Genomic DNA, 57,059 nt, shown 5'->3' with positions numbered 1-57,059 from the left:
TTGTGCAGCCGACCCCTTCGGCCCTGCCAGAACTCCACCTCGTCGGGACGCAGCAGATAGCCGCCCCAGTGTGGAGGCACCGGGATCTCGTCGACGTCGGCGAAGCGCGCGGTGGTCTCGGCCAGCGCGCGGTCCAGCTCGGCACGCGAGCCGATCGGGCGGGACTGCTGCGAGGCCCAGGCGCCTAGCTGGGAATCGCGCGGACGGGAGCGCCAGTACAGCTCGGTCTGCTCGACGGAGGACTTCTCGACCGGTCCGCGCACGTGCACCTGCCTGCCGAGCGCGGGCCACAGGAAGGTCGCCGCGGCGAACGGGACCGCGGCGAGTTGCGCGCCCTTGGCGGAGTCGTAATTCGTGTAAAAAGTCACACCCTCCGGTGAGAGTCCTTTACACAGCACCGTTCTGGCGACCGGCCGCGGCGTGCCGTCGACCAGCGACACCGTGGCGAGGACCATCGCGTTGGGTTCGGCGATGCCGACCGCGGTGGCCTGCTCGATCCAGTGCCGCAGCAGCGGCTCCCAGCCCCCGGCCAGCCAGTTCTCGTCCAGGTCGACGTCCTCGCCGGAGCCGAACGGCGCGCCGCCGTACTCCACCCGCATCGCGGACAGGTCGGTGTTCACCGGGAGCTCGATCGCGTCGCCGCCCACCTCCGGCGGGAACAGGGCTGGATTCGACGCTGAATTGTCCAGGTCACGCATGGGCCAGACGTTACTCCGCGGTAGCAGGGAGCTAAGGTTTTGGTGATCGGCATGTGCTCGGCGGAGCTGTACCCCTCGGCAGTGTTGTCTCGAGCGACCTGCGAGCAGTCGCTAGCGACGAGAACTCATGCGACCCGAAGTGCAAGGAGAGTCACAACATGACTACCAGCCCCGCTGTTCCCGGTGGCCAGGCCACCGTACCGAGCGATTTCGTCAGCGGCCTCGAGGGCGTGGTGGCCTTCACCACCGATATCGCCGAACCGGACAAGGACGGCGGCGCGCTGCGCTACCGCGGCGTCGACATCGAGGACCTGGTCGCCGGCCGGGTGACCTTCGGTGACGTGTGGGCGCTGCTGGTCGACGGTGAGTTCGGCCGCGGTCTGCCGCCCGCCGAGCCGTTCCCGCTGCCGGTGCACACCGGCGACGTGCGCGTCGACGTGCAGGCCGGCCTTGCCATGCTCGCGCCGATCTGGGGCTACCAGCCGCTGCTCGACATCGACGACGAGGAAGCCCGCGAGAATCTGGCCCGCGCCTCGGTGATGGCGCTGTCCTACGTCGCGCAGTCGGCGCGCGGCATCTACCAGCCCGCGGTGCCGCAGAAGAAGATCGACGAGTGCACCACGGTCACCGAGCGCTTCATGACCCGCTGGAAGGGTGACCCGGACCCGCGGCACACCGAGGCCATCGACGCCTACTGGGTCTCCGCCGCCGAGCACGGCATGAACGCCTCCACCTTCACCGCCCGCGTCATCGCGTCCACCGGCGCCGACGTGGCGGCCTCGCTGTCCGGCGCGATCGGCGCGATGTCCGGCCCGCTGCACGGCGGCGCACCGGCCCGCGTGCTGCCGATGATCGAAGAGGTCGAGAAGACGGGCGACGCCCGCGCGCTGGTCAAGGGCATCCTGGACCGCAAGGAGAAGCTGATGGGCTTCGGCCACCGGGTGTACCGGGCCGAGGACCCGCGCGCCCGCGTGCTGCGCGCCACCGCCAAGCGCCTCGGCGCGCCGCGCTACGAGGTGGCGGCCGCGCTGGAGCAGGCCGCGCTCGCCGAGCTGCGTGAGCGTCGCCCCGACCGCGCCATCGAGACCAACGTGGAGTTCTGGGCCGCGGTGATCCTCGACTTCGCCGAGGTCCCCGCGCACATGATGCCCGCCATGTTCACCTGCGGCCGGACCGCCGGTTGGTGTGCGCACATCCTGGAGCAGAAGCAGCTCGGCAAGCTGGTGCGCCCGGCCGCCATCTACACCGGCCCCGCCGCGCGCAAGCCGGAAGAGGTCGCGGGCTGGTCGGCCATCGCCCACCTCTGAGTCGGTAACCGCACACGAGCCGGACGCCCGGCGGGTTCCTTTGCCCGTCAACGCTTCCGGCTCGTGTCGTATCCGGCCGTCGTCGGTGCGGGTTTCATCCACCGGATGAGCCGCTCGAGCGCCGGTCTACTCCTCGCCGAGCGAGGCGGCCCAGTCCACCGCCACCGACTCGCCGTGATCGACGGTGAAGAACGCCACCTCGAGATGCTGACCGAGATCGACGAGGCCGATCGCGGCCAACGGCACCGGCTGGACCAGGCGGACCCGCCACGGCTTCGTTTCGTCCCATGCGCGCAGCTCGAGATCGAGGCGAAGCACCGGATCGTCGTGTCCCGCGTAGTCGGCCGCCACCGGAGCCGCGGCGAGCACGGTGGCGTCGGCCCTGCGGCCGTCGGCGAGGATCTTGGCGATGCTCACCCGCGTCGCCTCGTCCGGGTCGGGAATGTAGAGCACCAGCCGGTCGCGGTCCCCCGGATCGACACGACAGGCGACGACGTCGCCGGGCTGCATCCACTCCAGGTCTTCCTCGCGCGTCCGCTGCCGAACCCGGGTCTCGTACGGGATCGCACCGTCGATCTGCACCCGGACCCAGAAGACGTGACCGGGCTCGCGCCGCGGCTGTGGTCCCGGGCCGCCGAACGGCCGGGCGAACGACGGCGACGAGATCTTGCGCCCGAGGATGGTCGCCGACCCCGCCGTGCCGTGGATCAGCAATTCGCGCCGCGCCGCGCCCGACAGCGCGCCCGCCCGCAGGCCGAAATTCCGTGATCGCCGTGCCCGTAACCGCCACCCCGAGTTAGCCGACGCCATGCCCATGGCGGGAAAGGGTAGCCGCACTGTGTCGTACGCCACAGCAATACGCCGTCACTATGAGTAATTGATCACACCTCGACCCATTTCCCGGACGTGACGGCCATCGGGCACCCACCCGCACGAACCGAGCAGGTCGGACACGCTTTACCCTATTGGCCATGACCACTGCGTTCCCGACCATTCCCGACGACCTCAAGCCCGCCGACGGACGGTTCGGCTGCGGCCCCTCCAAGGTGCGCCCGGAGCAGCTCGAGTCCCTGGTAAAGGTGGGGGCCTCGGTGTTCGGAACCTCGCACCGGCAGAAGCCGGTGAAGGACGTGGTCGCGCGCGTGCGCAACGGCCTGCGCGAGCTCTTCGGCCTGCCCGACGGCTACGAGGTCGTCCTCGGCAACGGCGGCACCACCGCGTTCTGGGACGCCGCCGCGTTCGGCCTGATCCGCGAGCGCTCGCTGCACCTGACCAACGGCGAGTTCTCCAGCAAGTTCGCCGCTGTCGCCAAGGGCAACCCGTTCATCGGCGACCCGATCGTCGTCTCGTCCGAGCCGGGCAGCGCGCCCGAGCCGGTGGCCGACCCGTCGGCCGACCTGATCGGCTGGGCGCACAACGAAACCTCCACGGGTGTGGCCATTCCGGTGCAGCGTCCGGCCGGTTCGGAGCACGCGCTGATCGCGATCGACGCCACCTCCGGCGCGGGCGGCCTCCCGGTGAACATCACCGACGCCGACGTCTACTACTTCGCTCCGCAGAAGTGCTTCGCCGCCGACGGCGGCCTGTGGGTCGCGCTGATGAGCCCCGCTGCGCTGGAGCGGGTCGAGGAGATCAAGGGCAGCGGCCGCTGGACCCCCGAGTTCCTCTCGCTGCCGGTCGCCATCGACAACAGCACCAAGGACCAGACCTACAACACCCCGGCGCTCGGCACCCTCCTGCTGTTCGCCAACCAGATCGAGTGGCTGAACGGCAACGGCGGCCTGGACTGGGCGGTCAAGCGGACGCTGGATTCCTCCTCGCGGCTGTACTCGTGGGCCGAGTCGAGCGAATACGCCACCCCGTACGTCACCGACCCGGCGCACCGCTCGCAGGTCGTCGGCACCATCGACTTCGCCGACTCGGTGGACGCCGCGCAGGTCGCGAAGGTCCTGCGGGCCAACGGAATCGTCGACACCGAGCCCTACCGCAAGCTGGGCCGTAACCAGCTGCGCGTCGGCATGTTCCCGGCGATCGATCCGGACGACGTGAGTCAGCTCACCCGAAGCATCGACTGGGTCGTCGAAAAGCTGTCCTGAGCGAATTCCGCGATGCCCGTGGTCTGTTCGAGACCACGGGCATCGTGCTCGAAACGCACAGATTAGCCTTTATCGTGTGGGGGCGGCAGATTTTCGTGCCGCGTGTCTTGCCTCGAGATCATCGAATGTGCACTACTGTTTCGGAAAGTGGGCGGTGTCGCGAGCCGACGCGATAAGGAGGTAACGGTGCGTGAACTTCGAGTGATCGGGGTGACGCCCGACTCCACGCACATCGTGTGCATCGACACCGAGTCCGGCCAGAAGTTCCGGCTGCCCGCAGACGACAAGCTACGAGCCGCCGCGCGCGGAGACCTTGCCCGATTCGGCCAGATCGAGATCGAAATGGAAGCGTCTATGCGTCCCCGCGATATCCAGGCCCGTATCCGTGCCGGAGCCTCCGTCGAACAGGTCACCGAAGAATCCGGCATGCCAGCGAGCCGGGTCGAGCGTTTCGCGTATCCCGTGCTGCTGGAACGCGCCCGCGCCGCCGAGCTCGCCCAGAAGGCGCACCCGGTGCGCCCCGACGGCCCCGCCGTGGAAACCCTGATCGATATCGTCACCGCCGCGTTCACCGAGCGCGGGCACACGCTCGAGAACGCCGAGTGGGATGCGTGGAAAGACGAGAAGGGCTTCTGGGTCGCCCAGTTGCAGTGGCAGAACGGCCGTTCCGAGATCGCCGCGCACTGGCGCTACCAGCCCGACGCGCACGGCGGTTCGGTCTCCCCGCTCGACGATCCCGCCGCGGATCTGATCGACCCCGATTTCGGCCGCGCGCTGCGCGGACTGGCGACCGTCTTGCCGCCGCAGCCCGAGCTGGAGGCGCCCGCGCCTGCCGAGCCGGTGGCCGAGCCGCGCAAGGAAACTCCCGCCGCTTCCACCGCGCGCCCCGCGACGGCCCGGCAGCCGCAGCCGACGCTGGACGAGTACTTCGAGCAGAAGGCCGTGGCCGCGGGCGGTAGCGCGGCGGCGATTCCGGCCGCGAGCACCACCGCCGCGACACCGGCGGCGAGCACGAACACCGCACCCGCGGCGAGCGCCAAGACCGCTCCCGCGGCGAGCACGAACGCCACCCCGGCGGCGAGCGCTCCCACCACCGGCGCGCCGGCCGCCGCCGCGAACACCTCGGCCCCCGCCGCGAACACCGCGCCCGCCGAGGAGAACACCAAGCCCGGCAGCGGCAAGTCCGCGCCCGCCAAGCCGAACCGCACCAAGCGCGGTAAGGCGCCCATGCCGTCCTGGGAGGACGTGCTGCTCGGCGTGCGCAGCTCGGGTCACTGACCAGAAGCGCCGCGTTTTCGGCGCACTCGGAAGTTTGCTGGACCGCCAGTCCAAGTTGCTGGATCGTAGTTTCCACCCCGAAATCTCGAGTGCGCCCCGAAATTCTCTTCGCGCTGGCGTGTTCCGTTGCCGAAGGTGCGTCGCGGGTCGTCCGAGGCGAGTAGATTTTCTCGGTGTGTCGAAGCCGACGTGCGCCGTCGTTCGACACGGACGGTAGCTGGAAGTTCGCGGAGTAATTTCGTGCGACCATCGGGAGGTGCCGGAAATGCTGTCCAAAGCCTCGTCTCTCTGGTATGTCGACGCCCCCGACCCGTTGGCGGTTCTGCGCGCCGACCACGACCCGGAGCCCGAGGCCGCGCTGGCGCTCGCCAAACAGCTCTACGGCGACCACGACGTGGTACCGAAGATGGTCGGCACGCTCGGCGGCTGCGCGGGCCCGGACACCGACGAGGTGTACATCGGCTGCTATCCCGGTGTCACAGTGCTGTGTTCGGCACAGGCCGCGCTCCCAAGGCCGACGCGATTGCCGGAGCTGCTTGTGCGCCCGCTCGCCTCCGACCACACCTATCTGATCTCCTTCGACACTGTCATCGGCTGGGGCGCGTTCGCGCACTGGGAGCGCGGGGAATTCCGCCGCGCGTTCAGTTCGACAAGGGTGAACATCCTGGAGGACGAGGGACTTCCGCTGGTCTGGGAGCGGCCGTACTGGGCGGGCGAGCATCCCGTTCGCTGGCATGCCGGGGAATTGCCGGACCCGCAGACACTGCCCTTCGACCCGCCCGATTTCGCCGACGCCGCCAACAACGAATGGCTGGGCTTCCACTACCGTGCTCCCTCGCCGCAGGGCGCGCTGGCACCCGGTGATGTCGCGGTGTGCGGATTCACGCTGTACCCGAAAGGCCAGGCGCCGAGTCATTCGACGTTGGTAGGTCCGGAAGTCATCGAGCCGACGATCAAGCCGAGGCGTGGTCTGCTCGGTTGGCTGCGCGGTGGAGACCGCGTCGGCTGAGGCGGCTCGGTTCGGCACCCCCGCCGGACTTCCCAGCGCTGAGTTTCACAGCGCCGACAAGCCCTCGACGATCGACGCCAACCACCCGAGCACCACGCCGATACCGCAGCCGAGCAGCACCCATCTGGTCACCGGCGTGAACCGCGCGCGCCACGCGGTCGGCGCCGCACCACCGGCGGCGACCAGGTTCACCGCGACGGCGAGCAGCGGATGCACCTCGGCGAGCGCGATCCCGAACGCGTAGACGGCCACCGCCGCCAGCGCCGCCACCATCACCACCACGGTGATACCCGCCGCCCACGGCGTCGGATCCTGCGCGGGCGGATAGCCGCGGTACGCGCCGTTCGTCGGGTGATCCACCATGTCCTCGCCCCTCACGACGTTCTCACTCGTTCATAGAACGCCATGGCCGCGGCCGTGGCCACATTCAGCGAATCGGTGCCAGGCGACATCGGAATGCGCGCGCGGACGTCGGTCGCCCGCATCGCCTCCTCCGTGAGGCCGGGCCCCTCCGCGCCGAGCAGCAGGGCGACCCGCTTGCCCGTCATCGCCGCGGCCAGATTCGGCGCCGCGGGGTTCGGTGTCAGCGCGATGATCTGAAAGCCTTTGCGCCGCAGAAGTTCCAGGCCGTTCGGCCAGTCCGGCACCGATGCGAACGGCACCCGGAGGACATGCCCCATCGACACCCGGACCGCGCGCCGGTACAGCGGATCGGCGCACCGATCCCCGAACAGGATCGCCTCGGCCCCCAGCCCCGCCGCGTTGCGGAACATCGATCCCAGATTCTCGTGGTCGTTGACGCCCTCCAGCACGGCGACGGTTCGCGCGCCCTCGGTCACCTCGTCCAGCGTCAGCTCGGCGGGCCGCCGCGCCACGGCGAGCACCCCGCGATTGAGATGGAACCCGACGACCTCCGCCATCACCTCGGCGGTAGCACGGTAGAACGGCACGTCGACCTCGGCCAGATCCTCGGCCAACTGCTCGTAGCGGCGGGCGACCCCCATCAGCGCGCTCGGCCGAAAACGCGAATCCAGCATCCGCTGAACGACCACCACGCCCTCGGCGATCACCAGCCCCTTGCGTCCCGGCAGGTCGGGCCGCCGATCCGCCGACGCCAGGTCGCGAAAATCGTCGACCCGGGAATCGCTGGGATCATCGATATCGATCACTTCGGCCACCGCCATATCCTGCCCGCCCGCGCACGCCGATCAGAAACCGCCACCTGCGAACGTTCGCGGTTACAGCGCCGCCGAGGTGGAGGTGATCATGGCTCGCGTACCCGGGTCGCGGACCGGCGTAGTGGCGCAGAAAATTCCGATGCGCGGTGTTGTTCATTCATGGGATGATCTGCCCATGACGCTCGTATCCGGCATCACCATTCGATCGGCGACCGAGGCGGATGCCGCGGGGATTCGATTGCTCGTCGAGACCTCGTTCGGGACTCGGTCGGACGAAGCGTGGCTGGAGCGGGCGGCCCAGTTGTTCGCGCCGTTGGACTCGATCGTGGCGGTGGACGGTGATCGCGTCGTCGGGCATGTGCGGTCGCGGGGAGATGATCCTGACGGTGCCGGGCGAGCGGACGGTGCAGGCCCGCGGTATCGCGGGGGTCGGGGTGGCGCCGACGCACCGCAGGCGTGGGATTCTGCGCGCGATGTACATCGAACAGCACCGGCGCACCGAGGCGCAGGGTCTGCCGCTGACCATCTTCACGGCCAGCGAGGGCGGCATCTACGGTCGGTTCGGCTACGGCCCCGCGGTGCGGCAGAACGCGGTCACCATCGACCGTAGGTTCGCCGAGTTCCTGCCCACCACACCGAATCCCGGCGGCGTCGAACTCGTCATGCTGGCGGATGTCACCGATCGGGTCCGCGAGATCTACGACCGCTGGCGCAGGCTGACGCCCGGCGCGCAGGTGCGACCGGACGCGTCGTGGGGCAACTTGTTCGCCGATCCGGAACGGTTCCGCCGCGGCGGCTCCGACCTGTTCACGCTGCTGCACCCCGACGGCTACGCGCTGTACCGCTACCACTACGAAGCAAGGGAGATGACCGTCGAGATCGTCGAGATGCGGTCGGTCACCGCCGACGCGCACGCCGCGCTGTGGCGCGCGCTGTTCGGTCTGGACCTGGTCACCCGGATCACGGCGGAGCTCAGCGACAACGACCCGCTCCCCTACCTGCTGACCGACCCGCGACTGGTCCGCACCACCGCCCGCTACGACGGTCTCTGGCTGCGGCTCATGGACGTGCCCGCCGCCCTCATGGCACGCGACTATCGGACCGATCTCGACGTCGTCCTGGCCGTCGCCGATCCGTTCCGCGGGGCGGGCGGAACTTTCGCGCTCACCGTGCGGGACGGCCGCGCCGAGTGTGCGCCCACCGAACGCGCCGCCGACATCGAACTGGGCATCGACGTGCTCGGCAGCATGTACCTCGGCGCGTACCCGGCGCGCGCGTTCGCCGCGGCGAACCGGCTGCAGGCCAAGGATTCCGGCAAGCTGCGCGCGCTGGAGGACGCGTTCGGCGCCGATCGGGACGCGGTGCTGGGCTGGTTCTTCTGATCCGAGGAGGGTTCTTTCGGCGAAGGGGCGGTTCCGCCGATCGACGCGGGCCGGTTCCGCCGATCGACGCGCCCGGCGGCGAACTTCCCCGCGGCCGGGCGCGGGCTGGCATCCTGGAGATATGAAGCCGCTTCAGCTGATCCTCAACATCATCTGGCTCATCTTCGCCGGGTTCTGGATGGCGCTCGGCTACATCCTGGCCGGGATCATCTGCTGCATCCTGATCATCACGATCCCGTTCGGCATCGCCTCGTTCCGCATCGCGGCCTACGTGCTGTGGCCGTTCGGCCGCACGACGGTGGAGAAGGCAAGCGCGGGCGCTGGGTCGCTGATCGGCAACATCATCTGGTTCATCGTGGCGGGCTGGTGGCTGGCTCTCGGCCACCTGCTGACCAGCATCCCGCTGTTCCTTTCGATCATCGGCATCCCCTTCGGCTGGGCGAACCTGAAGTTCATCCCGCTCTCGCTGTTCCCCCTCGGGCGCGAGATCGTCGACAGCGACCAGCCGTTCGCCGCCAGGTAGGAACGCACTTTCCGCTCGCGGAAAGCCGTGCGCCGGGGTCTACTCCGATTCGGAGACGATCTGCTTCATGATGGCGACGGCTCGGTTGAGGATCTCGAGCTGGTCGTCGGTGAGGGTGGCGAGCTGTTCGGTCATCCAGGCTTCACGGGCGCTGGCCTCGTCGGCGATCAGCGCCCGGCCGGATTCCGAGAGGGAGACGATGATTTGGCGGCCGTCGGTGGGGTGCGGCTTGCGCTCCACCAGCTTCAGATCGGTCAGCGACGCGATCACCCTGGTCATCGACGGCGGCTGCACCCGCTCCTTGGCGGCAAGCGCACCGGGCGTCATCGCGCCCTCGCGCGCCAAGGTGGCGAGGGCGGAGAGCTGGGTCAGCGAGATCTGTGAGTCGGTGCGGCGCCCACGCAGATGTCGCGTCAGCCGAACCACCGCCAGCGAGAGTTCACCGGCGAGGGCTCGCACATCCGATGACGTTGTCACAGTGGCAAACGATACGGGACCCGCTGGGTGCGGCATGCCGGTTCCCGCCGCTACGCTGAGCCCGTGACCCAGAAAGTGCCGGAGATCCCGCCGCGGCTGACCGATCCGCGGCCGGTGCTCGCCGTCGGCAGCGCGCTGTGGGTGATCGCCACCCTCGTCGTGTTGGCCGGACCCGAGAGCTGGGAGTCGGCGCTTCCCGTCTGTCTGATGGGCCTGGTGGTCGGCCTGATCGGCTCGACCATCTTCCTGATCCAGCGCCGCGGCGCCCGGCGCGGCGACAAGGGCGCGCAGACCGGTCTGCGGTGATCAGCTCACCTGGAATTCCGCGCTCACCCCGGTGAAGGGGCGCAGCGCGCCGTCGGTGCCGAGACTGTCGGCGAAGTGCACGAACCGGTACTGCCCAGGCTCCGCGTCGGCGGGGACGTCCCAGGTGAACCGGGCCACCGATTCGGCGGAACCGCGCTTGCTCCAGTGATACCGCACCGCCCACTCTCCCTCGTTGGCGACGCGCACCCAGCCGGTGCCGGTGCTGCGCTGCACTTCCAAGAAGGTGCCGTTGCGGCGCGGGTTGTGCTTCGGATGGGCCGAAACGAACTCGGCCACAACGCGTTCGCCGCGGGAGCAGGAGGCGGGCTGGGTCAGCACATCGCCGAAGCCACGGCCCGGCGGAGTGGCGTCCGGACCCGGGGCCGGCACGAAGTTCGGCTGGAGGTTCGACACGTCACGGGGCGCTGGGCCGCGCGCGACGGTCGCTCCGGTCGCCAAAGCCGTTGCCAGACGGTGGAATTCCTGCTGGTATGCGGGCAACGTGTAGCGGCCGTAGAGCGTCGAGGCGCCCTCGTACTGTTGGGCGTCGTATTCCTCCGGGGTGGTGACGTATTCGTGGTAGGAGTTGGCGTACCCCTGGAGGAGCACCTGTTCCACGTCGACGCCGAGCGCCTCCGCAACGGTCCTGCGCACCCGAAGCCCGGACACGATGGTGAATTCGCCACCGGCGGCGGCCAAGTACAGCTCGCCGATGCGCATCAGCTGGATCGGCACCACGCTCGGCACCCACGGCACCGGCGGAAGCAGACCAAGCGGCACGGCAATCGCCTTGGGCGCCTGGGCATCCGCGAGCCAGGCCGGCGCGGGCTGGCTCGGATCGCCGAGCGCGCCGAGGAACGGGTTGCGTACGCCTTCCGGAATCGGGCCGCCTGGCAGACCGGGACCGTCCTCGACGCTGCCCGCGATCAGCGAGACGCCCGCGGCGGCCGGCGCGGTGTGCCGCGGCTGACCGTCCGGGGTGAATCGCCCATCGACCGCGATGTTCGCCAAGTCGATGTAGCAGAGCAGGGAGTCGACGGGTCCGCTCATCGAGCGCGCCGCGTTCAGAGCGTTCTCGGCGGCGCCGTATTGGCGTTCACCGATGATCCGGGTGTTCTCGAACTCGTCTTCGGTCGGCCCTGATCCGGGGCGCAGATTCAGGTTCGGCGACATGTCGCCCGCGTTGGTCTGGGCGAAGGCGGACACGAAATCCGGTGCGCCGTCGAGGTATCGGACGCCGTGGTCGGTGTGTTCGTGGGCGAAGGAGGCGTAACCCTTGTTGTCGCCGCTGATCAACCGGTTCTTGTTGGTCATCGACGTGTTGTGCGTCGCGAACCAGGTGATCGCGCCGATCCGCTTGCCGCCCTTGGTAATCGAGAGCGCGGTCACCGAAGGGTCGATGGCGTCGGGGAAGTGGGCGCGGTCGGCGGCCGGGTTGCGATCGAACGCGACGCGCGAGCGGTTGACGCTGGCGTCGTGCAGTTCCGCGCGGCCGAGCGCGAGCGACGCGGGCCCGAGATCGGCGTGCGCGGCCTCGATGGCCTCCACGATCCCGTTCACCTCGGCGTCGTACACCTGCTGCTGAAAACCGAGGATGGACAGGTTGTAGGCGTAGTCGTGACTCGAGCCGCCGCAGGTCGCGTGCGAGTGGGTGGAGGTGAGCAGCACGTTCTGCTCGGTGTAGAGATCGCCGAACCGGCGGGCCAGCTCGAGCAGCACGCCGCGGTGCACCGACTGGAAGATCATGCCGTTCTCGGCGACGACGAAGACGACCCGCCGCCCGCCCGCGGCGATCACGTAGGCGCGCGCCCTCGGGCGCAGGTGGATGCCCGCGGTGGTCTGCTCCAGCTGGGAGTAGCCCATCATCCCGCACTCGGCGGCGGGGCCGGTGATGTCGGAGATGCCGACGCCCACCTGATAGCCCGAGTCCGGGGCGGCGACGGCGCGGGCGCCGAGACCCGTCGGTCCCGATCCGACGGTCGTGGCAGCGGCGAGCGCGGCCGAACCCACCGCGGTTCGAGCGAGAACCGTCCTGCGTGACACCGGCATCGGAGCCTCCCTTCTTCCGTTTGGCAGCGAACCACACAACTGGACGCACGTCCAGTCCAAATTTTTCGGCGGCGCGAATTGACTGCACGCGCCGCGAGCGCTTAACTCGCTGGAGTGTCCTCCCGATTGAGCGTCGAAGAACGACGGGCCCACCTTATCGAGGCCGCTATCGGCCTTGCCGAAAAAAAGGGCGTGGCCGGTGTGACCACGCGCGATGTGGCTCAAGCAGCCGGTGTCTCGCTCGGTGTGGTGCATTACTGTTTCGAAAATAAGGACGCGCTGATGACCGAGCTGGTCAAGGCGTTGTCGATGGAATTACGCGATTCCGTCGACGCCAATGAAACAGTTTGGCAAGACGTCGAAAGTGGAAAAGAAGCGCTTCAAAAATTGGTGCGCGCGGGACTCGAACTGATGTGGCTGAACATCGAAGCCACACCGGAACGACAACTGCTCACCTACGAAACAACCACTTATGCGTTGCGCGAAGGCGAACAGACCCCGAAGAAACTCGCGATCGCGCGCGAACAGTACGCCTTCAACGACTCCACGGTCGCCGACATTCTCGATCACGCCCGCGACGCCACGGCCACCGAGTGGTCGGTGCCGGTGCAGACGCTGAGCCGGTTCACCCTCAATGTGATCGACGGCGTCGTGCTGCGCTGGCTGGTCGACAACGACAGCGAGGCGGTGCGGGCGCAGCTCGATCTGCTGAGCGAGATGCTCGCGGGGTACGCGACCTAATCGCTCGCGTCGACGACGCTCGGGACGCGGATGTGCGTCTCGGTCCCCACTCGCCACCAGGGCACCGACACGATGCCCGTCACCGCGCCCGAGAGCCGCACACGCAGGTCCTCGTGCAGCACCAGTTCGCCATGCTGCGGCGCGAGCGAGAACAGTTGGCGCAGGACGACTCCCAGCGGCTCGGCGGACCAGGACGTGCGGTGGCCGGTACCCAGCACCTCGGCGGTCACCGATTCCGAGACCAAGGGGAGGTCGAGCAGGGTCGCGAGGCTCGGTGCGGTCTCTTCGTCGCCGAGCACTAGGCGCTCCGGCGGCATGGCGAGACCGAACCAGGGCAGGTCGAGCACCATCGCGTCGGCGGCGGGCACCACATCGCCGGACAGTGCGCGCACCCGTTCCGGCAGCTCCAGCTCGGTGAGGTCCAGGCGGGACGCCGCTGCGGCCAGGTGGCGGTGCGTGCGCGAAACGATCTGCAGCTCAGGGTTGTTCGCGGGGTCGGCCAATGCGGAGAGCAGCGCCTCGGCGAGGTCCGGTGTGATTCGGTCCGGATCCGCCAGGACGGAACGCAGCACGTCCAGGTCGGCGTGGCTCAGGCCGGGAACCGCGAATTGTGGGAGCAGCCCGGCGAATTCGGTGTCGCCGGGAGGGAGATGGTGGCCGAGCGGGATTCCGTCGAGGCGGGCGTGCCTGCGCAGCCACCACGCGGTGTAGCCGTCCGGGTCGGCGAGCAGGCGTCTGGTCTTGGGTTCGGCGAGCAGCTGGTGCAGTGCGTCCGGCCAGGCGATGTCGTCGATCAGGTCCAGGTCGCGAACGGCCGCGAACTCGGCGGGCTCCTCGGGCAGGCTCGCCCACCAGGACTCTTCGTCGTCCAGATGATGATCGGGGCCGGTCGGGTCGGACTCTGAGACGACGCCGAAATCCCAGCCGACGCCAACGGCACGCAGCGCCTGCGCGCCGTACTCGTCCACGATCTCCTTGGCGACGGTGCCGAGCGGCGCGTCCTCGACGAGCAGCGCGTACAGCGGCGCCTCGGGCAGCAGCAGTTCGTCGGCGGGCAGCAATTCGCCCGTGGTGTCCGGCAATTCGATCGAGCCCAGCCAGGGCGGCAGCGCGTCCGGATCGGCGTACGCGGCCAAACGGAGCACCGCGTCGACCAAGTCGGGATCGTCGGGGTGGTCTTCCAGATCCGCTTGCAGCGCAGGATCGGCGAGCAGGTCGGCCGCGGTGGCCGCGCGGGCGCCGAGCCTGGACAGCAGCGGGTGCGCGGCCTCCGGATGCACCAGGCGCGCCCAGTGCAGCGGGATGGCGACTTCGAGCATGTCGTCGAGCACGACCGTGCGCGGACCGGTCACCAAGCGGCCGTCGGCCAGCGGAACAGCCAGGGCGCCGAGCTCTTCGGCCGACAGCGGGTCGACGACGAACGGCTCCAACGCCGCGTACCAATCCCGCCACCAAGCGGGCGGGCGCTCCACACCACCGGAGAGTTCGGCGAGCCGCGCGAGGCCGAGGCGGTGCACGTCGAGGACCGCGAGGGCCTCGGTGTGGGCGCGGGTCGAGAGTTCGGGGATGACCAAGGGGCCGACGATGTCGTCGAGGAGGTCGGCCAATTCCGTTGTGAGATCGGGGAAGACGCTCGCGCGAGTGGGGACCGCGGTGGGCGGCGCGCTTGGGCGAGGAGTGCCGTGGACCGGCTCGGTCCCGAGCCCGGCCTCGGACCTCGACCCGCCCACGGAACTGGCCTCGGCGCCGGGGGCGGCCATGGGGCTCGGTACAGCGGTGGGATGGAGGGCGAATTCGGCATCGGGGCCGAACTCGGCGACGACGCCGGGGGCGGCGTCCAGTCGCGGCTCGGCACCAAAGCCGGAATCGACGCCGACGCCGGGAGCCGCGTCCAGTCGCGGCTCGGCGGCGGGGCTGGATTCAGCGGCCGAGCCGGGTGCATCGAGGACGTCAGCGGCGTCGAATCGCGGCTTGGCAAAGGGGCTGGGCTCAGCGACGAGGCTGGGCTCGGCGGCCGGGCTGGGGGCCGAGGGTGTGCCGACAACCGGAAGCCAAGAGTGGGTTTGCAATTCGCGGATCAGTGCCTCGCGGAGCAGGCCGTCGACCTCGCTGCGGGCGAAACCCGGTGTCGGGACCAGGACGAGGCGATCGGTCGGGGGCAGGGCTCGTGCGAAATCGGCATAACCGGAGGCCAGTTCGGCGACGCGGGCGCCGGGTAGCAGGCGGCGCCGGTCCGGTTGCATCGAAATGTCGGCGATCAGCAGGGCCGGGAGGGACAGTTCCTCGTCGGAGCGCGTCGGTGCGCGAAGGACGTCGTGCGGTGCGGCGTGGGGCTTGCCGTCGCGCAGTGGGAGCAGCCATCTCGCGCGGGCGGTGCGGAACTGCCACCACGTCCGGCGGCGATCATCCGGACCTGTCACCTGTAGTTCCTGGAGGCCATCGCCGAGTTCGCGCACGGCGGAGGCGAACTCGGCGTCGCCGATCCGAATGGATTGCAGGGCGGGCAGTTCCAGGAGCAGATCCGCGGCCTCTCCCCGCATGGTGGCGAGCAATGCGTCGGCGTCGATGTCGTCGCGCAGGCGCAACACGACTTCGGTGTCGAAGTCCGGTGCGGGACGGGCATCTAGCGGCCAGGTCAACCGGAGGACCGGAGGCTGGAAGGTAAGCGCGGCGTCGTTCGGAACCGCGTTGCCCGGCGCGTCGGCCGAATAGTTGTACGGCGCATTGGCCGAATGGTCGATCGGCCCAGCAGCCGGAGGGTTGTGCGGCGAATCGGCCGGAAGGTTGTGCGGTACATCAGCCGGACGATGGTGATCCGCGACGTGCTCGCGCAGCGCCTCGCGTGTCCTGGCGCGGGAGAAGCGCAGCGACCCGGTGGTGGAACGGAATTCGATGTCGTCGCTCACGGCGAGCACGGCGGTGAAGCCGACGCCGAACCGGCCGACGGAGGTCGGCTCGGCCTTCCCGGAAGCGCGCAGCGCGGTGAGCGCGTGGACGCCGGAAAGGTCCAGGGGCGCACCGGTGTTCGCGATGTACAGCGTGCGACCGTCCAGCCGGACGGAGATCCGCCCTGCGACACCCGCTTTGGCCGCCGCATCGGCGGCGTTCTGCGCCAACTCGGTCAGCAGGCGATCGCGATAACCGGCCCGGACCAGATCCGCCTCGGTAGCGGCATCCTCCCGCAGCCGGGTCGGCGAATCACGCCAGGAAGCGAGGACGGCGGCACGCAGCCCCTCGGTGCCGAACGGGTCGGCGGCCGAGCCCGTCAGTTCCGCGGCGATGACCCGGACTCCGGTCCCTCGTCGGTCGCCGAACCCGGCTCGGCGGCAATATCGCTCGCAGCCGCCTCGGTCTCGCCCTCGGCCACAGCATCGTCCACGCCGACGAGATCGCCCGACGTCGATGGCTCCGCAGCACCGGTCGCCGAGGCCCGCTCAGGCGCAACATCGCTCGCAGCGGCTTCGGTCTCGCCCTCCGCCGCGTCGGTGACCGACTCGGCGGCGCTCGGCGTCAAAGCTTCCAGTGCGTCGGACGCAGGCGCGGAGGCTACCGAAGCGGCATCGGCGGACTCCGTGCCCGCGCTGTCGCGGACGCCAGAACCGCCCAGCTCCGAACCCTTTTCGGCATCGACCGCATCGGCGACGGCTGCCTCGACCGCCGTCGAGTCGGCAATCGCCTCCGGCTGTGCCTCGGCCGCGGCAGCTTCGGCGACTTCGTCCGTCTCCGCCTGCTCGATACCGGCAGCGCCGCTCACGGCCTCGCCTTCGACATCCGCCTGCTCGCCACCGCTGACCGCGGCATCGGCGCTCACGGCGGCATCGGCGGTGCTCAACTCGGTTGCGGTCGAAGCCGTTTCGGTCGGCGCGGCCTCGGTACCGGTCGCTTCCACCTGTACAGCGTCCGCGGTATCGACTCCCGGCTCGCCGGCATCGGCCGACGGGGCCACCTCGCCAGCGCCCGCCTCAGCGGCGACGGCCTCCGGTTCCGACGGGGCGATCTCAGCACGCACATCGGCGGCGCCATTCTCCTGCGCGGCGGCAGTCTCCGGCACCGACGGGGCGATAGCAGCGCCCGCGCCGCCCTCCTCGGCGACAACGGCTTCCGGCACCGATTGGACGACTTCATCGCTCACGTCGGCAGTGGCCGCCTCGGCCGCATCCGGCGCCGACGGAGCGAGGTCAGCGAGCACCGCGCTGTCCTCGGTCACGGCGACCGTCTCCACCGCCGACGCGGCGCCATCTGCGCTCACTTCCCCAGCGGGAACCGACGCGTCGGCCGTCTCCACGGCAACGGAAACTCCATCGCCCGCAACCTCTTCGGCGGCGGACCGCTCCGCACCCTTGCGCAACTCCTCCGGCGGGATCACATCGAACGCCGCGTCGTCGTAGGCCTCGTAGAGCGGCGAACCGCCACCCGTCGGTGCGACGACGTCGGAGTGCGCGCCGCAGCCGTATTCGACGTGCACCACGTGTCCGTCCGCGCCCATCGCGTTGCCGCAGACGCCGAAAGCGGCGCGCAGCGCGCCCGCGAGCGGGAGGTAGAAGCCGCACTTGCCGCAGGTGGATGGCGCGGCCTTGGCCATCTCGGTGTCGGGGCCGTATTCGGAGTACCAGCGTTCGGCGGCCTCGATACGGCCTTCCTCGCTCAGCACCTTGGTGCGGCCGAGGCCGATCTCCAGCGCGACCTCGTCGACCTCCGGGTCGCCGCTGGCCATGTAGCCGGGCACAAGGCGGGGGTCGTCCTGCGGCGGGGCGAGCAGGTCGCCGGGCGCGAGATCGCCCGGGCGGATCCGCTGCTCCCACGGCACGAATTCGGGCGCGACCAAGGCGTCCGGTCCGGGCAGCAGCGCCGACTCGCTGACCGTCGCACGGTCCGCGCCGGGCGGGGCCGCCACGACGACCGCCCACTGCCAGCCGCGATAGCCGGGCAGGGTGGCCTCGAAACGGTGGGTCGCCGCGGTCTCGTCCTCGACGCTGACACCTAGGTGCGCGCCGACGGCGGAGGGCTCCAACTCCAGGAGCGCACGGCGGGCCAGGTCCGCGGCTTCGGCAAGGACCGGCCGGACGTCGGGCTCCGAAACAGATACTGCGCTCACGGCCTACATTTTGCCGTATGGAGCGGAATCGGCGTGCGTTGGCCATCGGTGTGCTGGTCGGTCTGCTCGCGACGTGCGGTTGCGCGGCCGACGAGCCGGATCCGCCGCGGCTGCGGATCGAGGTCGTCGGCACCCGGCCGCACGATACGGAAGCCTTCACCCAGGGCCTCGAGGTGCACGGCGACGTCCTCTACGAAGGCACCGGACTGCGCGGTCGCTCCACCGTGCGCGCGACGGATCTGCGGACCGGCGCGGAACTGGCCCGCGCCGACCTCCCCGACCCGTATTTCGGCGAGGGCATCGCCAGGGCGGGCGACACGCTGTGGCAGCTCACCTGGCAGGACGGCACCGCCTTCGCGCGCGACCCGGTCACCCTGGAAACCCGGGCCGAGGCCGCGTACCAGGGCGAGGGCTGGGGACTGTGCGCGCGGAACGGGCGGTTGATCATGAGCGACGGCTCGAACACGCTGACCTTCCGCGACCCGGCCACCTTCGCCCCCACCGGTTCGGTGACCTTGAAGAACCGCAGGGGCGCGCACCTGAACGAGCTCGATTGCGCAGCGGACGGTTCGGTCTACGCCAACGACTACCCGACGAACCGGATCCTGCGCATCGACCCGGACACCGGCGAAGTGCTCGGCGTCGCCGACGCCGCCGACCTGCTCACCCGCGAGCAGCGCGCCGATGCCGACGTGCTCAACGGCATCGCCCAGCTGCCCGGCACCGACCGCTTCCTGATCACCGGGAAGTACTGGCCGACCGTGTTCGAGGTCCGATTCGTGCCCGCCTGAGTCCAAACGCGGACGCGAGGAACGTCACTTCTGCCCCGCAAGGTGGAGCGCCCGTGCGTTCCTGTCGCCGTAGTACGCCAGAATTGAGGGGTGACTACTCCGCGCGATCCCTTCGGTCCCGAGCGTGGTCCATGGGATGGCGAGGAGGCGCCGATCGAACGGCATCCCGGCTACGACCGGTATCCCCCGCCCAACGCGCCCGCCCGGCGCAGGCCGCTGCCGCCGCTGGATCCCGGCCGAAACGCACCGCAGCGCGGTCCGCTCGGCCCGTTGCGCAAACCGCCGCCGGAGCCCGATCCGAACGGACGGACCCGCAGGCTCGGCCGCCGAGCGCCGGACGACGAGCCAACACGCAAGACCTCGCGCCGCGTCTTCCCGCAGGTCCCCGCGCAGCCGCCCGCCGACACCAAACGCTTCGAGGCGCCGGATCTGCCGTCCGAACCGGCGCAGCCGGAACCGGTCGCACCGCCGAACGGGCAGCGCACACCGCGCAAGCTGACCGTCACCAGGGTCGCCGCGCTGCGCGGCAGGGAGCTGACCGAGAAGGGCATCGCCACCTTCCAGCGCGCGGCCAAGGCGGACGGCGCGGACAAATCCGGCCTCACCGCGCTGACCTACGCCACCATGGCGAACTTCGCGCTGGACGCCGCGATCGCGGTGTCGCTGGCCAACACGCTGTTCTTCGCCAGCGCCACGGCCGAGAGCAAATCCAAGGTCGCGCTGTACCTGTTGATCACCATCGCGCCGTTCGCGGTGATCGCGCCGCTGATCGGCCCGCTGCTGGACCGTTTGCAGCGCGGCCGCAGACTCGCGCTCGCCACCTCGTTCGGCGCGCGCGCCGTGCTCGCCGTGGTGCTGATCTTGCAGTTCGACACCTGGGCGCTCTATCCGCTCGCGCTGTGCATGATGATCGGCAGCAAGTCGTTCTCGGTGCTCAAGAGCGCCGTGACACCGCGCGTGCTGCCACCGGATATCGACTTGGTGCGCACCAACTCCCGGCTCACCGTCTTCGGTCTGGTCGGCGGCACCATCGGCGCCGGCGCCGTCGCGGCGCTCGTCGCGGCGATCACGGGGTCCACGGGCGCGCTCGTGCTCGCCGTCCTGATCGCGGCGGGCGGCACCTATCTGAGCCTGCGCATCCCGCGCTGGGTGGAGGTGACCGAGGGCGAGGTGCCCGCGACCCTGAGCTATCACGGCGACGACGCGCACACCGAGGTGCTGCGCGAGGGCGCGAAGTCCAGCGTGCCCGCGCGCAAACGCAGGCAACCGCTCGGGCGCGCCGTCGTCACCGGGCTGTGGGGCAACAGCGCCATCCGCGTGCTGACCGGCTTCCTCACCTTCTACGTGGCGTTCGTGGCCAAGGCGACCGAGCACCGGCCGGTGCAACAGGCCGCGATGCTCGGCGTGGTCGGCGCGGCGGCCGCGATCGGCAACTTCACCGGCAACGCCACCGGAGCCCGTCTCGCGCTCGGCAGGCCCTCGCTCATCGTGCTCGGCTGCACCGCCGCGTGCACCGGCGTCGCGGTGTTCGCGATCTTCGCCGACAACCTGCTCGGCGCGGCGGTGGCGACTTTGGTCGCGGCGGGCGCGAGCGCGCTGGCGAAGGTGTCGCTGGACGCGTCGATCCAGGACGATCTGCCGCCGGAGTCGATCGCCTCCGGCTTCGGCCGCTCCGAGACCGTTCTGCAACTGAGCTGGGTGGTCGGCGGCGCGGCGGGTGTGCTGCTGCCGACCGACTACTGGAAGGGCTTCGCGGTCGTTTCGGGAATACTCGTGCTCGGACTGATCCAGACCTTCGTCAGCTACCGCGGCCATTCGCTGTTGCCCGGCTTCGGCGGGAACCGGCCGCAGCACGCGGAACAGGAAGTGCCCGCGGCGCGGAAACCGCACGGCGACGGCATCCAACGAGAAACGGGAGATCCGATCTGGTGAACAAGCTCTCTGGCCGCACCGTCGCGGCGCTGGTCGCGGTCGCGCTGACACTCGTCGTCGCGGCGGTCGTCGTCGTGGTGACGGTGGCGGTGCGCAACGCGCCCGAGCACGACCCCGAGATCACCGCCTACGCGCACGGCAGGACGGTGACCGTGCCGCCGTACCAGTACTGCGACATCCGGATCGTCGGCGAAGAGCAACTCGACCTGTCCAATTGCCGCCAGGGCGAATCCGTCGATCTCGAAGTGCCCCCTGGCTATCCGCTGCAACTGTCGCTGCCGTCCTCGATCGCGGAGGCGCCGTGGCTGGCGCAGCTGGTCTACGCGCTGCCCAACGGCGACATCGTGGACCGGGTCATCAGCCACAACGACTATCCCGACGACGCGCTCGCGCTCACCATCGATTCGCGTCCGCTGCCCGAACTCCGGCTCATCGGCGTGGAATTGCAGCTGCCGGTGCCCGCGATCGACGAGAGCGGCAGGGAGACAACCGTTCCGCACGCCGCCTGGTCGATCCGCACGGCCTGACCGCTCGATCCGCCGGGCGCACACGGCATCCCGGCGGATCGGTCGAAATCGCCTGCGCGGGCGTACGTCCGCCTACCGCGACCGCGGACAGGCGACGTCCGCTGTGTCGATCAGTGGTCGAGTTCGCGCGCGACGGCCCGGACGACCTCGGAAATGGTGCGCGCGGACTTGCGATCCGGGTACCGGCCCTTGCGCAGGTCCGGCTGCACCTTCGTCTCCAGCAGGGTGATCATGTCCTCGACCATCCCGTGCAGCTCGTCGGGCGTACGGCGCGGACCCGCGGGTTCCTTGCGGGCGTTGCGGTCTCGATCCTGGCCCTGCCGCACCGACGGCGGCGACTCGAGCAGCTTCAGGCTCAGCGCCTGCGGACCGCGACGACCCGCGGCCATGCCGAATTCGACGCGCTGCCCGGGCTTCAGGCCCTCGACACCGTCGGGCAGCGCGGACGAGCGGACGTAGACGTCCTCACCCTCGTCCTGGGAAAGGAAGCCGAAGCCCTTTTCGACGTCGTACCACTTCACCCTGCCGGTCGGCACTGCGCTCACCCGTTCATCATCGACACCCGGACCCGGTCGGTCCGAGCACATCCGTCTGCTCGAAACTGCACGGCGAATTCCCGCCGGGCGCAGCTCCTGTCAGTTTGCGAAAAGAACGCGCCCCACAAGCCTGCAGGACGCGATTGTCATCGAGTCTACCCCGGTGGCAATAACCGAAGCACATCAGTTTTACGGTCGAGAGGTGACGAACCCTTCCGCGCCGCCGCCGTCGGGCGACTCGCCGCGCCGCTCCGGAGATTGGTTGTTGAAGCTCGCGCTCGCTCTGTTCGCGATCGGATTGCTGGCGATCATCGCGATCTTCCTGACGCCGATCCTCACCGACGGCCAGCCGGGACTGTGGCTGTACCTGCTCGCGATGCTCGCGCCCGTCGGATTCCTCTGCGCGCTGGTGTTCGCGCTCTGGTCCGGCCGCCGGTCCAGATGACCTCGAACCGGGTACCCGACCGGTTCGTTACCCACTCCAAGGTGTGATCCTCGTCACATCACGAGCAGGTAACGGAGCGGCAACGATGCCGGAGCAACGGCGTGGCGCACGTCTCTAGCTGCGCGAAAACGCCTCCGCGCCCGCCGAGACCGCACCGAGACCCGCGCGTACACGCCGGTTACCAAATAGTGATTTTTCGCGCGGATCGACGTACGGTCTATCCCAGCCGGGACACCCGGCACCACCGGCCCGCCGCACCGAACCTCGCCCCGCGGGTACCGGACCCCGACGGAAACAGGGGCGAGGGCGGGACGGACGACCTCTCAGTCCGAACCCGAGCGAAACCTCGCAGGTGCGGACGAGAGGAAGACACCCGATATGAGTGGACGCCATCGCAAGCCGACCTCCACCGGGCGCACCGTAGCCAAGGTCGCCGTCACCGGCGCGATCTTCGGCACCGCAGGTGTGGCCCTCGCTGGAAACGCCAGCGCGGCTCCCGACTCCGACTGGGATCGCCTCGCACAGTGCGAAGCGGGCGGCAACTGGGGCATCAACACCGGCAACGGTTTCCAGGGCGGCCTGCAGTTCTCCCCGAGCACCTGGAATTCGCACGGCGGCCAGGAATTCGCGGCCACCGCCAACCAGGCCTCCCGTGAAGAGCAGATCGTCGTCGCCGAAAAGGTCCTGGCCTCGCAGGGCTGGGGCGCTTGGCCGTCGTGCTCGGCCAAGCTGGGGCTGAAGAGCGCCCCGACGCCGCGCACCGCTCCGGCCACCGTGGAGACCCCGCGCTGGAACCCCGAGCCGTCCGCACCGCAGGCCCAGGCCGCCGACGCCAACCAGGAGATCTTCCAGGCCGTCGACCGCGCGATCGCCGCGGTGCAGCAGCAGGGCGTGCAGATTCCGCAGCCCGCACTCGATTTCTTCAACGCCGCGAAGGCGAGCGGGGTCACGCTGGACCCCGCGGTCGTGAACTTCTACGAGGCGAACAAGGGCCTGCTGCCCTCCTGAGTCTCGAGTACGAACAAGGCGTACCTCCGCATTCGCTCCGGCCGTGCGCGGTCTGTGGGCGGACTCCGTCCGGCAGTACGAACAAGGCCCCCGCATCAACGTGGATGCGGGGGCCTTGTTCGTACCTGCGGCCGTATCGGCGAGGTCAGCGGTTGATCACCGTGTGCGGATGCACGTAGGCCAACTGCTCGGCCGGGATCGGAAACTCGGTGTCCTCGCCGTAGGGAGACAGACCACCGGAACGGGTCGACGAGAGCTCGGTGACCGCGTGATCACCATCGGCCACCTGGGGCCAGCCGTTGTCGACATAGGGTTTCTTAGATTTGTTCACCACGCCCCTCATGCTAGCTCCCCCGCCTCTCCGCGTTTCAGGCCAGACCTAGGTGCGCGGCTGAGCAGCGTTGGCGGCCGGCGGTTGAGGCAAGGGTGACGTCAGCCCGTCCCCGGTGAGTTACCCGGGCCGTGCGAAATCTGTCGCCGCGTCGGGCATATCGGCATCTGCGATGGAACAGAGTGTCCTGGCCCGGCGAGCGGCCTGGCATCGCACTAGGCTGGATTGGATGACTCTGACCAGTGCCCTTGCCGCGTGGCTCGGGGCGCGCAGCGACGACCAGCTGGTGCAGCTGTTGCAGCTGCGGCCCGATCTCGCTGTGCCGCTGCCTTCCTCGATGGCGGTGCTCGCGGCCAGGGCCGAACAGCGCGCGTCGGTGCTGCGCGCCACCGACGATCTGAACACCCTCGACTTCGCCATCGTGGAAACGCTTGCCGTGCACAGCGCCTCGCGAGCCCCTGGCAACGGCACGCCGCTGACCCGAAAGGCGCTGCACGCGCAATTGAAAGGACGCGCGACCAAGGCCGCCATCGAGGAGTCGCTCGACCGGCTGACCGCCCGCGCGCTGGTCTGGCTCGACGGTGACGAGCTGCATTTGGTCGCCGCGGCGGCCGAGGCGCTGCCGTGGCCGATCGGCAGCACCACCGAGCTGCCCGACGCGCTCACCGAAGCCGAGGTCGTCACGGCGCTGGCCGCGATCTCCCCCGCCGAACGCGCCCTGCTGGAGAAGCTGGCGAGCACCGGTCCGCGCGGCCGCACCAGGGACGCCGCGCCGGGCACTCCCGCCGACCGCCCGGTTCAGCAGCTGCTCGCGCGCAGGCTGTTGCACCGGATCGACGACGAGACCGTGGAGCTGCCGATCACGGTCGGCCAGGTGTTGCGCCGCGAGCCGGTCACTCATCCACACGCGCTCACGCCGCCGAAGCCGGACCCCGCCAAGTACGCCCCCGCCGACGTCAACGCCGTCGCGGCGGGCGAGGTGGGCGAGCTGCTGCGCCACTGCGCCGACATCCTGGAGGCGCTCGGCCAGACGCCCGCACCCGCACTGCGCGCGGGCGGACTCGGCGTACGGGAGCTGCGCCGAGTCGCCAAGCAGACCGGCATCGACGAGACCAGGGCGGGCCTGCTCGTCGAACTGCTCGCGGCCGCGAAGCTCATCGAGAAGGGCCAGCCGGACCCGCCACCGGATCTCGACTCCGTGGACGACTACTGGGCCCCGACGCCCGCCGCCGACGCCTGGCTGGACGGGCCCCCCGCGCGGCGCTGGACCGTACTGGCCATGGTGTGGCTCGATCTGGACCGGATGCCGTGGATGATCGGCATGCGCGACGCCAACGACAAACCGCTTGCCGCGCTCTCCCTGGAGCTGCGCACCCCGACCGCGCCGCGGGACCGGCGCGCCGTTCTGGAACTGCTCGCCGAGTTCCCGTCCGGCAGCGCGCTCGATCCCGTCGATATCGGCCGCATCCTTGCTTGGCGACAGCCGCGCTGGCGCAGGCACTTCCGGCGCGAGGCGATCGAGAACACCGTGCGCGAGGCGTCCGAGGTGGGTCTCATCGGACGCGGCGCGCTCGGCTCACCCGGCCGCGCGCTGCTGCACGGCGCGGTGACCAGCGCGGCCGACGCCGAGGCCGCCATGGAGGAGGCGCTGCCCGCACCGGTCGACCACGTCCTGGTGCAGGCCGACCTGACGGTGATCGCGCCCGGTCCGCTGACGCCCGAGTTGCAGCAGCGGGTCGCGCTCGTCGCCGACGTCGAATCGGCAGGCGCGGCAACGGTTTACCGCATCGGCGAGAACTCGGTGCGCCGTGCGCTCGACGCCGGGCTGACGGCCGCCGAACTGCATACGCTGTTCACCACGCACTCGCGCACGCCGATCCCGCAGGCGCTGACCTATCTCATCGATGACGTGGCCCGCAGGCACGGCAGGCTGCGCGCGGGCATGGCGCAGTCGTTCGTGCGCAGCGACGACCCCACCCTGCTGGCGCAGGTGCTTGCGGCGCCGGTCGCGGGCGCGCTCGCACTACGGGCGGTCGCGCCGACGGTCGCGATCTCACAGGCTCCGCTCGGCGAGGTGCTCGAACAGCTGCGCGCGGCGGGATTCGCGCCCGCAGGCGAGGATTCGGCGGGCGCGATCGTGGATCTGCGCACCCGCGGCGCGCGTATCTCGGTGCGGCCCAACGCGCGTCAGGCCTACCGGCCGTCGCCGCCGAGCACCGAACAGCTCGAGCTGCTCGTCGCGGAGCTCAGGGCGGGCGAGCGGGCGGCGAGCGCGCGCTCCGGCCAGTCGGTGCGCACGGACGGCACCAGAACGAGCACGGCCGCCACACTCGCGCTGCTGCAATTGGCGGCACGGGTGCGGCGGCCGGTGAACATCGGCTACGTCGACGCCTCTGGCGTCGCGTCCCAGCGCGTCGTCGAGCCGTTGAAGGTCGGCAACGGGCAGCTCGACGCGCTGGATCCGGTGACGGGCGCGGTCCGGCACTTCACGTTGCACCGGATCGCGTCGGTCGCGCTGCTGGAGTGATCAGCTGTTGGGCTTTCCGATGCAGAACAGCGTCTTCGGGTCGGAGACGGTGATGAACTCCGTGGCGGTCTCGCAGAGCAGTTCGTCGGTCTGGCCGTCGACGCGCTGCATGACCTTGAAGGTCGCCTCGGTCGAGGAGCAGTCCACCCACTTGTAGGGCGAGGTGGCGACGTCGTTGTAGCAGCTGCCCTGCGCGAAGTTCGGCGCGAGGCACAGGAACGCGGTGCCGCCGCCTGCCAGCTCTTCGGTGTAGCTGGTGTACTCCTTCGACGCGCATTCGGTCTTCTGGTCGAAGCTCTGGTGGACCTTGTACACGGCCTTGGGCGAGGAGCACTCGATCGGCTCGCCCTCGGTGGCGGTGGGCGAGTTGTCGGTGATGTTGATGCAGTCACCGACCTTCGTCTTCGCCACGTCGGACTTGGTTGCGTTGTCGATCGTCGAACAGCCGGTCACCGCGACCGCGAGGGCGGCCACCGCCAGGAGGGCGAGCACGACACGTGCCAGCAGCCTCGTTCCTGGGAACTTCACGGGAAAACCTCTCTCACCGAATACGTTCACGGGCGTGAACGCGGTGAGGATACCCGCACGATCGCGGTGACCGCATCAGCTCGGTCCAGCGCTGGGCGCCGCTCGGCGCCGTGGCGGCTTCAGAGGGTGGTGCCGTACATCCCGAGGAGGGCGAATCCCAGCACACGCGGGAGCAGTTGACCGAGCATTTGCAGACCAAAGTAGTTCACTGGCAATGCCTTCCACAGATCGTCCACTTGATGGACGTTTGTCCAATACGTCGACTCTGTCGTCGGCGCACGGCGTGTCGTTACGCTTGGCAAGTATGACGCTCGAGGACGTCGCAGGCGACCTGTACGCAGTGGAGCCCTCCGAGTTCGTCGCGGCGCGCGCCGCACGGGTCGCCGAGGCCAAGGAGTCCGGCGACAAGGAGCTCGCGGCCGCCATCGGCAAGCTGCGCAAACCGACGGTCACCGCGTGGACGGTGAACCTGCTCGCCCGCTCGGTTCCCGACGAGGTGGACGCACTGCTACGGCTCGGTGATGCCCTGCGCACGGCACAGCGCGAACTGTCCGGCGACCAGCTGCGCACGCTGACCACGCAGCGGCAACATGTCGTCAACGCGCTGTCCCGGCGGGCGGGGGCGCTGGCCGCCGAGGCGGGCAAACCGGTGAGCGAAGGCGTGCTGCGCGAGGTCGGCCAGACCCTGACGGCGGCCCTCGCCGACCCGGAGGTCGCCGATCAGGTGCGCACCGGCACGCTGGCCACCGCCGCGAGCTACGAGGGATTCGGTCCGGCCGGGCCGGAGCTGGTCGCGATCGACGGCAAGGGTTCGGCGCCCGCGAAGAAGCAGGCGCGCAAAGAACCGAAGGGCAAGAAGCCGAAGGCCGAGGAACCCGAACCCGACGCGGAGGCTCTCCAGGAACTGGAGGACGCCCGCGCGGCGCTCGAATCAGCCGACGCGGCAATGGATTCGGCGCAGCAGGCGGCCGACGAGACGGCGGCGCGGCGCACCGAGATCGAGGAGCGGATCACCGCGCTGCGCGCCGAGCTCGAACACGCCGAGCAGGAGAAACAGTTCGCCCGCACCGCCGAACGCGGCGCGCAGGACGAGTTGCGTTCGGCGCAGCGACAACTCGATCGGGCGCGGCGCTGGGTGGCGCGGGCGCAGGCGCGTGTGGAGAGCTGAGCTCAGAGTCGCAGGTCGCCGGGGAAGAGGTATTCGTCGGCGGGCGGTGCGGTCTGGTTCAGCCACGCGTCGAAGAATCCGCGCAGATCCGTCCCGGTCTTCGACTGCACGAAAGCGCGGAACTCGGGCATCGAGGCGTTGCCGTAGGCGTGCTTGGCGAGGAATTCCCTGAGCGCGCCGAAGAATACGTCGTCGCCGACTTGCTTGCGCAGCGCGTGCAGGAACAGCGGGCCGCGGTAGTAGACCGACGTGAATTCGAAACCGGCACCGGGATTTTCCAGCGGAATATCCCAGAAAGTCTGCGCGTCGTACCATTTCGCGATGGTCTCGCGGTACTGGGCGTCGACGTCTTTGCCTTCCATCCGCTCCGGCCACAGGTAGTCGGCGGTGTAGCTGGCGAAGCACTCGTTGAGGCAGATGTCGGACCACTGCCGCACCGACACCGCGTCACCCCACCACTGGTGCGCGATCTCGTGCACCACGGTCTGCAGATCGGTCCACGGCGCGTAGATCGGGCGGGTCTGGGTCTCCAGCGAGAACACGATGTCGGCGTCGACGTAGATGCCGCCCGCCGCGTCGAACGGGTACGGGCCGAAGAGCTGCTCGCTGAAATCGAGGATCTCGGGCAGCCGCGTCTCGAGCTCGCGGTTGTGCTCGGCGCCGGGAGCGAAGGCGCTCAGCAGCGGCATGCCGTTGGCGCGCTGCTGTTCGAGGTAGGAGAAGTGGTCGATGGCGACGGTGGTCAGGTAGCCGAGGACCGGGGCGCGCGATTCCCAGCTGACCGTGCGCTTGTCGGCCTGCACCGAGTTCTGGGTGCGCAGTCCGTTGGACACGACCTCCCACTCCGCGGGCACTGTCGTGTGCAGCGCGAAGGTGGCCTTGTCCAACGGGGTGTCGTTGAGCGGGTACCAGGTGGTCGCGGAGTGCGGCTCACCGGCGACGAACGCGCCGCCGCTCGGCGAGAAGGTCCAGCCCTCGCCGACGGTGCTGCCCATCTCGCCCGCGTAGTCGACGGTCACGGTGAACGGCAAGCCGGGCAGGATCGGCAGCAGCGGGGTGACGGTGAGTTCGTGCTCGCCGTTGCGATCGAAGGAGGCGGGCTGGTTGTTGACCGAGACCATCCGCACGGGCGGCCCGGCGAAGTCGAGATTGAACGCGCGCAACGCCTGCGTCGCGACGGCGTCGATGCGGGTCTTGCCGTCGAGCTGGCGACTCGGCGGGTCGTAATCGATGGTGACGTCGTAGTGGCGGACGTCGTAGCCGCCGTTGCCGTCCATGGGGTAGTACGGATCGCCGAGCCCGGGCGCACCGACGAACGGGTCGGCGTTCGCCGGTCCCGCCGCCGTCAGCAGAACCGCGGCGACCGCGGCACTTACCAAGCCGGACAACCTCATTCGACTACCGCCCCTCTCACCGCACCCCACACCGGTACCGGCGTACCGCGCAGGTGGATGGTAGCCGGTTCAGTCCGCCGTGCCGCTGAGTGCCACCGACGCGCCGAGTCCGACGATCATCGCGCCACCCGCTCCGCCGACGGCTTCGAGCCTACGCGGCGACTTGGCGAACCAGTTGCGGGCCGAGGCGGCCAGCAACGCCCATGCGCTGTCGGACACCAGCGCGATGGCAAGGAACACCGTGCCGAGCACGACGAACTGCAAGGGCAGCGACCCGGTCGCCGGATCGACGAAATGCGGGAGCACGGCGGAGAAGAACACGATGCCCTTCGGGTTGGTCACCCCGACGAGCACGCTCTGCCGGAAGACGCGGACGTCGGCGCCGGTGTCCACGCTCGCGCCGAGCGCGTCGCGCAAAGCCTTGCGTTCCCGGATCGCCTGGAGTCCCAGATAGACGAGATACAGCGCGCCGGCGAACTTCACGATGGTGAGCGCGAGCGATGACGCGGCGAGCAGAGTGCCGAGCCCGATCGCGACGAAGATCAGACAGATCAGCACGCCCGCGCAGTGGCCGACGGCGGAGATCAGCGCGGCCCGCCTGCCGAGGGCGAGTGCCCGCCCGACGGTGAAGAGCACACCGGGGCCGGGGATCACGACGATGAGGGTGGCTGCGGCCATGAACGCCAACAGGTTGGTCATGGGAACCATCACGGCAGTGTAAGTCGCCGCGAACGGCGTGCGGCGTGTCGACCGCCGTCGGCGCGGTCAGTTGCCGAGATCGTCCGGCAGCTGCTGCGGATCGAGCAGCAGGCGCTTGGCCGAGGTGCGGCGCACCTGCGCGGCGAGCGCGAGATTGTCGGTGAGCAGCCGCCATTCGACCTCGCTGATGGCGGCGCGAGCCCGGGCGATGACCCGGTCGTCCCTGGTTCCCCAGGCGATCGGCATGGCGCTCACCGACTGCCAGCGCTCCCCCACCTGGCGCGGCGCGCGGTCGGTGCGGATCGCCACCGACGGCACCCGCTCGCCCGCGCGCTTCTCGTGCCCCGGCAGATCGCGCACCTTGCGGATCACCAGGGCGTAGCGCGGATCGGTGGCCTCGGGCTTCGACACGTCGACGAGCGCGAGCAGCACGACGCCGGTCGGATAGGTCTCCGATACCACGGCGGGCACGAGTTCACCGTCGGCGTAGAGACGATCGATGCTCGTCCGGTGTGGCGCCCACAGCGCCACCCACAGCGCGGTCACCGCGCCGAGCGCGAAGGCGACCGCGAGCAGATAGGACCACGGGTGGTTGAGCCAGATCAGATAGGCCGTCACGGTGGCCGCGATGACGGCGGCGGCGATCGCGACGATGCGCAACCGGCGCAGATCGGCGAACACTTCGTTCACCGCATGGGCGTGCCTGCGGTCCACCGCGAATTCGAAGCGTCGCACGTCTCTTTCCTAGCACACGTTGCGGAGGATTTGCCTCCGCTTATCCAATGGCAGGACCCAGCAAGTCGTCGGCATCCGTAATGCGATACGCATACCCCTGTTCGGCGAGAAAACGCTGCCGGTGCGCGGCGTATTCGGCGTCCAGCGTGTCGCGGGCCACCACCGAATAGAAGTGCGCCTGGCCGCCGTCGTGCTTGGGACGCAACAGCCTGCCAAGCCGCTGCGCCTCCTCCTGGCGCGAACCGAAAGTGCCCGACACCTGCACGGCCACCGAGGCTTCCGGCAAATCGATGGAGAAATTCGCGACTTTGCTCACCACGAGCACCGGAATCTCACCGCGTCGGAACGCGTCGAAAAGCTCTTCGCGCTCTTTGGTTTTCGTCGAACCCTGGATCACCGGCGCGTTCAAGTGCTCGCCCAATTCGTCGAGCTGCTCGAGATACGCGCCGATCACCAGGCTCGGTGAGTCCTTGTGTTTGGCCAGAATCGATTCCACGACGGGAAGTTTGGTGCGCGCGGTCGAGCACAGCTTGTAGCGCTCCTCCGGCTCGGCGGTCGCGTACGACATGCGTTCGGCGTCGGTGAGCGTCACCCGCACCTCGATGCAGTCGGCCGGGGCGATCCAGCCCTGCGCCTCGATGTCCTTCCACGGCGCGTCGTAGCGCTTCGGGCCGATCAGCGAGAACACGTCGCCTTCGCGACCGTCCTCCCGCACCAGCGTGGCGGTGAGGCCGAGCCTGCGCCGGGATTGCAGGTCCGCGGTCATCCGGAAGACCGGCGCGGGAAGCAGGTGCACCTCGTCGTAGATGACCAGGCCCCAGTCGCGGCTGTCGAACAGCTCGAGGTGCTTGTATTCGCCCTTGGTGCGGCGGGTGATCACCTGGTAGGTCGCGATGGTGACCGGCCGGATCTCCTTGCGTTCGCCGGAGTATTCGCCGATCTCGTCCTCGGTCAGCGAGGTGCGGGCCAGCAGCTCGCGCCGCCACTGCCTGCCCGCGACGGTATTGGTCACCAGGATCAGCGTTGTCGCCTTGGCCTTGGCCATCGCCGCGGCGCCGACCATCGTCTTGCCAGCGCCGCACGGCAGCACCACGACGCCCGAGCCGCCAGCCCAGAACGAGTCCGCCGCCATCTGTTGGTAGTCGCGCAGGTGCCAGTGGCCGCCGACGTAATCCAGCTCGATCGGATGCGCCTCGCCGTCGACATATCCGGCCAGGTCCTCGGCGGGCCAGCCGATCTTCAGCAGCATCTGCTTGATCCGGCCGCGCTCGGACGGGTGCACCACCACGGTGTCGTCATCGATGCGCGCGCCGAGCATCGGGGCGATCTTCTTGTGCCGAAGCACCTCTTCGAGCACCGCGCGGTCCAGGCTGACCAGGGTCAGCCCGTGCGCGGGATGCTTCACCAGCTGGAGCCTGCCGTACCTGGCCATGGTGTCGACGACGTCGACGAGCAGCGGCTGCGGCACCGCGTACCTGGAGTAGCTGACCAGAGCGTCGACCACCTGCTCGGCATCGTGCCCGGCCGCGCGCGCGTTCCACAGCGCGAGCGGCGTCACCCGGTAGGTGTGCACGTGCTCGGGCGCGCGCTCGAGTTCGGCGAACGGCGCGATGGCCTGACGCGCCGTGTCGGCCAACTCGTGGTCGACCTCCAGCAGCAGCGTCTTGTCACTCTGAACGATCAGCGGACCGTCGGTCACAGTCTCTCCTCGTATCGGGCGGGGGCAGGTGAACCTGCACATCGGGTGCTTCTCCGTGTGAGTGCCTCGCAACGGAAAAGCCAGGGCCTGCTTGCGCGCCGTCTCCGCACAAGTACGCCTGCCAGTACGGACGTGCTCCGTCCCTGCGCCTGCTTCGGCCCATTCTCCCCGAGGCCACCGACAACCCGCAGGCCGCGGTGGGTGCGCGGCGGGTTCGGCTCCCGACATACCAGCGTCCGGCACGGGCGTTTTGTTCCGTTGCGCCGGTCACGGTGGGGGTCCAGCGGACTCGAAGTGGACCGAGACGGGGGACGGCGGGGTCGGCGACGATCGAGGACATGATCGAGACGGCGGCGATTGTCGGGGTGGCGATGGCCGCGCTCGGCATGGTGCTCACTCCGGGGCCCAACATGATGTATTTGGTTTCGCGCACGGTATCGCAAGGGCGGCGGGCCGGGCTGGTCTCGCTGACCGGGGTGGCGGCCGGGTTCGGCGTGTATCTCGCCGCCGCGACGGCCGGTATCACCGCGGTGTTCGCGGTGGTGCCCGGGCTGTACCTCGCGGTGAAGCTGGCGGGTGCGGCGTATCTGCTGTGGCTGGCCTGGCAGGCGCTGCGCCCCGGCGGTGTCTCGGTCTTCGCGCCGTCGGAACTGCCCGCCGATCCGGCTCGGCGGCTGTTCACCATGGGCCTGGTCACCAACCTGCTCAATCCGAAGATCGCGATCATGTACCTCGCGCTGATCCCGCAGTTCGTCGCGCCCGACCGGGGTCTGGTCTGGCTCCAGAGCCTGTCCCTCGGCGCGATCCAGATCGCCGTCGCGCTGACCGTGAACGGGCTGATCGTGCTCGCCGCGAGCAGCATCTCCGGCTTCCTCACCGGCCGTCCACTGTGGCTGCGCGCCCAGCGGTACGTGATGGGCACGATGCTCGGTTCGATCGCGGTACTGCTCGCGACCGACCGCGCCCGCCCGGTTCCGGCCTGAGGGCGGCTCGGGCTCGCAGTCCACTCGCACGGCTCGGCGGCGCACACCGGCCGTCACGTCGGCTCGGTCCTGCCACCTCCGCGGACCGGCGCTGACGAGCCCGGTGCCGGGTCGGTCCTTCCTGGCGTCCGTTCCGGCAGAAGCCGGAGCCCGGCATCAGGCGGGTTTGCGTCCGCCGGGCGAGCCGGTGGGCGGGTGTCGCGGAACTCACAGCGCAACCGACGTGCAAACCTGCTGGACGGAGAAAGTGAAAGGAGCGGTTTCATGGTCGCCGGGTTGGACGTCATGGCCACGCAGCTGGATTCCGCCGTGAACGCCGCCCAGCGCATCGGCGAGCTGCTCGGGGTGGTCTCGTTCGCGGCTTCGGGCGCGCTGCTCGCGGTCCGCAAAAATATGGACGTCTTCGGCATGGCGGTGCTGGCCTGTAGCACCGCGCTCGGCGGAGGCGTCATCCGCGACCTGCTCATCGGGCGCACGCCACCCGCCGCGTTCACCGACCTGACCTACCTGTGCGCGTCCCTGCTGACGGCGCTGGTGATCTTCTTCAAGCATCCGTCGCACCGGCTCACCGGCCCGCTCGAGATCTTCGACGCCATCGGGCTCGGCTTGTTCTGCGTGACAGGTACCGCGGTCGCCTATGCCCAGGGCGTCGGCGCACCGACGGCCGCGCTGCTCGGCATGGTCACCGCGATCGGCGGCGGCGTCATCCGCGACGTGCTCGGGGGCGAGGTGCCTCGGGTGCTGCGTCCGGACCAGGAGCTGTACGCGGTGCCCGCGCTGCTCGGCGCGGCCGCCACCGCGACGCTGCTGCACTTCGACGCCTACTGGGCGTGGACCGGTCTGCTCGCCGCCTTCCTCGCCATCGCCTTCCGCCTGCTGGCCCGCCGCTACGGCTGGCACGCGCCGCAGGCCCGGCGCAACACAGGCCGCCTCGATCCCTCACCGGAGTGAGGGACCGAAAGACACATGGCGACCCCGCGCACCCTTCCGTAACGTCGGGAACGTGACGGCGACCGAGCTGCGGCAGGACCTTCGACCGGAGCGTGATCGCCGCCGGATGACCTGGCTCGCCATCGAATTCGCCTTGCTCTACTTCGGACTGGTCGGCGGCTACGCCGCGCTCGGCAGCCCCGGCAGCCCCATTCCGTTCCTGATCGCGCTCGCCGTTGGCGCGCACTTCTGGCTGCGTGGGCAGCGCGTGCCCAGCTACGGACTCCGCGATCACTTCCGCATGCTGCGCACCGTCCTGCCCTCGATGCTTGCCCTCTGGGTCGCCGCCGCCGTCGCCATCGGCGTCGCACTCGCCGTGCTCAGCCCGGACCGGCTTTTCGAGCTGCCGCGCGCCGAACCGCTGCTGTGGGCGATGGTGATGGTGTTCTACCCGCTGTTCTCGGTGTACCCGCAGGAGCTGATCTTCCGGAAGTTCCTGTTCCAGCGGTACGCGCCCGCCTTCGGCACCGGGTGGGCGTTGATCGCGGCGAACGCCGCCGCATTCGGCTTCGCGCACATCATCTTCGGCAACTGGATCGCCGTGGCGCTGACCTTGGTCGGCGGCGTGCTGTTCGGCTACCGGTACCGACAGACCGGCTCGCTGCTGGTGGTCTCGGTCGAGCACGCGCTGTACGGCTGCCTCGCCTTCACCATCGGCCTCGGCGGCTTCCTCTACCACGGCGCGAGCTGACCCGACCGCGACCGAATTCACCTCAGGCGGTAGGTGAGCTGTGCGAACTGTCCCATTCGCTCGACGCCGACCAAGGTCATCCGATCGGCCAGAATCCGGCGCGGCAACAGCGGCGCTCCGCCGCCCAACGTCACCGGCGTGATGCCGACGATCACCTCGTCGAGCAGACCCGCGTCGGCGAATTGCCCGGCCAGCTCGCCGCCGCCGACGATCCAGATATTGCGCTCGGCCGCCGCCTCGGCCATCAGCTTGTGCACCGGCTCGACCTCCCCCGAGACGAACCGCAGATTCGCGGCGGGGATGGCGGGCAGCTCGCGATGGGTGAACACCCAGCACGGCCGGTCACCGTAGTTCTCGTGCCAGTACTCCGGCGACTCGTTGGCGATCATCCACTCGTAGGTCGTCGCGCCCATGCACATGGCGCCGACGCCGCTGAGGAACACGCCGATGTCGTCGGTGGCGGAGTCCGCGTCGGCGACGGCGAACAGCCAGCTGAGCGAGTTGTCCGGGTCGGCGATGTAGCCGTCGAGACTGGTCGCGGTGTAGTACTGGGTCGTCATGGTCTCGATCCTCACATCGAAACCTGACACCTTCGGTCAGCGTTTGCCGCTCGTCGCGACGCCCGCGCGCAGCCGTCGCACGCCCTCGTCGAGGATCTCGTCGCGCTTGCAGAAGGTGAAGCGCACCAGGTGATTCCACGCGGGCTTGTCGTCGGCGAAGACGCTGACGGGCACCGCGGCGACGCCGATCGACGCCGGAATCTCCCGGCAGAACTCGAGCCCGTCGGCGCGGCCCGTCGGCGTGAGGTCGGCGCAGACGAAATAGCCTCCACCACTTGCCTTCACGCCGAAGCCAGCGTTGGCGAGAGCGGCGGAGAGGCGAAGACGCTTGTCCGAAAGGACATCTCGCAGCCAGGCGACCCAGTCGAGCTCGTTGGTCAGCGCGTGCGCGATGGCGGGCTGGAACGGACCGCCGCCGACGAAGGTCAGGAACTGCTTGGCGGCGAGCACGCCGTCGATCAGGTACGCGGGGCCGCACGCCCAGCCGATCTTCCAGCCGGTGACGCTGAAAGTCTTCGCGGCGCTGGACACCACGACGGTCCGCTCGGCCATGCCCGGCAGTGTCGCCAGACTGATGTGCTCGTTGCCGTCGTAGACGAGGTGCTCGTAGACCTCGTCGGTGAGCACGATCAGGTCGTGCTCACAGGCCAGCTCGGCGACCGCGGTGAGATCGGTGCGGTCGAGGACGGTGCCGGTCGGGTTGTGCGGGGAATTGACCACCAGCATCCGCGTGCGCGGGGTGATCGCCGCACGCAGGCTGTCCAGATCCAGCACGAAACGATCGCCATCGGCGACCAGCCGAGCCGTGCGCCGCTGCGCGCCCGCAAGCGCGACGGCCGCAGCGTAGGAGTCGTAGTACGGCTCGATCAGAACCACCTCGTCGCCGGGTTCGACAAGCCCGAGCATGGCGGCGCTGATCGCCTCGGTGGCTCCCACGGTGACAAGCACTTCGGTGTCCGGGTCGTATTCGGTGCCGTAGCGGCGGGCCCGGTCGGCCGCGATGGCGCGGCGCAGCACCGGCATGCCGCGCCCCGGCGGGTACTGGTTGACGCCGTCGGCGATGGCCTGCCTGGCCACCTCCAACATGCCCGCGGGCCCGTCGGTGTCGGGGAAGCCCTGACCGAGGTTCACCGCCTCGTACCGGACGGCGAGCTCGGTCATCTCGGCGAAGATCGTGGCGGCATAGGGACGTAGGCGAGCGACGGTCGCGGGACGTGCGGGCATACCCCGGAGAGTAGCGGAGCGATCGCCATTGTTGCTATTAGATAGCGAACGGCTATGTTTCACATTCATTTTGGCCTTTCTACCTGGGCTGTTGTGCGTTCTCCCATGGGCAGCTAGCCTCGCCGTGTTCTATCTCACAAGCCGCCGCCCCGCGGCGGTGTCTCGAAAGGGGCGCTCATGGCCTCGTATCTCGACCTCGTACTGAATCCGGCCGCGTCGGAGGTCGCCGGAACCGTACTCGGTCTGATTCGCGAAGTGGCGCACGATCTGATCGCCGGTACCGGCGATTGGTTCACCGGATCGTCGACCGGCGACTGGTTCACCGGATCCACCACCGGCAACGGCGGCACCGGATCCTCGACGGGCGACTGGTTCACCGGTTCCACGACACCCTGACCCCGTCCGATCCGCCGGGTCGGGCGATGAGGGTCCGGCCCGGCGGGTCAGGCCAGCCGAACGCCGGTCAGCTTGGCCGGATTGGCGTGATCGTAAGTGCCCCAGACCAATCCGTCGCGCACCGTGAAACCGACGACCCGCGCCGGATGCCAGTCCTGCTCCTCGGTCTCCGAGTCCAGATTCATCACGAGCCCCAATTGCCCGTTCACCGTGGCAAATTCGTAGCGGGTCGCGGCTTGATCGGTGTCGCCGATGCCGTACTTGCGCACCAGCCCCAGCATGAAGCGGGCGATCTTCTCCGCGCCGCCGACGATGTTCACCGCCGTGGAGGTGGTGCCGTTGGCGTCGCCGATGAGCACCGCGTCCGGGTGCAGCGCGCGAGCGACCGCGGCGATGTCACCGGTGGCCAGCGCCGCGAGCAACCGACGAACGGCCGCCTCGTGCTCGTCGTCCGACACCGGTGCGGGCACGCCCGCGACCGCCTTGCGTGCCCGAACAGCCAACTGCCGCGCGGCATCCGAAGTGACGCCGAGGATTTCGGCGATCTCGTCGAACGGCACCGACAACCCGTCGTGCAGCACGAACGCCACCCGCTGCGGCGGGGTGAGAGCGTCGAGCACCACCATCGCGGCCAACCGGTATTCCTGCCCGCGCACCACCGACTCCAGCGGATCCGGCGTGCTCGACGGCGTCACACCGGTGACGATCGGCTCCGGCAACCATTGCCCCACATAGGTTTCCCGGCGCGACGCCGCACTGCGCAAGCGATCCAAGCAGATTCGGCTCACCACGGTGGTCAACCAGGCCCGCAGATCGTCGATCTCGGACTGGTGCGTCCCCGCCAACCGCAGGAAACTCTCCTGTACCGCGTCCTCGGCGTCGCCGACGCTGCCCGTCAGCCGGTAGGCGACGGAAAGCAAATGAGCCCGATGCGATTCGAACAAGTCGGCGAGAAGAGCGGCAACCATCGGGCCGATTCTACGGTCCTCCTGGTCGGCCGATCACCGCGGTATCCATCCGGTCATCCGATAACCGGATGCCCCCGCCGACCCGGCCGTGTCACGATGGCCAGATGGAGATCCGCACGCTCTCGGACGGCGCGGTCTGGCTTTCCCCGCCCACCGCGGCCGATACCGATGTCATCATCGCCCGCTGCCAGGACCCGTCCATCGGCGAGTGGACGACGATACCGGTGCCCTACGGCCCGGCGGACGCCGAGAAATTCTTCGCCGACTTCGTCCTGCCCGGCTGGGCCGGGCGCAGCCCGACCTGGGCGCTGCGCCTCGCAGCGGACGGACCCGTCATCGGCATGATCGGACTGGAGCAAAAGGACCCGACCGCGTGCGAGATCGGTTTCTGGCTCGCCTCCGAACACCGCGGCCGCGGCCACATGGCGCGTGCGGTGGGGCTGGTCTGCGGGTTCGGCTTCGCCGCCGACGGCATGGGGCTGGCTCGGATCAGCTGGCGCGCGTTCGTCGGCAACTACTCGTCGGCAGCGGCGGTGCGCCGCAACGGCTTTCACTACGAGGGCCGGGCGCGGCTCGGCGGCTGGCAGCGCGGCGTCCGGCGCGACGAGTGGCTGGCGGCTCGCCTGCACAGCGATCCGCCGGGCCGCGTCGCCGAATGGCCCGCGGAGTTCCCCGCGCTCCGCGACACTGTCTCCCATGGGTGATGACGGCAATCGCCGGTTCGTGAACGCCACGGCGCTCGGACCCGCCGACAACGACTCGCGAGCCGAACGCACAAGGGTGGTCGACCGTGGGTGACGCACGCTTTCCTTGGTTCGCCGACACGATGACGCTCGGGCCCGCGGATCGGGTGTTGGAGATCGGGCCAGGGGCGAGCCCGTCGCTGTCGCTGCTGGCCGAGCGGGTGCCGGAGGGGCGCGTCATCGGGGTCGAGCGCTCCGCGACGGCGGTCGCCCGCGCCGCGCAACGGCTGCGCGCGGCCGGGCACGACCCGTCGGTCCACGGCTCTGTGCCGAACGAGGGCGCCGCTGCCGCCGCCCGGCACAGCACGGCGACTCGGACCGAAGCGCGAGAGGGCGCAGCCGGGCGCGGTGCATCCAGAGGCGGCGCCGAGCCGCGCGAAGACGAAGCGGCGCAGGGCGATTCGGGCCGCGTCGGCCTCGTGCACGTCGAGCTGACCAAGCTGCGACCGGAACAGGTGCTCGACGACTTCGGGATAGACGCCTTCGACAAGATCCTCGCGGTCAACGTCAACCTGTTCTGGACCAAGCGGCCCACCGCCGAACTCGCACTGATCAGGCGGCTGCTCGCGCCAGGAGGCGGGCTCTACCTGTGCTACGGATACGGCGATCCGGACGGCGCGGCGTCGTCGCCGAAGCCACCGCCAGGGCGGCTCGGCGAGCACCTGACCGCGGCTGGGTTCACCGTGCGCACCGTCGCCTCCGGCGATCTGCTCTGCGTGATCGCCGAGCCGAAGTAGCGGCCACACACCTTTCACACGCCTCACAGGCTCGCCGGCTCTGTGAGGCGTCGAAAGGATATGGGTCAGCTCGCGCGGCGCTGGGCGACGGCGTCGGCGAGGCGGTCCAGCTGGGCCGCGGTGGTGGACCAGTCGATGCAGGCGTCGGTGATGGACTGGCCGTAGGTGAGGTCCGCGGCGCGGCCGAGGGTGAGGTCCTGACGACCCGCGACCAGGAAGCTCTCCAGCATCACGCCGACGACACTGCGCTCGCCGCCCGCGATGCGCTCGGCGATGTCGGTGACCACGTCGACCTGCTTGTTGTGGTCCTTGTTGCTGTTGCCGTGGCTGGCGTCCACGACGATGCGCTCCGGCAGACCCGCCTTCTCCAGGCGCAGGCAGGCCTCGGCGACGGAGGCCGCGTCGAAGTTCGGGCCGGTGCTTCCGCCGCGCAGGATCACGTGGCAGTCCGGGTTGCCGGTTGTGCGGATCAGCGCGGAACGGCCGTCGAGGTCGGTGCCGGGGAAGACGTGGCTGGCCGCCGCGGCGCGCACGCCGTCCACGGCCACCTGCACGTCGCCGTCGGTGCCGTTCTTGATGCCGACCGGCATGGACAGCGCGCTGCTCAGCTGACGGTGCACCTGGCTTGCCGCGGTGCGCGCGCCGATCGCGCCGTAGGAGACCAGGTCCGCGATGTACTGCGGGGTGATCGGGTCGAGGAACTCACAGGCCACCGGCAGGCCGAGGGCGGTGATGTCGACGAGCACCTTGCGGCCGATGCCGAGACCGGTGTTGACGTCGAACGAGCCGTCCAGGTGCGGGTCGTTGATCAGGCCCTTCCAGCCAAGGCTGGTGCGCGGCTTCTCGAAGTAGACCCGCATCACCACGTGCAGCCGGTCGCTCAGCTCGGCGGCCTTCTCGGCCAGCCTGCGCGCGTAGTCCAGCGCCGCCGCGGGGTCGTGCACGGAGCACGGTCCGACGATCACCATCAGGCGGTCGTCGGCGCCGTCGAGCACGTCCACCGTGGCCTTGCGGCCCGCGCGGACGGTGTCGGCCAGCGGATCGCTGATCGGGTGCACCATGCGCACCTCGGCGGGCGAGCGTAACGGGCTCACGGAGAGGGTGCGCTGGTCGTCGAGATCGGAATGCCGCGCGTCGACGTCGGCTGCGGTTGTCATCTGTGTGGGTTCCTTTTCGTCAAGGCCGACCCACGGACGTGAATACCGTCGAGCCGGTCCATCATCCGGCTCGGGGTGGAAGAAGTCAGCGCATGTGGTTGCCGCAGACCGACCCACCCAGGGCCGGCTTGCTAAACCAGAAATACGCGCGCTGCACGTCGGTGACTGTACCAGGCGTTGGCAGCCGGGTGACGCAGGGGCCAACTTCCATGATCGAGACGGCGTCGGTCGTCACATCGATACTCGTCGGCTACCGGCCCCCGCGGCCAAGAACGTGATCAGCTCCACTGCCCCGGCTGGTACCCGCCCGCCGGGGTGCCCGCGATGACGTTCATCCGGTTGTAGGCGTTGATCAGCGCGATGAGCGAGATGAGCGCGGCGATCTGGTCCGTGTCGTAGTGCTTCTGCACCTGAGCCCAGGTCTCCTCGCGCACGCCGGTGTGCGCGTCGGCGAGCCGGGTGCCTTCCTCCGTGAGGGCCAGCGCGGCCCGCTCCGCGTCGGTGAACACGGTGGCGTCGCGCCACGCGGCCACAAGATTCAGCCGCACCTGGTCCTCGCCGGCGTGCAGCGCGTCCTTGCTGTGCATGTCGGTGCAGAATCCGCAGCCGTTGATCTGGCTGGCTCGCAGCTTCACCAGCTCCTGTGTCGCGCGCGGGAGGGTGGACTGGTCGACCACCAATCCCGTGTTGCCGACGCGCTTGGCGAACTTCGCGCCGATCTCGGTGCCGTAGTAGTCGAAACGCGCTTCCATGATGTACCCCTTGGGTTCTCGGTTCTTCGCTCCGGCGGGGGCCGAAGCGTCGTATACCGAGATGACGACGCGCCTCAGCGAGGTGTGACACCACCCGTTGTGAGCCCGGTCATGATGACGAACGCCCCTGACCCGAGCCGGTGCGCTCTCCGGGAAACCGTCAGGAGAACGAGTAGGTGACTCCCGTGAGCTTCTCCGACAACTCCCACAGCGCCCTGGCGACGGCCTCGTCGCGGGACTGCTTGGTGGAACCCGAGGTGCCAGGGTAGCCGCGCATGCCGGCGAGCCCGGTGGGTCCGTAGAACGCGCCAGGCTCGATCGGCGTGACGGTGGCGGCGTAAAGCTCTGGCAGCGCGCCCATTTCGGCGCTCTGCGCGAACAGCCGGTTGCCGATCGACATGATCGGGTCGAAGAACGACTCGGTGTGCGACTGCAATTCGGTCGCCGCGTAGCCGGGGTGCGCGGCCACCGAGATCTTGCCGGAACCGGCAGCGGTCAGCTTGCGCTGCAACTCGTAGGCGAACATCAGGTTGGCCAGCTTGGCCTGCCCGTAGGCGGCCCAGCGCTGGTATTTCCTGCGCTCCCAGTTCAGGTCGTCAAGGTCGATCCTGCCGATGGCGTGCGCGCCGCTGGATACCGTGACCACCCGGTCCGAGATCTTGTCCAGCAGTAGGCCGGTCAGCGCGAAGTGACCGAGATGGTTGGTGCCGATCTGCATTTCGAAGCCGTCTTTGGTGCGCCCTTCCGGCACCGCCATGACGCCCGCGTTGTTGATCAGCACGTCGACCCGGTCCACCGAATCGGCGAACTCGCGTACCGAGGAGAGGTCGGCCAGATCGAGCGCGCGCACGGTGGCGCGTTCGCCGAGATCGGCGGCGACCTTCTCGCCCTTGGCGACGTTGCGGCAGGCCAGCACCACATCGGCCCCCGCCCCGGCGAGCGCGCGCGCCGCCACCGCGCCCAAGCCGCTGTTCGCGCCGGTGACGATGAACGTCCGGCCGGTCTGATCGGGGATGTTCGAGGCGTCCCAACGGGTCATGTCGGGAAGTTTAGTCCTGGAAGCGCGACCCGTCGCCCCGATCGGAAACGGGGCGACGGGAAACCACGTCAGGCCTGCGCGAGGATCTCCTCGTCGGTCATGGCCGCGACCTCCAGATACAGCTTGGCGACCTCGTCCAGCCGGTCCGGCGTGCCCGCCTCGGCGTCCTTGGCGAGCAAGCGCTCGGCGAGACCCGCCACCGTCCGGCCGACGAGGATGTCCGCGACCAGCGCGTGCTCCGCGTCGAGCCATTCGCGGACCCGCGCGATCGCCGTCGTCGCGAGCACCGAGTCGCCGCCGAGCCCGAAGAAGTCGTCGTGCACGCCGAGGCGGGGCACGCCGAGCACCTCGGCGACGATCGCCGCGAGCGCCGACTCCAGCGGCGTGCGCGGCGCGAGGTCCGCGGTGTCCTGCGCGGAGGGCTCGAGCAGCGCGACGACAGCGCGGCGGTCGAGCTTGCCGTTGTCGGTGAGCGGCATCTCGTCCAGTAGTTCGATGCGGGTCGGAATCATGTAGCTGGGCAACAGATCCGAGATCGCGCCGACCAGATCCACGGTGCTGCCGGGGAATCCGGCGACGGCCGCGACAAGCTTCGGCACCCCCTTCCCGACCACCGCCGCGACCGCGTGCCGGACACCCGGCGCGGTGCGCAGCGCGCTCTCCACCTCGCCGAGTTCCACGCGGTAGCCGCGGATCTGCACCTGGTGGTCGGCGCGGCCGAGGAATTCGATCGTGCCGTCGGGCCAGTAGCGGGCCATGTCGCCGGTGCGGTACCAGCGGATGTCGTCGTGCGTCACGAACCGTTCGGCGGTGCGTTCCGGGTCGTTGCGGTAACCCGCCGCGACATTCGCGCCGCCGACCCAGAATTCGCCGGGCACCCAGTCCGGACAGTCGCGTCCCGCCGAATTCACCACGCGGCAGCGCACATTGCGCAGCGGAACGCCGAACGGCACCGTCGTCCAGTGCGCGGGTGGCTCGCTGACCTCGCAGATGGTGTTGTGGATGGATGTCTCGGTCGCGCCGCCCAGGCCGGAGAAGCGGCAGCCGGGCACCTGCGCGGCGAGCCTGCGCGCGAGATCGGCGCCGACCCAGTCGCCGCCGAGGGTCACCGCGCGCAGCGAGTCGCCGAGCTCGTCGCCGCCGATCTCCAGGATCATGTCGAGCATGCTCGGCACGCAGTTGAGGATCGTCACCCGGAAGTGCCGCAGCAGCTCCACCCAGGTGGTCGCCTCCTCGCGCTGCCTCGGGTTCAGCGCGACCACGGAGCCGCCCACCGAGAACATGCCGAAGATGTCGTAGACCGAGGCGTCGAACTCGAGCGCGGAGAGGCCGAGTACCCGGTCACCGGAGCCGACTTCGAACCAGTCGTTCACCGCGTCGATGGTGTTCATCGGGCCGCTGTGCGGCAGGTCGACGCCCTTGGGCGTGCCCGTCGAACCTGAGGTGAACAGCACGTAGGCGATGGCGGAGGTATCCGGGATCACGGGCGCGGCAAGCGGATTCGGGTGCTGCCTGGCCTGCGAGATCGGCACGCAGGCGATCTCGGGACGACCCATGTCCGCACCGTCGACGGTGAGCGCGGCCACCACCTCGCCGGTGCGCAGGATTTCCGCGCGCCTGCCCACCGGCTGGTCGAAGCCGATCGGCACGTAGGTCGCGCCGGCGGCGAGCACGCCGAGCACCGCGAGGATCTGATCCGGACCCTTCGGCAACTGCACCGCGACCGTATCGCCTTGCCGCACACCCTGATCCCGCAGCGCACCAGCCACGGCCAGCGCCTGCGCGGCCAGTTCGCCGTAGCTCCACCCGCCGTCGACGCCGTCGGTCTGCCACAGCACCGCTGGCGCGTCGGGCGTCGCGGCGGCGTGCTGGAAGAACCCCTCGTGCAGCGCGCGGCCGGTCACCGGTCCGTCGGTGGCGTTCACCTGCGCGCGCACGGTGGCTTGTGCGAGCGGAAGACGTACCGCCGCTTCGGCGTTCCATCCCGCTTCGCCCGCGCCGAGCCGGGTGATGGCGTCGGTGTAGCTGGTGAACATCGCCTCGATCACGCCGTCGGGGAAGGCGGATTCGCGCACGTCCCAGTTCAGCAGCAGGCCGCCGCGCACCTCGGTGACCTGCGCGTCCAACAGCACCTGCGGGCCCTGCGAGATGATCCAGACCGGCTCGCCGAAAGTCTCGGTCACCGAATCGGCGAACAGTTCGCCGAGATTGAGCGCGCTGGTGTAGACGATCGGCGCGAGCACCGGCTCACCACGGTGGCGGCCGAGGTCGCGCAGCACCTCGAGGCCGGAATAGGCGGTGTGCGCGCCGCTTTCGTGCATCGAACGCTGCAACGCCCGCGCCCGGTCGGCAACCGTCATGTTCGCGCTGACGTCCACCTCGAGCATGATCGACGACGTGAAATCGCCGATGACGCGGTCGATGTCGGGATGCACCGGCTCGCGGTGGAACAGCGGCACATTCAACAGGAATCGGCTCTGCGCGGACCAACCGCCGATGGTCTCGGCGAACACGGCCGCCAGCGCCATGGCCGGGGTGATGCCGCGCGCGTGCGCGGCGTCCAGCAGCCGCTGCTTGGCCTCCGGCTCGAGCCAGTGGTTGTAGCGGACGGTCCGATGCGGGTCGACGCGCTCGCTGACCGGAATGGTCGGCAGCTCGGGCGAACCGGGCAGGCGCGGCAGCCGTTCCTGCCACCACTGCTTGTCGCGCTCCCGCGCGGCCGCGTCGATCTGGCGTTCGGTGCGGTAGCGGCGGTAGCTGTAGGTCTCGGCGGGCAGCGACCCGCCGTGGTAGAGCTCGGCCAGGTCGGAGATCAGGACGCGGTAGCTCATGGCGTCGCCGGCGAGCATGTCGACGTCGAGGTGCAGGCGGGTGCGGCCGGCGGGCAGCAGGCTGAGCGTCACGTCGAGCACCTGCCCGGCCTCGATGTCGAGGCGCTGATGGGTCTTGCTGTCCCGCAGGCGTTCCAGCTCGGCTTCCGCCGCTTCGGCGGACTCCCCGCGCAGGTCGACGACGGAGAACACCGGGCGACCCGGCGCGGGCATGGTCTGCTGGGTTCCGTCCGGCAGCACCCTGGTGCGCAGCATCGGGTGCGCTGCGACCAGGGCCGCGACGGCGCGCTCGAGCCGCTCGGGATCGACGGCGGCGCCATCGAATTCGACGTACAGGTGCGCGGCGACGCCGCCGAGGTCCTGTTCGTCGGAGCGGCCGATCCAGTACGCGTGCTGCATGGTCGCCAGCGGGAAGGGCTCGGATTCGTCGGTGGCGGTGGCGGATTCGACCGGAGCGGCTCGCGACTCGTCAGGTGCGCCTTCGGTTTCAGCACCCGCACCGAGCAGCCGGGACCATTCCGCGACGGTCGGCGTCGCGGCCAGCTGGGCGAAGTTGACGTCCGCACCGCGCTTGCGCCAGCCACCGGCCAGTTTCATGGTCCGGATGGAATCCAGGCCCAGCTGGATCAGATCGTCCTCGTCGGCGATCGCGTCGATATCGATGCCGAGTTGCCCGGCGATCGCGGCGCGGATCTCGTCCCGGCCGATCACCGCGTGCGCGGCGTTCCCCGCTCCGTCCCCCGGTCGCTGTGCTGGCTGCATGTGCCGCTGTACTCCTTGGTCGCCGCCGCATCCGGCGGATCGAGACTGCTCGGCGCAAGCGTATCGCACTGAGATAGGGTTGCCTAACCTACATAAAGAGACCCTAATTACTAGGTCCGAGAATCACCCGTCCCGACTTTGTGAGGCAGCCCGTGACCACCACATCCAGCACCCACCGAGAGGGCTACGTCCCCTTCCCCGCCGACGCGGCCGAGAACTACCGCGCCGCAGGCTACTGGACCGGTCGCGCGCTCGGCGATCTGCTGCGCGAGACCGCGCGTCGGGAGCCGGACCGCACCGCGCTGATCACCGACTCGGGCGCGCGCAGCTACGCGGAGGTGGACGCCGAAGCCGATCGGATGGCGCACGGCCTGCTCGCGCTCGGCATCGCGCCGGGCGACCGCGTCGTCGTGCAGCTGCCCAACGTGCCCGAGTTCATGACGGTGCTTTTCGGTCTGCTGTGCGCGGGCATCATCCCGGTGCTGACGCTGCCCGCGCACCGCAGGGCCGAGATCGAGCATCTCGCGGCGCTTTCCGAGGCAGTGGGATACGTCATCGTCGACAAGCACGGCGATTTCGACTACCGGGAACTGGCCGCGACGGTGCAGGAGTCCGTGGCGAGCCTGCGCCATGTCATCGTGCTCGGCGAGCCCGGTGCGTTCACCGATCTGAATTCAGTGCCCCGCGAGGGTGACTCACTACCGGAGGTCGACCCGAGCGACATCGCGCTGATGCTGGTCTCCGGCGGCACCACCGGCCTGCCGAAGCTGATCGCACGCACGCACGACGATTACGCCTACAACGCCACCGCGAGCGCCGCGGTGTGCGAGCTCACCGCCGACGACGTCTACCTGGCGACACTGCCCGCCGCGCACAACTTCCCGCTGGCCTGCCCAGGCATCCTCGGCACCGTGAGCGTCGGTGGCGCGGTCGCGTTCGTCACCGATCCCAGCCCCGAGAACGCCTTCGCCGCCATCGAGAAGCACCGGGTCACGGTCACCGCCGTGGTGCCGCCGCTTGCCCAGTTGTGGTGCGCGGCAACCGAATGGGAGGACGCCGACCTCGCCTCGCTGCGCCTGCTCCAAGTCGGCGGCGCGCGTCTGGCCGAGGTGAACGCCGTCGAGGTCACCCCCGCGCTCGGCGCCACCTTGCAGCAGGTGTTCGGCATGGCAGAGGGTCTGCTCAACTACACCCGGCTCGACGATCCCGCCGAGCTGCTGCACACCACGCAGGGCAGGCCGCTCTCCCCCGCCGACGAGGTGCGGGTGGTCGACGGTGAAGGCAACGACGTCGCACCGGGCGAGGAGGGCGAGCTGCTCACCAAGGGCCCCTACACGATTCGCGGCTACTACCGCGCGCCGGAGCACAACGCCCGCGCTTTCACCCCCGACGGCTACTACCGCAGCGGTGACCTGGTCCGCCGCCTGCCGTCCGGCCACCTCGTGGTCTCCGGCCGGATCAAGGACGTGATCAACCGCGGCGGCGAGAACATCTCCTGCGACGAGCTCGAGGAGCATCTGCTCGCCCATCCGGCCGTCCGGCACGCCGCCGCCGTCGGGCTGCCGGACGCGGCGCTCGGCGAGAAGGTCTGCGCGGTGCTGGTCGTCGACGGCGCGATGCCGACCTTGGCCGAGATCAAGACCTTCCTGACCGACCGCGGCCTTGCCACCTACAAGCTGCCCGATGTGCTGCGGCAGGCGGACAAGTTGCCGATCACCGCGGTCGGCAAGATCGACAAGAAGGCGCTGCGCGATCGGTAATCCGGCCGCACGGCTCGACATGCCAGTTGTCGGTTCCTCTATGCCCCAGTGCCGTCCGAAAAGGTTGGACACGCAACCCGACCGAAGGTCACCATCAGTCGGCCTAACACGATGAAGGCCACCTTCAGTCGGTACACCGGGCGCACAGGCCGATCGACGACGACGGGTCGCCCACCGAATGGTGGACGACCCGTTCGTCTCGGCGCACGCTCGGCCATCGGCGTGCGCTCGGCTTGCCGTGTGCGCTACGCCTTGACCACGTACGGCGCTACGCTGCCGAGCTTTTCGCAGGTCTCCTCGAATTCCCGCTCGGGGCGCGACTGTCCGACGATGCCCGCGCCCGCGCGCAGCCACGCGCCCTCGGTCGTCTGGTAAACCGCGCGCAGCACCAGCGTGGCCTCCATCGCGCCGGTCGGCGAGATCGTCACCACCGCACCGGAGTACAGCCCGCGCGGCGAACCGTCCAGGCGGAAGACCGAGTCGACGCCCTCGCGCTTGGGGATGCCGGACGCCGTGACCGAGGGGAAGAGCACCTCGAGCGCGTCCCAGCTGGAGCGGTCGGCGGCCAGCCTGCCGCGCACGGTGGAGGCAAGGTGCTGCACGCTGCCGCGCTCGCGCACCGCCATGAAGTCGGACACCACAGGCGTACCGGGATCGGCGACCGCGCTGATCTCGGCGAACGAGGTCTGCACCGAAATGGCGTGCTCCACGATCTCTTTCGGATCGCTGACCAGGTCGGCGCGGGCCGCCATGTCGACGTCCTCGCCGAGCCCGAAGGCGCGGGTGCCCGCAAGCGGCTCGGTGGTGACCACCCGCTCGTCGTCGACGGAGGCGACCAGCTCGGGGCTGAAGCCCGCGGCTTCGAGACCGCCGAGCCGCAGCAGGAAGGAGCGGGCGGGCGTGTTGTTCGCCCGGCCGAGCCGGTAGGTGGCAGGCACGTCGACCGCGAACGGCAGCTCGACCTTCCTGGACAGGATGACCTTCTGGTAGCGGCCGGAACGGATTTCCTCGACCGCCTCCGCGACCCGCTCGCGGTAGCCGGTCGGGTCCACCCGGATGTCGGCCGGGTGCGGCGTCGGCAGCTCGCTGCCCTGCGCTTCGGCGATGAGATCGTGGATGTCACCGGTCTCGCTCGGCGTCGCGCCAGAGACGCGGATACCGGATTCGTCGACGCGCACCTCGATGCGCGGAATCATCAGGTGCGCCAAGGGCGTCCGCTCGTCCAGGTGCGCGGTCGCGTCCAACGCCCACGCGCAGAACTCGAATCCGATCCAGCCGTAGGCGCGGCGGCCGTCCAGCGGCAGCAGGCCGAGTGCCTCGTCCAGAGCCCGCGCGGGCGTGCCCGTCCAGCTCGTGGCGGTGGTCTTTCCCTCCCAGGTGACGCGCAGTTCGCGCACGTCGAGTTCGATGCTGCCGATCGGATCGGCCGCGAACACCCACTCCCCCGGACGTTCGTACATCACGTACTCGCCGAATCGATCCGCCGCCGCCAGCCGTGACATCGCTGCCGCCGGATCGGTCACATACTCAACGCGCAAGCGCTCGTCCGTGGTCGACAACGATCCTCCAAAGGTTACCCTGACCTAACTCAAGGAGGTAAGGTTAGCATTACCTGCGCAGCGCGAAGGTGTGCTCGCGGCCACACGATCTTTGAATTGGGCAAATGCCCAGGGCGACACCGGTTATCCGGCCGCAACGACCGTCGAACGCCCCGCCGCCTGCTCCCCGCGACCGCCACTTCCCGCTCGCCGCGCCCGCGTTCGAGGGCCGCCCACCGTCCGCGTTCACCGCACCGGAATCGAACTCGCCGCGCGGAGTGCCTGCGCACAGCGGCGCGGCAGGCTTGAATGAAGGAAGCGTCACCTGCGGAGGGAAGAACATCGATGATCGAGCACCGCGGCGGCTCGCCGACGAAGTCAGCTACCGCGCCCCGTTCGGTGGTGGCACTGGTGGACGCCACCTCCGGTGTCGAGCGCCAACTGGTCGGCGCCTGGCTCGGCGACGGCGGCATCGCCAAGGAGATCGGCACCGACGCGCCGATCACCCAGCTCGACCTGGACGCGGGCGCGATCGCGGACCGGCTGATCGGTCGCCGCGACGACCCGCTTGTTGTGCCGATCCGGGTGCTGTGGCTGCCGCCCGAGCGCGACGGCGTTCGCCGGATGACCTTCGCCGATCTCGCGATGCTGACCAATCCCCGCAAACCGCACTGGATGGCCCAGCGCAAGCTGGTGCGCAAATCGCCGGACCGGCATGTCATCCTGACCGGGCAACCCGCGTTGCTGAGCGAGTTGCGCGCCAACAACCCCGAGGCCTCCGCGCTGCACGCGGCGGGGACGGCCGAGCCGTTCGCCCGCGCCATCCTGCGCGCCGCGGTGGTCGCGTTGGAACGCGCGGAGCGTTCCATAATCGGCGACCGCTACAAGGTGCCCCGGCTGGTGGCCGAGGAGATCCTCGACTCCCCCGACTTCCTGCGCAGGCTGGAACTGATCGCCGACCAGATCGGCGCGGATCCGCAGGAGGTGTACCGCCGCGCGGAGAAAGCGCTCAACGAACTGGTCGCCGCGCAGAGCCGAACGGTCTCGGATCTGTTCACCCAGGCCATGCGCCCGGTGCACGCCTCGACATGGAAGGTCGACACCGAGGAGTCCGGCCTCGCCGCGCTACGCGCGCTCAATCGCCGCTATCCGCTGGTCTTCCTGCCCTCGCACCGTTCCTACGTCGACGCGTTCGTGCTCGGTGACGTGCTGGCCCGCAACGACTTCCCGCCCAACCACGTGATCGGCGGCGCCAATCTGCGGTTCTGGCCGCTCGGCCCGATCGCGCGGCGCACCGGCACGGTGTTCATCCGGCGCAGCTTCGGCGACGACGAGGTCTACAAGGCGGTGGTCGAGGAGTACTTCGCCTACCTGGTCGCCAAACGCTTCAACCTGGAGTGGTACTTCGAGGGCGGCCGCACCCGCACCGGCAAGCTGCGCCCGCCCCGCTACGGCCTGCTCAACTTCCTCGCCGCCGCGGTGCGCGCCGACCGCGTCGACGACGTGATGCTCGTTCCGGTCTCGATCACCTACGAGCGGCTCAACGAGCTCGGCGCCATCGCCACCGAACAGGCGGGCGGGACAAAGAAACCGGAGGGACTGACCTGGCTGGCGCGCTACATCCGCAGCCAGCAGCATTCGGCGGGCCGCGTCTACGTCCGCTTCGGCGCGCCGCTCTCGGCCCGCGACCGGCTGGCCGCGCACGGCGACCCGCTCACCCCGCCGCGCGTCTCGATTCCCTTGCACCACACCGAGTCGGTCGCCGAGCCGATCGCCGACACCGATCCGGAGACGCTGGAGCGGGAGCGAAAGGCCGTGCAGCGCCTGGCCTTCGAGATCGCCGTCGGGATCAACGCGGTCACGCCGATCACCGTCAACTCGCTGGTCACCCTGGCCCTGCTCGGCGTCGACGAGCGGGCGCTGACCCTCGGCGAGGTGTGCGCCCTGCTCGCGCCGGTACTCGGCTACATCGAGAAGCGCGACCTGCCGAGCGGTGAACTCGACGCGTTGCGCGAGGAAACCAGTCTGGCCGTTGTGCTGGAACAGCTTTCGCTGGCCAAGGTGGTGACCGTCTATCGCGGCGGCTTGGAGCCGGTGTATTCGATCGAGAGCGGCGCGCACCTGGAGGCTGCGTTCTACCGCAACAGCGCCGTGCACTGGTTCGTGAACCGGGCGATCCTGGAATTGTCGATCCTCGCTGCGGTGGATTCCGGTGCGCCCGACCAGCTTCGGACCGGATGGGACGAGGCGTTCCGGCTGCGCGATCTGCTGAAGTTCGAGTTCTTCTTCCCGGACCGCGCGGAGTTCACCACGCAGATCACCGCCGAGATGCTGCTCGTCGATCCGGAGTGGAACGGACGCAGCCGCAAGGACACCCTCGGCTCCGACATCCTCGGGAAGCTCACCGCCTCCGGGTTCACGATGGCCCACCGCGTGCTGCGCTCGTTCTTCGACGCGCAGCTCGTCGTCGCCGAGCGGCTGGCCGCGCGCGATCCCGGCGCCGCGATCGACCGCAAGGAATTCCTCGACGAATGCGTGTCGGTCGGCAGGCAGATGCTGCTCCAGCAGCGCCTGCACAGTCCGGAATCGGTGTCCACCGAGCTGTTCGGCAGTGCGCTGAAACTGGCCGACAACCACGGACTGCTGCGGCCGGTCTCCAGCACCTCGGCCAAGGACCGCACCGAATTGATCGCGCGTCGTACCGAATTCGCCGATCGCCTGCGCGGTATCGGGGCGCGTATCGCGCAGGCCGCTGCCCTCGACCCGTCCAATAATCCGGGGCTGGGGACCCGATGAGCCAGGCCGCAGCCCCGCGCCCGGCCGCCGAAGATCGAGGCCGACCGGGGGATTCGTCCGCCGATCTCCGCGCGATGTTGTCCGCCATCCGATCCGGGCCGCAGGGCCCCGAGATCGCCGCGGTGTTCGACTTCGGCGGCACCGTCGTGGACGGGTTCCCCCGCGCGCCGCTGTATCGCAGGGCGTTCGGCGGCGGCCCGCGTGGTCTGTCCGCGACGCTGCTCGGCAGCATCCGCAACGGACTCACCGACGGCGAGTACAGCCGCTTCCTCCAGCAGGCCGCCCAGGCGCTGGCCGGGCGGACCGAGGACGAGCTCGACGACCTCGGCGTCCAGCTTTTCCGCCGCGCCGTCTACGGCCATCTGTATCCCGAAGCGTGGCAATTGATCCGGACCCACGAGGCGGCCGGGCACACCGTTGTCCTGACCAGTTCGCTGACCAGGTTCCAGGTCGCGCCCGCCGCCGCCGCGCTCGGCGTCCAGCACGTGCTGTGCACCGAGATGGCTACCAGCGACGGCGTGCTCACCGGCTACACCGCGGGAAAGACCCTGTGGCGGCACGGCAAAGCCGACGCCGTGCGCACGTTCGCCTCGGCCAACGGCATCGATCTGAGCCGCAGCTACGCCTACGCCGACGGCGTCGCCGACCTACCGCTGCTCGCGCTCGTCGGCCACCCGGTCGCGGTCAACCCCGAACGCAAGCTCGGCGCGATGGCGTCCGACAACGCTTGGCCGTCGCTGGCCTTCCGGCCGCGCAGGGCGCCGCGGCCGCTGGACTACCTGCGTACAATCGCCGGTTTCGCCGCACTGCTCGGCGGCGCGGTGTTCGGTGTGCTCGCCAAGTCGTACACCGGACAGCGCAGGAAGATGGCCGACTCGCTGATGGCGTACGGCACCGCCGCGACGCTGCGCGCGCTGGGCGTGCGTGTGCGGGTGACCGGCGCCGAGCACGCGCGAGCGCCGCGCCCCGCAGTGTTCCTGTTCAACCACCAGAGCCAGTTCGACGTGATCATCGTGCCGAAGGTGCTCGGCGGCGGTGTCACCGGCATCGGCAAGAAGGAGCTGACCCGCAATCCGCTGTTCGGGCCGCTGATGCGCTTCGTCGGCGTGACTTTCATCGACCGGTCGGACACCCATCGCGCCAAGGCGGCGCTGGCGCCCGTGGTCGAGACGCTGCGCGGCGGGCTGTCGATCGCCGTCTCGCCCGAGGGAACCCGTTCGTACACACCGGAAGTCGGCCCGTTCAAGAAGGGCGCGTTCCACATCGCGCACCAGGCGGGCGTCCCGGTGATCCCGGTGGTGATCCGCAATGCGGGCGAGATCTCCTGGCGCAACTCGATGATCGCGCGGCGCGGGACGGTCGACGTCGCGGTCCTGCCGCCCATCGATGTGCGCGACTGGGACCCGGTGTCGATGAACGAGCAGGTCGAAGCGGTGCGCCGGCTGTTTCTCGCGACGCTGCTCGACTGGCCGGAGTGAGATGGAACACGCTGCGCCCCAGAACGATTGACCTCAATAAATCTTGAGGTTTCACGATAGGTCTCACAACGAATTCACAGCTTCGCCTCAGGAGACCTGAACCATGTCCGTCGCACCCGCCACCACCGCACCCACCATCCAGATCCCCGCCGTCAACCGCCCGGTCGCCGTCCTCGGCGCGGTCGCGGCGGCCGTGCTGGTCAACCTCGTCGTCTGGCTGATCGGCGCCGCCGCGGGCGGCTCCTTCGTCATGGACGACGGCACCACCACCCAGGACGTCGCGCCTGGCGGTGTCATCGCTATGTCGGCCGTCCCGCTGCTGATCGGGCTGACCGCGGCCGCGCTGCTGTCCTACCGCTGGGTGGGCGTGCTGCGGGTCGCCTCCGTGGTCGGCTCGGTGCTGACCCTCGCCACCATCGCGGGCACCGTCGCCGCTACCTTCGACACCGCGTCCACCGTGGCGCTGTCGATCATGCACGTGCTGCTCGTGCCGGTCATCGTCGTCAGCATGGAGGGCCTGCGCAAGCACCTGATCGAGCGCTGAGCCCGGCCGGGTGAGCCCCGAACAGACCAGAGCCCCGCCTCCGTCGTCCGGATGCGGGGCTCTGCGTTGTCGTAAGTCAGACCGAGCGGCCGAACAGCAGCTTCCACGGCATCAGCGCCGACTCCAGCTGCACCTTCAGGCTCATCTTCGAGGCGCCGAGTGTGCGCTCCTCGAACCGGATCGGCACCTCGGCGATCGCGATGCCGCGCTTGACCGTCCGGTAGTTCATCTCGACCTGGAACGAGTAGCCGTTGCTGCGGATCGAGGCCACGTCGATGGCGCGCAGCGTGTCGGCCTTCCATGCCTTGAAGCCCGCGGTGGCGTCCTTGACGCCGAGGCGCAGGATCAGGTTCACGTAGAAGTTCGCCCAAGCCGAGAGCGCCTTGCGGTACCACTTCCACTCCTCGGCGGTGGAACCGCCTGGCACGTACCGCGAGCCGAGCACCACGCCCGCTTCGGTGTCGCGCAGCTTCTCCAGCATGGCCGGAATCACCTCGGCCGGGTGCGAGAGATCGGCGTCCATCTGGATCACCACGTCGGCGCCTTCGTCCAGCGCCCGGGTGATGCCGGCGACGTAAGCGCGGCCGAGTCCGTCCTTCTCGGTGCGGTGCAGCACGCCGACCACGTTCGGCAGTTCGGCGGCCAGCTTGTCGGCGACCTCACCGGTGCCGTCCGGCGAGTTGTCGTCGACGACGAGGATGTGCAGGTCGGGCACCGGAAGCGCCGTCAGCCGCTCCACCGCCACCGGCAGATTCTCCCGCTCGTTGTAGGTCGGCACAACAACGGTAACCCTCAAGGGTCGCCCTCCCTGCTCACCTGGTCCGGCCCGCAGCCCACGCCGGACCGCCGAGCACTCGTTCGATTCTGAGAAACCGTACTCGATCGACCTGATGGACACCTGAGCGGCCGCACGCGGGGTCGAGGGCATGACCTGCCGTAGTCCGGACCAAGATCAAGTCGCGGACCTGCGGCGACGGTCGCGCCGCCGCGTGTCGCACTGCTCGGGCGAGCGAAATCCGTTGTCGCGCAGGAAGGGTGTCAGTCGCCGTCGCGCCAGGATCGGTCGCGCGCGTCCTCGCGCTCGTTGCGCGCCCGGACGATCTCCAGCGCGCGTTCGGCCGTGGCCTGGTCGGGATACGGGCCCATCCGGTCCCGGAACCAGCACTGGCGTCCCTTCTCGGCACGCTGGTGCTTCAAGCAGTAGTACCACCGTTCAGCCATGCCCCCAGCATCCCACCTCGCCGACCACCCGGCCCGCGTTTCCGGAACCGGATGAGCGGCGAGCTACCGGGCCGACACCCGTGAAACGAAAAATCCCCCCGCCGTACCGGCGAGGGGATTGTGGTGGCCAGGGCCGGGATCGAACCGGCGACCTTCCGCTTTTCAGGCGGACGCTCGTACCAACTGAGCTACCTGGCCGCAGGCACCCGTTCCGAATGCCATACGCTAAACGCCGGATTTCTCCGGCGCTTGTTTGCGACCCTGACGGGACTCGAACCCGCGACCTCCGCCGTGACAGGGCGGCGCGCTAACCAACTGCGCCACAGGGCCTTGCTGTGCTACCAACGATCCGAAGACCGTACCCCCTACGGGATTCGAACCCGCGCTACCGCCTTGAAAGGGCGGCGTCCTAGGCCGCTAGACGAAGGGGGCTCGTCCCGGATTTCTCCGGACCGGCTTTCAACGGCTGTCCGTTGGGAGCTCGCATAGCTTATGACAGTCTCGCCGAGTTTCCCAAATCGGCTGGTCAGAGGCCCAGACCGAGCTCTTCCAGCCGTGCGGACGCACGCCACCCGTCGACACGGAACTTGGCGCCCCACTCCGGGGTGGACATCGCATCGATCACGACCTCGAGCACCTCCTGGAAGCGCGAGCGCAGATCGGTCGCGCCGCCGAGCAGATCGAGCAGGTAGCGCTGCCCCGCGAGACCGGCCGCCAGCGTCCGGGTGAACCGGTCCGGGTCGGCGTCGGCGCGCAGCTGCCCGTGCTCGATGGCGCGCACGGCCAGCACCCTGGTCGCGCGGCCGAGGATGCGACCGCCGCCGGTGTGCACGTCGCGATAGAAGTCCGGCTCGATGATCAAGCGGTACTCCGCCTGCACGATGATGTCGTGCTCGAGCCGCAGCGCCATCTCGTCGATCATCCCGTGCAAGGTGTCCAGCGGGCCGAGATCCGTTCTGGCGAGCCAGCGTTCGGCCGAGGACCGATACCGCTCGACCGCCGTCTCCAGAACCGCGCGTGCCAGATCTTCCTTGGAATCGAAATGGAAGTACATCGCCCCCTTGGTCGCGCGCGATCCCTCCAATATGCGGTTGAGCGATGCAGCGGCATAGCCGCTCTTCCCGAACTCAACGGCGGCGGACCTGATAATCGCCGCACGTGTCCGGCGGGCCCGCTCTTGCTGCCGTGCCATGCTCGAAACGCCTCCGAAGCCTACTCGCCGCCAATCGGTGCCCCCCATAGGAACGAACCCTTGGCGCGAAGTTATGAGTTTTATCAATACTTCAAACCGGGTTTTCGCCCAGTTTCAAACTTTCGGTACGAAAACTTGCGAAAAACCTGAAACACACCAGCTGGTATAGTTTGCGTGCCCGGGTGCGCCGCAGGGGGTGCGCACCCGGGCAAACATCGTCTCGGATCAGCCTCCTGCG

Annotated in this window: 52 protein-coding genes and 3 tRNA genes (1 of these 55 running past the window's edge); 25 read left to right on the top strand and 30 right to left on the bottom strand. The window is 69.4% G+C overall.

The features are described from left to right. Positions 1-698: the 5' portion of a pyridoxamine 5'-phosphate oxidase gene (pdxH, locus tag CRP45_RS22315; protein WP_425436956.1), read on the bottom strand. Its footprint begins 58 nt before the window's first position; only the first 698 of its 756 coding nucleotides appear in the window; its start codon is at positions 696-698; its stop codon lies off the left edge, out of view. Positions 699-856: 158 nt separating this feature from the next. On the opposite strand from pdxH, the gene CRP45_RS22310 reads away from it, so the two are divergent. After that, positions 857-2,005: a citrate synthase 2 gene (locus CRP45_RS22310; protein WP_067785535.1), complete on the top strand. Its 1,149-nt coding sequence runs from the start codon at positions 857-859 to the stop codon at positions 2,003-2,005. A 126-nt stretch (positions 2,006-2,131) separates the two neighbouring features. On the opposite strand, the gene CRP45_RS22305 is transcribed toward CRP45_RS22310, so the two are convergent. Then, complete coding sequence (locus tag CRP45_RS22305) at positions 2,132-2,857, bottom strand: hypothetical protein (protein ID WP_245910334.1); 726 nt, start codon at positions 2,855-2,857, stop codon at positions 2,132-2,134. Positions 2,858-2,976: 119 nt separating this feature from the next. Here CRP45_RS22305 and serC point away from each other — a divergent pair, with 119 nt between their 5' ends. The 3 genes from serC to CRP45_RS22290 all read left to right on the top strand — a co-directional run bounded on the left by serC (position 2,977) and on the right by CRP45_RS22290 (position 6,388). After that, the gene (gene serC, locus CRP45_RS22300) at positions 2,977-4,101 is read left to right on the top strand and encodes a phosphoserine transaminase (protein WP_067785542.1); all 1,125 of its coding nucleotides are present in this window, start codon (positions 2,977-2,979) and stop codon (positions 4,099-4,101) included. Between the two features lie 186 nt (positions 4,102-4,287). After that, positions 4,288-5,379, top strand: coding sequence for a septation protein SepH (gene sepH, locus CRP45_RS22295; RefSeq protein WP_097247172.1), 1,092 nt, complete (start codon positions 4,288-4,290; stop codon positions 5,377-5,379). A gap of 265 nt (positions 5,380-5,644) precedes the next feature. Beyond that, on the top strand, positions 5,645-6,388 hold the full coding sequence (locus CRP45_RS22290; RefSeq protein ID WP_097246776.1) for a DUF6928 family protein: 744 nt from the start codon (positions 5,645-5,647) through the stop codon (positions 6,386-6,388). Positions 6,389-6,433: 45 nt separating this feature from the next. On the opposite strand, the gene CRP45_RS22285 is transcribed toward CRP45_RS22290, so the two are convergent. Both CRP45_RS22285 and CRP45_RS22280 read right to left on the bottom strand, forming a co-directional pair. Continuing rightward, positions 6,434-6,751 (bottom strand): DUF2537 domain-containing protein, encoded by a 318-nt coding sequence (locus CRP45_RS22285; RefSeq protein ID WP_097246774.1) that lies wholly within the window; start codon positions 6,749-6,751, stop codon positions 6,434-6,436. Between the two features lie 11 nt (positions 6,752-6,762). Next, on the bottom strand, positions 6,763-7,566 hold the full coding sequence (locus CRP45_RS22280; protein WP_179830972.1) for a TrmH family RNA methyltransferase: 804 nt from the start codon (positions 7,564-7,566) through the stop codon (positions 6,763-6,765). Positions 7,567-7,904: 338 nt separating this feature from the next. On the opposite strand from CRP45_RS22280, the gene CRP45_RS22275 reads away from it, so the two are divergent. Together CRP45_RS22275 and CRP45_RS22270 are read left to right on the top strand one after the other, a co-directional pair. Continuing rightward, complete coding sequence (locus CRP45_RS22275) at positions 7,905-8,948, top strand: GNAT family N-acetyltransferase (protein ID WP_245910331.1); 1,044 nt, start codon at positions 7,905-7,907, stop codon at positions 8,946-8,948. A 121-nt stretch (positions 8,949-9,069) separates the two neighbouring features. Further along, the gene (locus CRP45_RS22270) at positions 9,070-9,471 is read left to right on the top strand and encodes a YccF domain-containing protein (RefSeq protein ID WP_097246771.1); all 402 of its coding nucleotides are present in this window, start codon (positions 9,070-9,072) and stop codon (positions 9,469-9,471) included. 39 nt (positions 9,472-9,510) lie between these two features. Here the strand turns inward: CRP45_RS22270 and CRP45_RS22265 are convergent, their stop codons facing one another. Then, a complete protein-coding gene (locus tag CRP45_RS22265) occupies positions 9,511-9,984 on the bottom strand; it encodes a MarR family winged helix-turn-helix transcriptional regulator (protein ID WP_067785558.1) in 474 nt (157 codons plus the stop codon). Between the two features lie 27 nt (positions 9,985-10,011). Here CRP45_RS22265 and CRP45_RS22260 point away from each other — a divergent pair, with 27 nt between their 5' ends. After that, positions 10,012-10,254 carry a DUF2530 domain-containing protein gene (locus CRP45_RS22260; protein WP_067785561.1) on the top strand — a complete coding sequence of 81 codons (243 nt, stop codon included), beginning with the start codon at positions 10,012-10,014 and terminating at the stop codon, positions 10,252-10,254. Here the strand turns inward: CRP45_RS22260 and CRP45_RS22255 are convergent, their stop codons facing one another. Next, on the bottom strand, positions 10,255-12,303 hold the full coding sequence (locus CRP45_RS22255; protein ID WP_097246767.1) for a neutral/alkaline ceramidase: 2,049 nt from the start codon (positions 12,301-12,303) through the stop codon (positions 10,255-10,257). Between the two features lie 126 nt (positions 12,304-12,429). On the opposite strand from CRP45_RS22255, the gene CRP45_RS22250 reads away from it, so the two are divergent. Then, on the top strand, positions 12,430-13,044 hold the full coding sequence (locus CRP45_RS22250) for a TetR/AcrR family transcriptional regulator (RefSeq protein WP_245910330.1): 615 nt from the start codon (positions 12,430-12,432) through the stop codon (positions 13,042-13,044). Here the strand turns inward: CRP45_RS22250 and CRP45_RS34720 are convergent. Beyond that, positions 13,041-16,274 (bottom strand): sacsin N-terminal ATP-binding-like domain-containing protein, encoded by a 3,234-nt coding sequence (locus tag CRP45_RS34720; RefSeq protein ID WP_245910384.1) that lies wholly within the window; start codon positions 16,272-16,274, stop codon positions 13,041-13,043. The genes CRP45_RS22250 and CRP45_RS34720 overlap by 4 nt on opposite strands. Before the next feature lie 35 nt (positions 16,275-16,309). Further along, on the bottom strand, positions 16,310-18,139 hold the full coding sequence (locus tag CRP45_RS34715; RefSeq protein ID WP_245910329.1) for a DUF3027 domain-containing protein: 1,830 nt from the start codon (positions 18,137-18,139) through the stop codon (positions 16,310-16,312). A gap of 17 nt (positions 18,140-18,156) precedes the next feature. Here CRP45_RS34715 and CRP45_RS22230 point away from each other — a divergent pair, with 17 nt between their 5' ends. The 3 genes from CRP45_RS22230 (at position 18,157) to CRP45_RS22220 (ending at position 21,389) form a co-directional block, all read left to right on the top strand. Further along, the gene (locus tag CRP45_RS22230; RefSeq protein ID WP_097246766.1) at positions 18,157-18,930 is read left to right on the top strand and encodes a glutaminyl-peptide cyclotransferase; all 774 of its coding nucleotides are present in this window, start codon (positions 18,157-18,159) and stop codon (positions 18,928-18,930) included. Between the two features lie 90 nt (positions 18,931-19,020). Further along, entirely contained in the window at positions 19,021-20,862 is a 1,842-nt protein-coding gene (locus CRP45_RS22225; RefSeq protein ID WP_097246765.1) for an MFS transporter, read from the top strand. Beyond that, positions 20,859-21,389 carry a DUF2771 domain-containing protein gene (locus CRP45_RS22220; RefSeq protein WP_067790560.1) on the top strand — a complete coding sequence of 177 codons (531 nt, stop codon included), beginning with the start codon at positions 20,859-20,861 and terminating at the stop codon, positions 21,387-21,389. Before CRP45_RS22225 ends, CRP45_RS22220 begins: the two co-directional genes overlap by 4 nt. Positions 21,390-21,499: 110 nt before the next feature. Here the strand turns inward: CRP45_RS22220 and CRP45_RS22215 are convergent, their stop codons facing one another. Further along, positions 21,500-21,925: a cold-shock protein gene (locus CRP45_RS22215; RefSeq protein WP_067790557.1), complete on the bottom strand. Its 426-nt coding sequence runs from the start codon at positions 21,923-21,925 to the stop codon at positions 21,500-21,502. A 202-nt stretch (positions 21,926-22,127) separates the two neighbouring features. On the opposite strand from CRP45_RS22215, the gene CRP45_RS22210 reads away from it, so the two are divergent. Next, positions 22,128-22,370, top strand: a complete 243-nt coding sequence (locus tag CRP45_RS22210) for a hypothetical protein (protein ID WP_067790554.1) — start codon at positions 22,128-22,130, stop codon at positions 22,368-22,370. A 378-nt stretch (positions 22,371-22,748) separates the two neighbouring features. After that, the gene (locus CRP45_RS22205) at positions 22,749-23,378 is read left to right on the top strand and encodes a resuscitation-promoting factor Rpf1 domain-containing protein (RefSeq protein WP_097246764.1); all 630 of its coding nucleotides are present in this window, start codon (positions 22,749-22,751) and stop codon (positions 23,376-23,378) included. Positions 23,379-23,523: 145 nt separating this feature from the next. Here CRP45_RS22205 and CRP45_RS22200 read toward each other — a convergent pair whose 3' ends face one another. After that, positions 23,524-23,712 carry a hypothetical protein gene (locus CRP45_RS22200; RefSeq protein WP_067790549.1) on the bottom strand — a complete coding sequence of 63 codons (189 nt, stop codon included), beginning with the start codon at positions 23,710-23,712 and terminating at the stop codon, positions 23,524-23,526. Positions 23,713-23,938: 226 nt separating this feature from the next. Between CRP45_RS22200 and CRP45_RS22195 the strand changes: the two genes are divergently transcribed. Then, the gene (locus CRP45_RS22195; protein WP_097246762.1) at positions 23,939-26,236 is read left to right on the top strand and encodes a helicase-associated domain-containing protein; all 2,298 of its coding nucleotides are present in this window, start codon (positions 23,939-23,941) and stop codon (positions 26,234-26,236) included. On the opposite strand, the gene CRP45_RS22190 is transcribed toward CRP45_RS22195, so the two are convergent. Next, on the bottom strand, positions 26,237-26,764 hold the full coding sequence (locus CRP45_RS22190; RefSeq protein ID WP_067790543.1) for an LppU/SCO3897 family protein: 528 nt from the start codon (positions 26,762-26,764) through the stop codon (positions 26,237-26,239). It lies immediately after the preceding gene. Between the two features lie 304 nt (positions 26,765-27,068). Between CRP45_RS22190 and CRP45_RS22185 the strand changes: the two genes are divergently transcribed. After that, entirely contained in the window at positions 27,069-27,932 is an 864-nt protein-coding gene (locus tag CRP45_RS22185; protein WP_097246761.1) for a hypothetical protein, read from the top strand. Positions 27,933-27,934: 2 nt separating this feature from the next. Here the strand turns inward: CRP45_RS22185 and CRP45_RS22180 are convergent, their stop codons facing one another. From CRP45_RS22180 to CRP45_RS22165, 4 genes are all read right to left on the bottom strand, one after another. Beyond that, positions 27,935-29,326 (bottom strand): M1 family metallopeptidase, encoded by a 1,392-nt coding sequence (locus CRP45_RS22180; protein ID WP_097246759.1) that lies wholly within the window; start codon positions 29,324-29,326, stop codon positions 27,935-27,937. Positions 29,327-29,395: 69 nt separating this feature from the next. After that, positions 29,396-30,034, bottom strand: a complete 639-nt coding sequence (locus CRP45_RS22175; protein ID WP_097247170.1) for a LysE family translocator — start codon at positions 30,032-30,034, stop codon at positions 29,396-29,398. Between the two features lie 57 nt (positions 30,035-30,091). Further along, positions 30,092-30,760: a DUF3239 domain-containing protein gene (locus CRP45_RS22170; protein WP_097246758.1), complete on the bottom strand. Its 669-nt coding sequence runs from the start codon at positions 30,758-30,760 to the stop codon at positions 30,092-30,094. Positions 30,761-30,800: 40 nt separating this feature from the next. Beyond that, the gene (locus CRP45_RS22165) at positions 30,801-32,459 is read right to left on the bottom strand and encodes a DNA repair helicase XPB (RefSeq protein WP_067790535.1); all 1,659 of its coding nucleotides are present in this window, start codon (positions 32,457-32,459) and stop codon (positions 30,801-30,803) included. Between the two features lie 338 nt (positions 32,460-32,797). Here CRP45_RS22165 and CRP45_RS22160 point away from each other — a divergent pair, with 338 nt between their 5' ends. The 3 genes from CRP45_RS22160 (at position 32,798) to CRP45_RS22150 (ending at position 35,123) form a co-directional block, all read left to right on the top strand. Beyond that, positions 32,798-33,442, top strand: coding sequence for a LysE family translocator (locus tag CRP45_RS22160; protein WP_097246756.1), 645 nt, complete (start codon positions 32,798-32,800; stop codon positions 33,440-33,442). Positions 33,443-33,706: 264 nt separating this feature from the next. Then, positions 33,707-34,393 (top strand): trimeric intracellular cation channel family protein, encoded by a 687-nt coding sequence (locus tag CRP45_RS22155; protein WP_067790526.1) that lies wholly within the window; start codon positions 33,707-33,709, stop codon positions 34,391-34,393. Positions 34,394-34,445: 52 nt separating this feature from the next. Further along, positions 34,446-35,123: a CPBP family intramembrane glutamic endopeptidase gene (locus CRP45_RS22150; protein ID WP_245910325.1), complete on the top strand. Its 678-nt coding sequence runs from the start codon at positions 34,446-34,448 to the stop codon at positions 35,121-35,123. 17 nt (positions 35,124-35,140) lie between these two features. Here CRP45_RS22150 and CRP45_RS22145 read toward each other — a convergent pair whose 3' ends face one another. Both CRP45_RS22145 and CRP45_RS22140 read right to left on the bottom strand, forming a co-directional pair. After that, positions 35,141-35,683, bottom strand: coding sequence for a dihydrofolate reductase family protein (locus tag CRP45_RS22145; RefSeq protein WP_097247169.1), 543 nt, complete (start codon positions 35,681-35,683; stop codon positions 35,141-35,143). Between the two features lie 36 nt (positions 35,684-35,719). After that, a complete protein-coding gene (locus CRP45_RS22140) occupies positions 35,720-36,907 on the bottom strand; it encodes a pyridoxal phosphate-dependent aminotransferase (RefSeq protein ID WP_097246754.1) in 1,188 nt (395 codons plus the stop codon). A 177-nt stretch (positions 36,908-37,084) separates the two neighbouring features. Between CRP45_RS22140 and CRP45_RS22135 the strand changes: the two genes are divergently transcribed. Next, entirely contained in the window at positions 37,085-37,303 is a 219-nt protein-coding gene (locus tag CRP45_RS22135) for a hypothetical protein (protein WP_067790514.1), read from the top strand. Positions 37,304-37,350: 47 nt separating this feature from the next. Here the strand turns inward: CRP45_RS22135 and CRP45_RS22130 are convergent, their stop codons facing one another. Next, positions 37,351-38,271, bottom strand: coding sequence for a sigma-70 family RNA polymerase sigma factor (locus tag CRP45_RS22130; protein ID WP_097246752.1), 921 nt, complete (start codon positions 38,269-38,271; stop codon positions 37,351-37,353). A 104-nt stretch (positions 38,272-38,375) separates the two neighbouring features. Here CRP45_RS22130 and CRP45_RS22125 point away from each other — a divergent pair, with 104 nt between their 5' ends. Both CRP45_RS22125 and CRP45_RS22120 read left to right on the top strand, forming a co-directional pair. Then, entirely contained in the window at positions 38,376-38,975 is a 600-nt protein-coding gene (locus CRP45_RS22125) for a GNAT family N-acetyltransferase (RefSeq protein WP_097246751.1), read from the top strand. A gap of 86 nt (positions 38,976-39,061) precedes the next feature. Continuing rightward, positions 39,062-39,751, top strand: coding sequence for a methyltransferase domain-containing protein (locus CRP45_RS22120; RefSeq protein ID WP_097246750.1), 690 nt, complete (start codon positions 39,062-39,064; stop codon positions 39,749-39,751). Between the two features lie 65 nt (positions 39,752-39,816). Here the strand turns inward: CRP45_RS22120 and CRP45_RS22115 are convergent, their stop codons facing one another. From CRP45_RS22115 to CRP45_RS22100, 5 genes are all read right to left on the bottom strand, one after another. Further along, positions 39,817-40,908, bottom strand: coding sequence for a 3-deoxy-7-phosphoheptulonate synthase (locus CRP45_RS22115; protein WP_067790481.1), 1,092 nt, complete (start codon positions 40,906-40,908; stop codon positions 39,817-39,819). 85 nt (positions 40,909-40,993) lie between these two features. After that, positions 40,994-41,143 (bottom strand): hypothetical protein, encoded by a 150-nt coding sequence (locus CRP45_RS33960; protein ID WP_179830970.1) that lies wholly within the window; start codon positions 41,141-41,143, stop codon positions 40,994-40,996. 43 nt (positions 41,144-41,186) lie between these two features. After that, entirely contained in the window at positions 41,187-41,660 is a 474-nt protein-coding gene (locus CRP45_RS22110) for a carboxymuconolactone decarboxylase family protein (protein ID WP_097246748.1), read from the bottom strand. A gap of 160 nt (positions 41,661-41,820) precedes the next feature. After that, entirely contained in the window at positions 41,821-42,699 is an 879-nt protein-coding gene (locus CRP45_RS22105; RefSeq protein WP_097246747.1) for an oxidoreductase, read from the bottom strand. A 68-nt stretch (positions 42,700-42,767) separates the two neighbouring features. After that, complete coding sequence (locus tag CRP45_RS22100) at positions 42,768-46,292, bottom strand: non-ribosomal peptide synthetase (protein WP_097246746.1); 3,525 nt, start codon at positions 46,290-46,292, stop codon at positions 42,768-42,770. Between the two features lie 152 nt (positions 46,293-46,444). On the opposite strand from CRP45_RS22100, the gene CRP45_RS22095 reads away from it, so the two are divergent. Beyond that, complete coding sequence (locus CRP45_RS22095) at positions 46,445-48,052, top strand: (2,3-dihydroxybenzoyl)adenylate synthase (RefSeq protein WP_097246744.1); 1,608 nt, start codon at positions 46,445-46,447, stop codon at positions 48,050-48,052. A 245-nt stretch (positions 48,053-48,297) separates the two neighbouring features. On the opposite strand, the gene nbtS is transcribed toward CRP45_RS22095, so the two are convergent. Further along, positions 48,298-49,611 (bottom strand): nocobactin biosynthesis salicylate synthase NbtS, encoded by a 1,314-nt coding sequence (gene nbtS, locus CRP45_RS22090; protein ID WP_097246743.1) that lies wholly within the window; start codon positions 49,609-49,611, stop codon positions 48,298-48,300. Between the two features lie 324 nt (positions 49,612-49,935). Between nbtS and CRP45_RS22085 the strand changes: the two genes are divergently transcribed. The 3 genes from CRP45_RS22085 (at position 49,936) to CRP45_RS22075 (ending at position 54,408) form a co-directional block, all read left to right on the top strand. Beyond that, positions 49,936-52,386, top strand: a complete 2,451-nt coding sequence (locus CRP45_RS22085) for a glycerol-3-phosphate 1-O-acyltransferase (protein WP_097246741.1) — start codon at positions 49,936-49,938, stop codon at positions 52,384-52,386. A gap of 74 nt (positions 52,387-52,460) precedes the next feature. Continuing rightward, positions 52,461-53,864 carry an HAD-IB family hydrolase gene (locus CRP45_RS22080; protein ID WP_245910323.1) on the top strand — a complete coding sequence of 468 codons (1,404 nt, stop codon included), beginning with the start codon at positions 52,461-52,463 and terminating at the stop codon, positions 53,862-53,864. Between the two features lie 103 nt (positions 53,865-53,967). Then, a complete protein-coding gene (locus CRP45_RS22075; RefSeq protein WP_097246739.1) occupies positions 53,968-54,408 on the top strand; it encodes a DUF6069 family protein in 441 nt (146 codons plus the stop codon). A gap of 76 nt (positions 54,409-54,484) precedes the next feature. Here the strand turns inward: CRP45_RS22075 and CRP45_RS22070 are convergent, their stop codons facing one another. The 6 genes from CRP45_RS22070 to CRP45_RS22045 form a co-directional block, all read right to left on the bottom strand. Beyond that, on the bottom strand, positions 54,485-55,204 hold the full coding sequence (locus tag CRP45_RS22070; protein WP_281256209.1) for a polyprenol monophosphomannose synthase: 720 nt from the start codon (positions 55,202-55,204) through the stop codon (positions 54,485-54,487). A 242-nt stretch (positions 55,205-55,446) separates the two neighbouring features. Next, positions 55,447-55,629 (bottom strand): hypothetical protein, encoded by a 183-nt coding sequence (locus CRP45_RS22065; RefSeq protein ID WP_067790454.1) that lies wholly within the window; start codon positions 55,627-55,629, stop codon positions 55,447-55,449. Positions 55,630-55,750: 121 nt separating this feature from the next. Further along, positions 55,751-55,827: transfer RNA gene (locus CRP45_RS22060), tRNA-Phe, on the bottom strand. A gap of 58 nt (positions 55,828-55,885) precedes the next feature. Then, a tRNA-Asp gene (locus CRP45_RS22055) sits at positions 55,886-55,959 on the bottom strand. 29 nt (positions 55,960-55,988) lie between these two features. Beyond that, positions 55,989-56,061, bottom strand: a tRNA-Glu gene (locus tag CRP45_RS22050). Positions 56,062-56,155: 94 nt separating this feature from the next. After that, positions 56,156-56,821, bottom strand: a complete 666-nt coding sequence (locus CRP45_RS22045; protein WP_067790451.1) for a TetR/AcrR family transcriptional regulator — start codon at positions 56,819-56,821, stop codon at positions 56,156-56,158. Positions 56,822-57,059: the final 238 nt, after the last annotated feature.

It is taken from the genome of Nocardia amikacinitolerans (assembly GCF_900215415.1).
GTDB lineage: Bacteria > Actinomycetota > Actinomycetes > Mycobacteriales > Mycobacteriaceae > Nocardia > Nocardia amikacinitolerans.
Note: the sequence above shows the minus strand (reverse complement) of the source record. Positions and strands in the feature narration are given on the sequence as shown.

Coding starts and splice junctions, on each gene's coding strand:
- CRP45_RS22110 (WP_097246748.1), bottom strand. CDS start 41,660: ATGGAAGCGCGTTTCGACTACTACGGCACCGAGATCGGCGCGAAGTTC.
- CRP45_RS22045 (WP_067790451.1), bottom strand. CDS start 56,821: ATGGCACGGCAGCAAGAGCGGGCCCGCCGGACACGTGCGGCGATTATC.
- CRP45_RS22140 (WP_097246754.1), bottom strand. CDS start 36,907: ATGCCCGCACGTCCCGCGACCGTCGCTCGCCTACGTCCCTATGCCGCC.
- CRP45_RS22180 (WP_097246759.1), bottom strand. CDS start 29,326: ATGAGGTTGTCCGGCTTGGTAAGTGCCGCGGTCGCCGCGGTTCTGCTG.
- CRP45_RS22265 (WP_067785558.1), bottom strand. CDS start 9,984: ATGCCGCACCCAGCGGGTCCCGTATCGTTTGCCACTGTGACAACGTCA.
- CRP45_RS22125 (WP_097246751.1), top strand. CDS start 38,376: ATGGAGATCCGCACGCTCTCGGACGGCGCGGTCTGGCTTTCCCCGCCC.
- CRP45_RS22185 (WP_097246761.1), top strand. CDS start 27,069: ATGACGCTCGAGGACGTCGCAGGCGACCTGTACGCAGTGGAGCCCTCC.
- CRP45_RS22105 (WP_097246747.1), bottom strand. CDS start 42,699: ATGACCCGTTGGGACGCCTCGAACATCCCCGATCAGACCGGCCGGACG.
- CRP45_RS22145 (WP_097247169.1), bottom strand. CDS start 35,683: ATGACGACCCAGTACTACACCGCGACCAGTCTCGACGGCTACATCGCC.
- CRP45_RS22285 (WP_097246774.1), bottom strand. CDS start 6,751: ATGGTGGATCACCCGACGAACGGCGCGTACCGCGGCTATCCGCCCGCG.
- serC (WP_067785542.1), top strand. CDS start 2,977: ATGACCACTGCGTTCCCGACCATTCCCGACGACCTCAAGCCCGCCGAC.
- CRP45_RS22080 (WP_245910323.1), top strand. CDS start 52,461: ATGTTGTCCGCCATCCGATCCGGGCCGCAGGGCCCCGAGATCGCCGCG.
- CRP45_RS22065 (WP_067790454.1), bottom strand. CDS start 55,629: ATGGCTGAACGGTGGTACTACTGCTTGAAGCACCAGCGTGCCGAGAAG.
- CRP45_RS22195 (WP_097246762.1), top strand. CDS start 23,939: ATGACTCTGACCAGTGCCCTTGCCGCGTGGCTCGGGGCGCGCAGCGAC.
- CRP45_RS22255 (WP_097246767.1), bottom strand. CDS start 12,303: ATGCCGGTGTCACGCAGGACGGTTCTCGCTCGAACCGCGGTGGGTTCG.
- CRP45_RS22130 (WP_097246752.1), bottom strand. CDS start 38,271: ATGGTTGCCGCTCTTCTCGCCGACTTGTTCGAATCGCATCGGGCTCAT.
- CRP45_RS22100 (WP_097246746.1), bottom strand. CDS start 46,292: ATGCAGCCAGCACAGCGACCGGGGGACGGAGCGGGGAACGCCGCGCAC.
- CRP45_RS22205 (WP_097246764.1), top strand. CDS start 22,749: ATGAGTGGACGCCATCGCAAGCCGACCTCCACCGGGCGCACCGTAGCC.
- CRP45_RS22230 (WP_097246766.1), top strand. CDS start 18,157: ATGGAGCGGAATCGGCGTGCGTTGGCCATCGGTGTGCTGGTCGGTCTG.
- CRP45_RS22175 (WP_097247170.1), bottom strand. CDS start 30,034: ATGGTTCCCATGACCAACCTGTTGGCGTTCATGGCCGCAGCCACCCTC.
- CRP45_RS22075 (WP_097246739.1), top strand. CDS start 53,968: ATGTCCGTCGCACCCGCCACCACCGCACCCACCATCCAGATCCCCGCC.
- CRP45_RS22155 (WP_067790526.1), top strand. CDS start 33,707: ATGGTCGCCGGGTTGGACGTCATGGCCACGCAGCTGGATTCCGCCGTG.
- CRP45_RS22290 (WP_097246776.1), top strand. CDS start 5,645: ATGCTGTCCAAAGCCTCGTCTCTCTGGTATGTCGACGCCCCCGACCCG.
- CRP45_RS22160 (WP_097246756.1), top strand. CDS start 32,798: ATGATCGAGACGGCGGCGATTGTCGGGGTGGCGATGGCCGCGCTCGGC.
- CRP45_RS22310 (WP_067785535.1), top strand. CDS start 857: ATGACTACCAGCCCCGCTGTTCCCGGTGGCCAGGCCACCGTACCGAGC.
- CRP45_RS22085 (WP_097246741.1), top strand. CDS start 49,936: ATGATCGAGCACCGCGGCGGCTCGCCGACGAAGTCAGCTACCGCGCCC.
- CRP45_RS22135 (WP_067790514.1), top strand. CDS start 37,085: ATGGCCTCGTATCTCGACCTCGTACTGAATCCGGCCGCGTCGGAGGTC.
- CRP45_RS22270 (WP_097246771.1), top strand. CDS start 9,070: ATGAAGCCGCTTCAGCTGATCCTCAACATCATCTGGCTCATCTTCGCC.
- CRP45_RS22115 (WP_067790481.1), bottom strand. CDS start 40,908: ATGACAACCGCAGCCGACGTCGACGCGCGGCATTCCGATCTCGACGAC.